Raw genomic sequence first — 57,671 nt, forward strand, 5'->3', positions numbered from 1 at the left:
GTAGCACCGGTCATGGCACTGCCGCCAAAAGCCAGAAGATGGCCGCGATGGTATTTATGGCCTTCCAGACCCGGCCAATGAATGCCTGCGCGCCACAGAACCGGATCGTTACGCCAACAGGCAGGCGCAATATCAAGCACCGTCTGATCCGTAATCCCGATATCGCGTACCGCGAGCTCGCCACACATCAACCTACCGGGCAAAAGGTAATGCCCGGGCTTGGCCCGGCAAAAGGTCACGGTCAGGTCCGCCTTGACGCCAACGCCCAAGACCATGCCGGTGTTGCCATCAACCCCGGATGGCACATCGACCGCAACAACGCTGCACGGGCTTGAATTAATCGTCGTGATCAGTTCGGCCAGATCACCACTAATCGCACGCGCAAGCCCCGCGCCAAAGATGCAATCAACCACCAGATCCGCGCCGACGACAAGTGCTGGTGACAACCGTTCGGTGGCACCTTCCCAGCGCGCAGCATGCAGGGCGGCATCACCTTTGAGGTCCGCGACATCGCCCATCAGGCCCAACCGCACCGACCAGCCTTCGTCACGCAGCAGCTTGGCAATGGCAAAGCCATCGCCGCCATTATTGCCGGGACCACACAGCACAGAGACGGAACGCGGCGACCAGTGACGAATGATTTCCTCGAACACGACGCGACCGGCGTTTTGCATCAGAACGTCACCGGGGGTGCCGCCTTCGATCGTGCGGCGGTCTGCTTCGTACATCTGATCGGTTGTCAGGATTTCAAACATTTGCCCCCGTCATCCTTGTCGTGATCTCTTAGCTTTATGCTGTGTATTGCATCAGCATTTAAAACAGGTCCAGTCGACTGTAGCCATTTAAATTTCACCCCACTATATTGCAGCGAAATTCGCAAGTCAGATAGTTGGCAGAAAGGCTGACCGTCTGATCGCATCACGGAACTTCCGCAGCAAGGCTTTGCCCGCATGCATGTTGTCATCATGGGCGCCGGGGTCATCGGGACAACGGCGGCCTGGTATCTTTTGCAAAATGGCCATCAGGTCACGGTGGTTGATCGCCAGCATGCCAGTGCGCAGGAAACAAGCTTTGCCAATGGCGGTCAGATTTCCGCCTGTCACGCGACGCCGTGGGCCAATGCATCCACCCCGAAACAGATCATTAGCTGGCTTGGGCGCGAAGAAGCGCCGCTTCTGGTGCGGATGCGCTTTGATCCGCAGCTGTTTTCATGGGGTTTGCGGTTCTTGCGCAACTGCACGGATGCGCGTGCAAAGCGCAATCTGGAAAAGGCGCTTCGGGTTGCGATCTATAGCCGTGATTGCCTTCGTGCGCTAAGGGCCGAGCTTGATCTGAGTTACGATCACAGCACGCGCGGCATCCTGCATATCTGCCGTAATGAGCAGGATATGGCCGCGGTTGAAAAGGCCACCGCGCAGATGCAGGAATATGGCCTGAACCGCAGGCTGGTTTCCCATGAAGAGTGCCTCGAGATCGAGCCAGCCTTGCGCAGCTCGAACGCCCCGATCATCGGCGGCAGTTTTACCCCGGATGATGAAAGCGGCGATGCCCGCAAGTTCACCGAAAGCCTGAGCGCGCATTGCATTGCCAAGGGGGCGGACTTTCGCTTCAACACCACGATCACCGGCCTTAGCCGTGATCAAGGCAGGATTACCGCGGTTCAAACCGATGCAGGCACGATCAATGCGGACGCGTTTCTTGTCTGCCTTGGCAGTTACAGTCCGCTAATGCTGCGTCCGCTTGGCGTCAAGTTGCCGATTTATCCTTGCAAGGGTTATTCGATCAGCATTGATACGACCGGCCATTCCGGCGCGCCTGAAACGGCGTTGATCGATGATAGCGTGAAGATGGTGTATTCGCGACTTGGCGCACAGCTTCGGGTTGCAGGCACCGCAGAACTGGACGGTTATGACCTGCGTATGTCGCCTAGGCGACAGCAACTGATCGTTGATAAGGCACTGGAATTATTTCCGAATTCTGGTGATCGCGCCAACATAAGGTTCTGGGCGGGTTTGCGCCCCGTAACACCGGATTCTGCCCCTATTCTTGGCGGCACAAAGTATGGTAATCTTTACCTCAATACGGGGCATGGGACGTTGGGTTGGACTATGAGTTGCGGATCCGCAAAAGCAGTCGCCGATCTTATCAGCAATAAATCACCTGACATCTCTTTGACGGGGCTGGGTATCGCACGCTTCTAGCGGCGACCTTAAAATCATGGGATCACGTGCCGACATGACCAGCAACACACCAATTGGCTCAACCAGTGTGCCATTGGCGGATCAGGTTGTTCTGAACGCCCTGCCCTATGCTGCCGTCATTTGCGATCGCAGCGGCATTGTCATGCAATGCAACGAGGCCATCGCACGCATGATTGGCGTTTCACGCGACCGCATGATTGGCCGCAAGGCCGGCTTTATCTCCAAAGGTTTGATGAGCGACATCGAAGACGTTTTTTCGTCTGGCCGGACCTGGCGTGGGGATATCATCCTCGTCGGGGCGTCCAAGGAAAATCATGTTTGCGATCTATCCATCGCCCCGCTTGAGTATTTCCAGAACAATGAAACGCGTACTGCAGTTCTGATGACGCTTCTTGAAAATGATCGTCAGAAACAGGCCGAACGCACCCTGATGGAACAAAACCGCAATCAGGCGGATGCCAACGCGTCGAAATCCGACTTCATCGCCAATATGGGTCATGAGTTGCGCACACCGCTTAATGCGATCATCGGCAACTCCGAATTGATTGCCCATGGCGTGCTTGGCGATTTGCTGGATGGTTATCGCGATTGCGGGCGTGACGTTTATGAAGCTGGCAAGCACCTGCTTGAGCTGGTCAATAACGTTCTTGATGTCTCGAAGTTGTCTGCCGGCTCGATGACCCTGCAGCTTGAAGAGGCTGATCTGGGTTCTGTGATGCGCGATGCGGCACGCCTTGTCGGCGATGATATTTCGCGCCGCGGGCATGAGCTGCAATTCGATCTGCCCGAACAGCCCGTTTCAATGCCGTGTGACAAGCTGAAGCTTAAACAGATTCTGATCAATATTCTTAGCAACGCGGCAAAGTTCACGCCCGAACATGGCAAAATCCGCCTTGGCCTATCCACCACGGACGAAGACGTCACTTTTGCGGTCGAGGATAATGGGGTCGGCATGAGCCCGAATGACATTCCGCGCGCACTTGCCCGGTTCTCGCAACTCCATCCGTCGGGGGTGAAGGAAAGTGTCGGCACGGGCCTTGGCCTGCCACTTGCCAAACTTCTGGTCGAGCTGCATGGCGGGCGGCTTAGCATCGAAAGTGCGGTTGGCAAGGGAACGACGGTGCGCATTACCCTACCGCGCCCGTAACCGTCCAATTCATGCCATATGACAAAAGACCCGCCGCGGAACATCCGGGCGGGTCTTTTGGTTTATCGGGGTCTTACTGTGCCGCGGCAGATTGATTGATCTGGTCGTGACGCGCGACGACTTCGCGGGGCCAGCGGCTTTTGATGTAGGACAGGCTGGCAATGATTTCCTCGTCACTCAGCACCCCTTCATAGCCCTGCATCGCGGATTTGTAATCTCCGCCCGCCATGGCAGCCGGGCCGTATTTTGTTAGCGCAACCAAAACCACATCAGGATGATGCCAGGTATGGCCGGTTTCATCATGGGGCGGTGCGGGAAGCATTCCATCCGGGCCGCGTTCGCGCCAGTTGGCCTCCCCCTGAAGCTTTGCACCGTGGCAGGACGCGCAATTGGCGTCATAGACCTTCTTGCCAAGGGCGACCAGTTGCAGATCATCCGGGCGCAGCTCAACATTCTGATCCGTGCCGGCAGGGATAAAGTAGCTCACGATGCCATACATGATCGCCGCACCGATCAGCGCGCCGAGCGCCATAACGCCTTTATTGTTCAATTTTCTCTCTCATCTTCATTCGGGTATCGGGACGCCTTAGCGCGCAAGATCATTAATAATCGGGCAGTTCGGTCGATCATCGCCATGGCACGACTGCACAAGATCGGACAGCGTATCGCGAAGGCTTTGCAGCTCGGCAATCTTGCGTTCGATCTCACCCAAATGGGTCTTGGCGATTTTCTTTACATCGGCGGATGCCCGGTTGCGGTCCTCGTAAAGGGACAGCAACACACGGCAATCCTCGACCGAGAAACCAAGCCCACGGGCACGCTGCAGAAAGCGGAGCTTGTGCAGGTCATCCTCGTCATAATCGCGATAGCCGTTGGCCAAACGGCCCGGCGAGACCAGCCCGATATCCTCGTAATAGCGGATGGTCTTTGCCGGAAGGCCGCATTCAATTGCAGCATCGGAAATATTCATGGCTTATCCCCGTCCCTTTGCGTTCCAGCGCCGCAGCGTCAGCGAATTACCAACAACCGAGACGGAGCTTAGCGCCATCGCCGCACCGGCAATCGCCGGGCTTAGAATGCCGAGGGCCGCCAATGGCACCCCGACCACGTTATAGGCAAAGGCCCAAAACAGGTTCTGGGCGATCTTGCGCCGGGTCGCGATGGAAATATCAATCGCTGCGGATACCAGCGCCGGGTCAGAGCGCATCAGGGTAATGCCCGCTGTTTCCATGGCAACATCCGTCCCACCGCCCATGGCAATGCCGACATCGGCTGCGGCCAGTGCGGGGGCATCATTGATGCCATCGCCGACCATGGCGACATGACGGCCTTCCTTGCGGAGTTTTTCGACCTCAAGCGCCTTGTCCTGCGGGCGAATGCGACCCTCACCGCGTTCCAGGCCCAGTTCACGCGCCACGTGGCTTGCCACATCCTGACTGTCGCCAGACAGCATGATCGATGCGATGCCGCGTGCCTTGAGGTCGGCAATCGCCTGTTTGGCATTTTCGCGAATGCGATCTTCAAGTGTCATGTAACCGGCAAAGCTGCCATCAATGGCAATCAGGATGACGGTGCGTCCCTCGCCCTCATGCTTATTGATCGCCTGCGCGATATCATCTGCAGGCAGATCAATGCTCTGATCGCTTAGAAGCGCTTCGGAGCCAACAACCACCTTGCGGCCATCCACCTCGGCCATGACACCAGCACCGGTTTTGCCCTTGAAGTTGTTGATATCTGAAAGTTCCTGACCCTCATCCCGGGCCAGCGAGACAATGGCGCGCGCCAGCGGATGTTCGCTCGCCGCCTGAACGGCTGCTGTCAGGCGAAGCAGGTCGTTGCGATCCATACCATTGACGGCTTCGACATCGCGTACCGCCGGGGTGCCTTCGGTGAGCGTGCCGGTCTTATCGAAAATGACGGTATCGACGTTATGGGCCTGCTCCAGGGCATCGAAGTTGCGGATCAGAATGCCGTTGCGCGCGGCACTTCCCGTCCCGGCAACAAGGGCGGTTGGCGTGGCAAGGCCCAGCGCACAGGGACATGCAATCACCAGAACCGACACGGCCGCAACAATAGAGGCCTCTGCGCCAAAGCCGGTAAACAACCAAGCTGCCAAGGTCAGCAGTGCGATACCGACCACAACCGGGACAAACACAGCGGAGACACGGTCAACAAGCTTCTGAACCGGCGCCTTGCCTGTCTGGGCCTGTTCGACCAGACGAATGATGCGCGAAAGTGTTGTGTAATCACCAACAGCCCGGACTTCAATATCCAGACGGCCAGTGCCATTAACCGCACCGCCAACAACCGCGTCGCCTGGCATACGGGCGACAGGGCGGGTTTCACCAGTGATCAGGCTTTCATCAAGTTCACTGTCACCGGCCCGCACCGTGCCATCGACCGGCAGACGTTCACCGGGCAGCACGCGCACAATATCCCCGACCGAAAGGCTTTCGACGGCGACATCCTGTTCGCCTTCGCCCTCGACCAGTTTGCGCGCGCGCCGCGGACGGAGCGCCATCAGTTCACGGATGGCGGCTGATGCACCGCGTTTGGCGCGTTCTTCCATGATCTTGCCGGCAAGGATCAGGGTGACAATCGCCGCCGAGGCCTCGAAATACAGGTGAGTCTGACCAGCATTGGCCGTGATCATGTTATAGACGGAAAGGAAATAGGCAGCAGACGTCCCAAGGGCGACCAGCACATCCATATTGGCACTGCGATGACGAAGGGCTGCAAACGCGCCCTTATAGAACCGCGCCCCGATATAGAACTGCACCGGTGTTGCCAGAACCAGTTCCACCCAAGCCGGCAGGTGGTAGTTCACACCAAGGTTCATCCAGACCATCTGCAGAACCAGCGGCGCGGTCAGCAGTGCCGAGACCGCCAGCAGGATCAGGGATTTGTCGGTTTTCCTGTTGGCATTACTGTCCGCGCCTTCCTCACCAGAAGCATCAGATGCCGGACCGTTGCGCGAGGTTGCGTGATATCCGGCATCCTCGATTGCCTTGATCACGCGGGCATCATTGACGCTATCGGACACGGCCGAGACATCTGCACGCTCAAGGGCGAAATTGACGCTGGCTGTTGAAACACCTGGCAAGGCTGCCAGGGCCTTTTCCACCCGCAGCGCACAGTTGGCACAGGACATGCCTTCGACATCAAAGGACAGCTGATTTTCGACAACGCTGTAACCGGCATCATTGACGGCCTTTGCCAGGCTCGCCGCGTCGGTCTTGCTGCGATCAAAATGAACATTGGCCGAATTCAGGGCGAAGTTCACCGATGCTTCGGACACGCCATCAACTGCCGCCAGCGCCTTTTCAACGCGCCCGGCGCAGTTCGCGCAGGTCATGCCTTCGATCTGGAAGCTTACATCGTCATCATTTGCGGCCGCAGTTCCGGCGGAAGCGCCTCCAGCGCCGCCAGTTGGGGCATCGATTTGGTCGGTCCGGCTATCCATTTCACGTTACCTCAATGCAGGAGTCTTTTTAAGATATGGGCGAACATAGAGCTTCCAGCAACTGGAAGGTCAAGCCGAAAAGACTCAGCGATGGAAAACCGCTGGAAACCGCCAATCAAGCAACAAAAAAGCCCCGGAACCAATCCGGGGCTTTTGATAGATCAAATATCTGCAATCAGCCGTGCGGGGTGGGCTCACCGGCAGCACGGAACTGAATGTAGTTCGGCAGGCCCATCATATCGATCAGGCGGATCTGCTGTTCGATCCAGTAAGCGTGATCTTCCTCGCTGTCATCAAGCAGCCCGACCAGCATCTGGCGGGTCTGGAAATCGTCTTCTGCCTCGGCAATCTTGATCGCCTTTTTCAGAAGATTGATTACATGATATTCGTGTTCGAGATCGTTTTTCATCATCTCGGGCACGGTTTTGCCGATCTTGATCGGCTCGCGCGAGGCGGTGTCGGGCACACCTTCAAGGAACAGGATACGCTCAATCAGACGCTTTGCGTGTTCAAGCTCCTCGTCCTTTTCGTGGTGCATGCGCTCATACAGCGAATGCAGGCCCCAGTCGGCATACATTTCAGCATGCGTGTTGTACTGATCCGCCGCGGACAGTTCGGCAGTGAGCTGTTTGTTCAGCGCGGCGATGACCTTTTTACTACCCTTCATGGTGTAATACTCCTGATCTGATTAATCGCCGTCGCCTGAACGGCTCTGGATAAAGTTTGCAATCCCGACATTTTCGAGCTGCCATTCTTCGGTCTCAAGCCAATCGACGTGCTCTTCCTGATCTTCAAGGAATTTCACAAGCAGGTCGCGGGTCACAAAGTCCTCGGCCTTTTCGCAGGCGGTGATGGCTTCGCGCAGCAGCGGCAGAGACGCCAGTTCAAATTTCATGTCACAACTGATGATCTCTTCGACGTTTTCGCCGATCATCAGTTTGTTGAGGTTCTGGAGGTTGGGAAGACCTTCGAGGAACAGAATGCGCTCAATCGTGTCGTCGGCGCGTTTCATTTCCTTGATCGAGAGCTTGTACTCATACTCGCCCATTTCTTCCACGCCCCAGTCCCGCAGCATTCTGGCATGCAGGAAATACTGGTTAATCGCAGTCAACTGGTTGGTCAGAATGCGATTAAGGTATGTGATGATCTTGGGATCACCTTTCATCATGGCTCTCCTGATGGTTGGGCTATGCAGATAGTGGGAATCCACCTTCTGCGTTTCAAGGGAAAAACGCGCCTTTGATTACCATTATCAACAATTTAGCCGATTTTTCCGAAATTTGCCACTTGCTCTGAATGACTGAAAATCATTCGCACGGATTTCGCTGAGAATGAAAATCGGTTCGCCCAATTTGACCTTCGCAAAGATCCTTTGCCCGCATGTTTTCGTACGACTCGTAACTGCCGTTCAATCGATTGAAGCAAAACATGAAGCGCCGCTTTCAAACCATTCGTTTCGTCCTTGGTGATCAACTCACCCCCGGGCTTTCAAGCCTTTCAGATGCCGATCCCGACCGTGACCTGATCGTCATGGCCGAACCGCGCAATGAAGCAACATACGTCCCCCATCATCGACAGAAGATCGTGATGATCCTGTCGGCAATGCGTCATTTCGCCGATGAGCTCCGCGATCAGGGTTTTGAGGTTGCGTACTTCGATTATCAGGACCGCCCGGTAACGTCGTTTACCGAGGCGCTTAAAGCTGCGATTGACGCGCATGACATCCAGCATGCCGTCATCACCCAGCCCGGTGAATGGCGGGTAAAGCACGAAATCGAAAGCTGGTCCGAGAAGCTTGGCGTATCAGTAGATATCCGCCCCGATGATCGGTTCTTTGCGCCGCTTGCAGCGTTTGAGGATTTTGCCAAGGACCGCAAGGAACTGCGGATGGAGTATTTCTATCGCGGTTTACGGCGTGAAACCGGCATTCTGATGGAGCCCGATGGCAAACCGGTTGGCGGGCAATGGAACTTTGATCACGATAACCGCAAACGCCTGCCCGATGACGTCACGCCACCCGCACCCAAGACCTTTGCGCCAGACAAGATCACGCAAGCGTTGCTTGATCGTGCGATGGATGACTTTCCCGATGCGCTGGGCGATGTTGCCACCTTTGGCTGGCCGGTGACGCGCAAGGATGCCTTGATAGCCCTTGATCAGTTCATCACGCACCGATTGCCATGCTTTGGCGATTATCAGGATGCGATGACGGTCAAAAGTGCGACGCTGTATCACTCGCTGATCAGCCCGTGCATCAATATCGGGCTTTTGCTGCCCGATGAGGTCTGTCGCGCAGCCGAGAAGGCCTATCATGAGGGCAAGGCGCCCTTGAATGCCGTCGAAGGGTTTATTCGCCAGATCCTTGGCTGGCGGGAATATGTCCGCGGTCTTTACTGGTATCTTGGCCCGGATTACGGCAGCGGCAATCATTTCAAGGCAAGACGTCCCCTGCCCGGGTTCTTCTGGGACGGGGATGTGCCGATGAAGTGCCTGAAACAGGCGATTGGCGAAACGCTTGAAAATGCCTACGCCCATCATATCCAGCGACTGATGGTAATCGGCAATTTCGCCTTGCTTGCCGGGCTTGATCCCAAGGAAGTCTGTGACTGGTATCTGGCTGTCTATATCGATGCGTTTGAATGGGTCGAGCTTCCCAACACGTTCGGCATGGCGCTTTATGCCGATGGTGGCAAAATGGCCTCGAAACCCTATGCTGCGAGTGGCAAATATATCGACCGCATGTCGGATTATTGTCAGGGCTGCCAATTTAATCCGCGCAAGAATACCGGCACGGACGCCTGCCCGTTTAATGCGCTTTATTGGCATTTCATGGATCGCAATGCCGATAAGCTTGGCAACAATCCGCGCCTTGGCATGCCCTATCGCAACTGGGCACGCATGAAGGACGATAACAAGCGTGAGCTGATTAATCAGGCGGAAGCGTTTTTAAGCAAGCTTGACGATGGTAAGCTTGATACCAGCCCGGCCCAGGCTGATCTGTTCTGACGATCTGATCGCAAACAGCTGTCGCCCAGAAACACAAAAAGCCGGACAAGGTCCGGCTTTAGCATTGGCAATCCCGATTGACGGGTGCCTATATGGTGCGAGCGTTATGCAATCGCGTCACGAGCTGCTTTACGAGCAACGTCTTTGATCTGCCACGGGGAAATCCCGACATCATCAAGATCGCGCTTATCAAGACCGTAAAGTTCATTCGCAACCGAGCGTGCATAGGCCCAACGGCGAACAGCAACAAGAATACTGGACAGGAACATGTTGAACCTCCTTGGGTTACAAATTCGAATGCTGCCTTGAAGAAGATCTCCAACTGTCTGGCGCATTCACTGGCTTGCTTCGCGTTGCAATATGTCGAAATTGCATTTGATCCTCAACCACCAAAACATGCATATCATCTGTGCCATTTATTCACAGATGAACACTTCCTCGCCGAACATAGCCGACAATCCGTGGCTGATAAGGCAGTTAAGTCTGATGTTTTGAGTTGAATTGTGCCTGAGCGGGAATGCTGCAATGCAATGTTTCACCTGCATTCCAGCCGAAACCGCCTACCCTGATCCCGACCCTAATCCTTGGCTTCAGAAGCCGGCGCAAAAGGCAAAGCAGATTCAAGGGCATGTACGGTGAGTGGTTCGGCAACACCTTTGACCGCGAAGTCACCGCAACAGACCGTCGGCTCTGAGATGTGGCTTGCCAGCACGTCAGACATCAATAAGGGCGTGCCAATTTGTTTGGTCAGGCTTTCAAGCCGGGCAGTACGATTGACCGCCACCCCCATGACAGTGAAATCAAGCCGGTGCGTACCCCCGACATTGCCATAGACCACTTCGCCGTAATGAAGCCCGACACCAAAACGCAGTGATGGCAAACCGCCCTTTGATCGGTCTTTATTGACCTTGGCGAGATCCGCAAGCGCGGCCTTCGCCGCACGCAGGGCGTTTTCGCAGACGGTTTCAGCGGTCTGATCGTTTTCCTGGGCAAAGACAATCAACATTGCATCGCCGACAAACCGCAAAATCTCCCCGCCATGGGCGCGCACCGCACGTTCGACCGTTTCGAAATAAACATTGAGACTATCAAGGAGCTGTTCGACCGACAGGGTTTCGGTCAGCACGGTGAAATCGCGCACATCACTAAACCAGAGAGCCGCGCGAATGGTCTCCCCGTCACCACGGCGAATATGGCCATGCATGACGCGCGCACCGGTCCGCTCGCCAAGATAGGTATCAAGCAAGGAATGCTCGATCCGTTTGGTGACATGAAGTTCAAGCACCACACCGATATGATCAAGCAACCCGTCAAAACAGGTGATTTCGGTATCGTCAAACCCATCAGACTGATCGGTTGCGATGGTCAGTACACACCAGCGACCGCCACTAAAGCGCACACGGGTACAATAATAATCGGTCAGCCCCATCCCGATCAGTTCGCCCACCAGCGGGTGATGATCGGCCGGATTGACCTTGGCCAGATGAATGCGTACCGGCCCACCATGTAGGTTCACATCTTCGACCGGACTTCCGATATAGGATCCGCTTTCGTGAATGCCGTGGCTTGCTTCCCACAAATGCGCCCCATGTTCGCGATCCCAGGTAAAGGACCAGACAGCAACTTGCGGATGAAGGGCCTGCATCGAGCAGCGCATGCGTGCAATGTGAAAGCCGTTCGCGTTGACCTGTTTCATCAACCCGTCAAAGAAGGCATTCGGATCCTCAAGAAACCGGCCTTCTTTGGCAATCCAGTTGATAACAGGCACATTATTCCACATATCCGGGCCTTATTCCCCTTTGATCATGCAACAATCAGGACGGAATTCCATACATTCATTCCAATCGGTCACAGCTTTAATGCACACAAACGTGCTAATTGTTTTTGCTGCCCTGCAATATAGTTAGCCAGTATATTACCAAATTTGTAACAGTTTGTTTCAGTTCGCAATCTGGAAACGCCCTGTTACAGTTTTGTGGATGCATTGTGCCCCCTCTCGCAGCATGTTGTCGCTGCAAATGGTTAAAAGCCAGGGAGGAAACCTAGATGTATCTGCGCAAAACCATCCTCGCCACTGGTGTGGCGTTTTCTGCACTCGCGACTGCAAGCTTTGCTCATGCCGAGCCGACCGCTGAAGTTCTGCACTGGTGGACTTCGGGCGGCGAAGCAAAAGCTGTCGCTTCCCTTAAAGAAGATTTTGAAGCCAATGGCGGCACCTGGGTTGATAGCCCGGTCGCTGGTGGCGCTGGCGATGCAGCCATGACCGTTCTGCGTTCGCGCGTTCTGTCGGGCGATGCACCGGCTGCTGTTCAGCTTAAAGGCCCGGCCATTCAGGAATGGGCTGAAGAAGGCGCACTTGCCGATCTGAATGATGTTGCTGCTGCTGAAGGTTGGGATGACGTTATCCCGGCTGCGATCCAGGACGTCATGAAGTATGAAGGCGATTATGTTGCTGTTCCGGTAAACGTTCACCGCGTTGACTGGATCTGGGCAAACCCGGCCCTTCTGGCAAAAGTTGGTGCCGATTCTGCACCGACCACCTGGGACGAGTTCAACGCCCTTGCTGACAAACTGCAGGCTGCTGGCATCACGCCGGTTGCTCATGGTGGTCAGCCGTGGCAGGACGCAACCGTGTTCGAGACCGTTGTTCTTGGTCTTGGCGGCCCGGAATTCTTCCAGAAAGCCCTGATTGACCTCGACGAAGACGCGCTGAAATCCGACACCATGAAAGCGGTGTTTGACCAGATGCGTAAAATCCGCGGTTATGTCGATGCCGACTTCCCGGGTCGTGACTGGAACCTTGCAACCGCAATGGTCATGAATGGCGAAGCCGCCATGCAGATCATGGGTGACTGGGCAAAAGGCGAATTCCTTGCCGCTGGTAAAGTACCGGGCAAAGACTTCATCTGTGCGGCCACCCCGTCCGAACACGGCTACCTGTTTAACGTTGACAGCTTTGCCATGTTCAACGTTTCGGGTGACGACAAGGTCGCAGGCCAGAAACTGCTTGCCGAACTTATCGTTGGCGAGAAGTTCCAGGAAACCTTCAACCTTCTCAAAGGTTCGATCCCGGCACGTTCTGGTGTATCGCTCGACAAGTTCGACGATTGCGCCAAGAAATCCGAAGCTGACCTCGAAGCAGCTCAGGAAGCTGGTGGCTTCCTTCCGTCCATGGCACATGGCATGGCCCTTCGCGGTCACCTCGCCGGTGCGATCGTTGACGTTGTCACCGCACACTTCAACTCCGACATGTCGTCTGACGAAGCCGTCTCGCGCCTGGTCGAAGCAGTTGAACTGGCCAAAGACTAATCTCATCTGATCAGTACACACTGAAATATGAGCACATTGCAGGCCCCGGATTTTCCGGGGCCTGTTTCCCTCTACTTTAACTTTTGAGGCAAAGGTTATGGGGGCTTCTCAAAGCACCGAAAGCAACCTGACGGCCAGCATCCAGCGTCATCTGTCAAAGATCGTTGTTGCGCCGTCCTTTGCTGCGTCCCTGTTTTTCGTCTACGGGTTCATCCTGTGGACCGGCTATATGGCGTTTTCCAAGTCGCGCATGCTTCCCTCATGGGATTGGGCAGGCCTGCGACAGTATGAACGCCTGTGGCAGATGGAACGCTGGCATGTTGCCATTGAAAACCTGTTGGTGTTTGGCGGTCTGTTTATTGTGACCTGCCTGATCATCGGGTGCCTTCTGGCAGTTCTTCTGGATCAGCGTATTCGCGCCGAAGGCGCACTTCGCACGATCTTCCTTTATCCGATGGCCCTGTCCTTCATCGTGACGGGTACTGTCTGGAAATGGCTTCTTAATCCGGGCCTTGGCCTTGAAAGCATGATGCATGATCTTGGCTGGACGAGCTTCAAGTTCGACTGGCTGGTCAATTCGGACATGGCGATCTACACGGTTGTGATCGCAGCTGTCTGGCAGGCATCGGGCTTTGTCATGGCAATGTTCCTTGCGGCATTGCGCGGCGTCGATCAGGACATCATTCGCGCAGCCTATATGGACGGTGCCAGCCTGCCCCGCATCTATTTCGGCATTATCATTCCGTCGATCCGCCCCGTCTTCCTGAGTGCGATCGTCGTTCTGGCCCACCTTGCGGTCAAAAGCTTTGACCTTGTCATCGCGCTTACCGGTGGTGGCCCGGGATATTCGTCCGATCTTCCGGCAACCTTCATGTACACGATGGCCTTCCAGCGTAACCAGCTTGGTGTCGGTGCGGCCAGTGCGATGATGATGCTGGCGACCGTTATGGCAATCATCGTGCCGTATCTGTATTCCGAACTGCGCGGAGGCAAGAAAAATGGCTGATATTCAGACCTACAGCCACGACGCAGGCTGGAAACATACTGTTCTGCGCGGGTTGCTTTATCTCGTTCTGATCCTGTTTGCGGCCTATTACCTTTTCCCGCTGATCGTCATGATTGCGACCTCATTGAAGTCGCTCGACGAAATTCGTGAAGGGTCGCTGATTTCGCTGCCGCGTGTGGTGACGTTTGATGCATGGAACTATGCATGGAACGAAGCCTGCGTCGGTGTCGAATGTACCGGGATCAAAATCTATTTCTGGAACTCGGTCAAAATGGCGATCCCCGCCGTTCTGATTTCGACCTTCCTTGGTGCGATCAACGGATATGCCCTGACCAAGTGGCGGTTCAAGGGGGCGAACATCGTCTTTGCCCTGCTGCTGTTTGGTTGCTTCATTCCGTTCCAGGTCGTGCTGCTGCCGATGTCACAGGTTCTTGGCAAGCTTGGTCTTGCAAGCTCCACCCCTGGCCTTGTTCTGGTCCATGTGGTTTACGGCCTGTGCTTCACCACCCTGTTCTTCCGGAACTACTATGTTTCGATCCCGGATGAACTGGTCAAGGCAGCCACCATTGACGGTGCCGGGTTCTTCACCATTTTCTGGCGCATCATTCTGCCGATCTCAACCCCGATCATCGTGGTTTCGGTCATTTGGCAGTTCACCCAGATCTGGAATGACTTCCTGTTCGGCGCGTCGTTTGCCTCTGGCGACAATGCACCGATGACCGTCGCACTCAACAATATCGTCAACACCACGACCGGCGTGAAACAGTACAACGTCGATATGGCGGCAGCATTGCTGACCGGCCTTCCGACGCTGCTGGTTTATGTCCTCGCAGGCAAATACTTCGTCCGCGGCCTGACCGCCGGTTCGGTGAAGGGATAAGCAAATGGCATCACTCACCCTCGATAAAGTTCGCAAGGCATTCGGCCCTGTCGAAGTTCTCAAGGAAATCAATCTGGCGATCGACGATGGCGAGTTTCTCGTCCTTGTCGGCCCGTCGGGTTGCGGTAAATCGACACTTCTGAACCTGATTGCTGGCCTTGAAAGTGCCACGGACGGAGAAATCCGCATCGGGGATCGCGTCATCAACGACGTCCATCCCAAAGACCGTAACATCGCCATGGTGTTCCAGTCCTATGCGCTTTACCCGAACATGACAGTGCGCAAGAACATCACCTTTGGCCTCGAAATTCGTGGCGTTTCCAATCAGGAACGCGACAAGGCCGTGGCCGATGTTGCCAAACTGCTTCAGATCGAAGCGCTTCTGGATCGTAAACCGTCCCAGCTTTCGGGTGGTCAGCGTCAGCGTGTTGCCATGGGCCGTGCGCTTGTGCGTGATCCGGATATCTTCCTGTTTGACGAACCGCTTTCCAACCTGGATGCGAAACTGCGTGTCGACATGCGCACCGAAATCAAGAAGCTCCATCAGCGTCTTGGCTCGACCATTGTGTATGTTACCCACGACCAGATCGAAGCCATGACCCTGGCCTCGCGCATTGCGGTGATGAAGGACGGTATCCTGCAGCAGTTCGATACGCCGCAGAATATCTATGAACGTCCGAACAACATGTTTGTTGCCGGCTTCATTGGTTCACCGTCGATGAACTTCATCAATGCGACGCTGAGCGAAGACAACGGCAAGCTGGCTGTCACCATTCCGCGTGATGGCGATCCGATTGTCCTGCCGCTGTTTGAAGCACCGGAAAGCTATCATGGCTATGTCGGCAAGGATGTCGTGTTCGGCATTCGCCCTGAAGCCCTGACCCACAAACGTACCGGTTCGGACGAGCCGGGCAGCCAGTATGTCAATTTCGAGAGCAAGGTTGAAGTGATCGAACCGACCGGTGCCGACACCATGACCGTGATCGAAATCGCTGGTAAGGAAATCGTCGCGCGCGTCCGTCCGGACCGTCAGCCGACACCGGGCGAGAGCATGACGTTCTCGGCCGACATGTCTCAGATCAGTCTGTTTGACCCGGATACCGAGTTGCGGATCTGATCTGATTGGCGGGTGGTTCTGGGGGCCACCCGCCATTCTTCTTTTTGGGCCCTGCCCTTTGCGATGCCGTCTGGTAAGAACCTAGACCCGACGCGGCAGGGACACGATCACTTCCAGACCTTTTCCCGGCATATTGCGCAGTTCGATGCGCCCGTCATGGGCATCAATCACGGTTTTGACGATCGAAAGCCCAAGGCCACTGCCCCCGGTACTGCGTGCCCGCGACCCTTCCACACGATAGAACGGCAAGAACACCTTGTCCTGATGCTCAATCGGGATGCCTGGCCCTTCGTCGCGAATGGTGACGAGGACATTATCGGCCGTTGCTTCGAGGCTGACATTGGCGCGATGGCCATATTTCAGGGCATTTTCAATCAGGTTGGTGAAAGCGCGCTTTAACGTGCCCGGGCGGCACGACAGTCGGATGCTGCGTTTGCCACCAAAGCTATGGGGTTCATCCCCGCCGCCGAACACGGTATGGACAGAACTGAACTGTAACGGTTGCGGCCCGGCAAAGCTCACCGGACGGCCGAGATCGGCATAATCATCACAGATGGCTTCCAGCACGGAGACGAAATCGACCGTGCGTTCTTCTTCCTTGGCGATCCAGTCACCGAGGAAATCAAGCGCGTCATTGAGAAGACTGTCCATTTCATCAAGATCACGCAGCACAGTCTCACGCAGTTCATCATTTTCAATGAACTCGGCGCGCAAACGCAGACGCGTGCTTGGTGTGCGCAAATCGTGCGAAATGGCGGCCAGCATCCGGGTGCGATCGCCCAGCATCCGTGAAATGCGTTCACGCAGATCGTTGTAGGCCGCCGCCATCGACCGGGCCTCAGTCGGGCCGCGCTCCTCGACGGGCGGGCCGCTGACCTCATCCCCGTGATCGATAATCGCACGTGTCAGTCGTTTGAAGGGGCCAGCCAGAAGGTCTGCAAGCCCGGCAAACACCACAAGGACAGCCGCCACCCCCATCAGGAACATCAGGAAGACAAGCGACGGCGATGCGTAATTCGCCCAAAGCTCGTCATGGCTGACCAGAATGCGCTTTCCCGATGGCATCAGGATTTCGACCTGTGCCTCCAACCCAAGACGGGCGATTTCGCGCGACAGTTCGGCAAAGAACAGGCTGGGGTTTTCGGTGGCCTCGATGATGCCGCGTTGCTCGGAACTCAGCCGCCCGCGTTCGAAATGCACTTTGACCGAGGTCGGCCAGCCGGTATTGGCCAGGCGTGCGGGCATGGCAATGTGCTGGGCAGGACGCGAAAACAACAAAAGCGTGCCCAGATCATCGGGCGGCAGGATGCGCATTGTCATGCCGTCACGCGCAGCTATATCGACAATGTTTTCCTCAAATTCCGGGTTTTCGGCGATCCGGACCAGTTCGCGGATGGTAAAGCCCAGCGTATAGGCGCGGCCAATGCGCTCGTCCCGTTCGATGACGTAATAGGATGCCATGGCGCTGAGCACAGCAATGATCAGCCCGCCCAGCATCATCAGGATAAAGATACGCCCGCCCAGCGTGCGCGGCTTGTAGCGACGCAGATAATTGCTGAAATTTGCGAACATATCGGCCATCGGTCGGCCTAAATTGTTTGGGTGTCAGCGCAGAACTGATACCCGATGCCGCGCACTGTCTTGATCAGCTTCGGGTTCTTGGCGTCTTTTTCGATCTTGCGGCGCAGGCGGCTGATCTGGATATCAATGCTGCGATCAAACGGAAGCGAGCTTTGCCCGCGGACAATATCAACAAGCTGTTCTCGCGACAGCGCCCGCTTGTTGTTCTTGACCAGTGCCAGAAGTAACGAAAACTCACCAGTCGAAAGGTGCACGGCGACATTATCGGCATCGCGCAATTCGCGGGACCCGATATCAAGCGTCCATTCACCGAATATGATCTTCTGCGCGGGGGTGACATCGTTATTGGACGGGCCGACTGTGCCGGTTTCAAAGCGGCGGAAAACAGCACGAATACGTGCCAGCAATTCACGCGGATTGAACGGCTTGGTCAGATAGTCATCCGCACCCAGTTCAAGGCCCAGAATACGATCGGTATCCTCGCCAACGGCAGTCAGCATGACAATCGGCACCTTGGACGTGCGCCGGACATCGCGACACAGCGCAAAGCCGTCCTCGCCCGGCAACATGATATCAAGAATCACCAGATCGATTTTCCAGTCACGCAAGGCACGGTGCATTTCATTGCCGTCAGAGACGGTGGTAATGCGAAACCCGTGTTGCAGCAGGAACTTTTTCAAAAGCTTCTGGATTTCCTGATCGTCATCAACGACCAGAATATGTGGTTCACGTCGCGTCGTCAGTGTCCCGAACTCCCCTGATTTTTCGGCCATGTCCCTGACCGTGGCCGGAGTTTAGTCTATATCGACAACGGTTTGAACCATTTTACCATGTGGTGTTCAAACCCACGCGAATACACCCGTTTCACCAATTTTCTTGGGCCTCGCACTGCTCCAAATCCGGTCTGGCACCGTATGACTTTGAAACACCCAAAGCCGAATTCGGTACGGATAAGTCAGGAGCGACACATGCCAAGAACCTCGAACGTCAATATTGCCGTGATTGGTGCCGGGATGGCGGGCCTTAAGGCGGCCAGCACCTTGCACCGCACTGGCATCAACGTGACCGTGCTTGAAAAGAGCCGTGGGCTTGGCGGACGTCTGGCGTCGCGGCGGACCGAGTTCGGGCATTTCAATCACGGGGCGCAATATGTCACGGCGCGCCATCCGGGGTTCAATGCCTTCCTGCAAGAAGCAACCGAGTTCAACGCCGCACAGAACTGGTCGCCCAATTTGCATCGCGGCACTTCGGCACCGACCAGTTCGTCCGGAACGGGTGCAGCCCTGTCACCGATTGCACGCCATGTCGGCAACCTTGCCGAGGAAGCCTGGTATCAGGGCGCGCCGCAGATGAACAAGCTGATCCGCCCACTGGTTGACAGTTTCCCGATCCAGAAGCAGCACCGCATCATCGGGATCGAGCCGGCTACTGCGCAGAGCTTCATGCTCCATGACGATCTGGACGGTTCATACGGCCCGTTTGACGGCGTAATCGTGACAGCCCCTGCCCCCCAGGCGGCAGAACTTTTGCGACCACTCGCACCGCGCTTCGGCCCGATTGACGAGGTTATCATGGCACCGTGCTGGGCAGTGATGGCGGCGTTTGAAAAGCCGCTTCCGACAGGGTTTGATGCGATGCTGTATCCCAGTAGCGAAATCAGCTGGGCTGCGCGCAGCACGCAAAGCAATGACATGTTCCATCGCCGTACGCCCGATCCATGGGTCCTGCATGCCAGCCCGGAATGGTCGCGCGCCCATCTGGAAGATGACAAGGAACGCGTGATTGAAAAGCTTCTGGCAGCACTGCGTGATGTCAGTAGCGTCAAACTTCCCGAACTCCATTCGGTGCAGGCCCATCGCTGGCGCTATGCCCGAACCGAAGTGCCGTTGGGCAAAAGCCAACTGAATGGCATGAATGGCCGGGTGATCGCGGCGGGTGACTGGTGCCTTGGCGCACGGGTTGAATCCGCCTGGCGCAGTGGCCAGTCGGCTGCTCACACAATGATCGAAACCCTGCTTGGATAAACCAAAAACCTGATCGCACCGAAATGCCCAAAAATGCCAACGGACATCGCCGTGGCAAAGCCCATCTGCCACAGAAAACCTGCGTGATTTGTGCGCGACCGTTTAACTGGCGGCGCAAATGGAAGGATTGCTGGGACGCGGTTCAGTATTGCTCAGAGCGGTGCCGTCGGCAGCGAAAGCAGGCTGCGAAACCCGCAATTCAGGGGCGTGCATCATGATGTTTGATCAGGTCGATGAAGATCAGCCGACATATGCCATTCTGCGCCAGCGGGTGATTGATATGGCAATCCAGCGCGGCGTGGAGAAAACCATCTGCCCGTCCGAAGTTGCCAAGTCATTCGGGTCCTACTGGCGCGATCTGATTCCGCGCGTGCATCAGGTGGCAGATCAGCTCTGTGCCGAGGGCAAACTGACATTTGAAAAGGGCGGCATCAGCTATGGCCAACACCGCCCTTCGGGTCATTATCGATTGCGCATCGTCCCGGAAAAGGACGATTGATCGGCCCTAGCCGCGCAAGGCATGCAGGCGTTTGATCAGGCCCGCGGTCGATGCATCGCGGGATCCTGCGTCTTCCTTGCCCTCAACCATGGGAAGCAGTTCCTTGGCAAGCTGTTTGCCAAGCTCTACCCCCCACTGGTCATAGGAATTGACGTTCCAGATGATGCCCTGAACAAAGATTTTATGTTCATACATCGCGACCAGGCGGCCAAGGGTGAATGGATCAAGCTGCTTATAGAGGATCATGGTGCTGGGCTTGTTGCCATCAAACACCTTTTGCGGTGCGAGCACATCGATCTCGGCCGGGCTCAGATCGCTGCCTGAAAACTCTTCACGGACTTCGGCCTCTGTCTTGCCACGCATCAATGCTTCGGCCTGCGCCAGGCAGTTTGAGACAAGCTTGTCATGATGGTTGGCCAACGGATGCAGCGCATTGGCAGCGACAATGAAATCAACCGGGATCAGTTCGGTGCCCTGATGGATCAGCTGATAGAACGCGTGCTGGCCGTTTGTGCCGGGCTCGCCCCAGATGATCGGGCCGGTTTCATAGGCAATCGGTTTGCCATCCCGGGTAACCGACTTGCCGTTACTTTCCATATCGGCCTGCTGCAGATAGGCCGGAAGACGCGACAGATGCTGATCATAAGGCAGGATCGCCTGGCTCGATGCGCCCAGCACATTGCGATACCAAACGCCGATCAAACCAAGGATCATTGGAATATTGGTTTCAATCGGTGCGGTTTTGAAGTGGTTATCCATCGACTGCGCACCGCGCAGCAATTCTTCGAACTTGTCATACCCGACGGCGAGAATGATCGGCAGCCCAATCGCCGACCACAGGCTGTAACGACCGCCAACCCAGTCCCAGAAACCAAACGCATTGTCGGTATCAATGCCAAATGCCGCGACCTTGTCGAGTGCGGTTGAAACCGCAACGAAATGCTTGGCGACGGCAGCTTCGTCTTTCAGCATACCAACCAGCCAATCGCGCGCCGAATAGGCGTTGGTCAGCGTCTCGTCGGTCGTGAAGGTCTTCGATGCGATGATGAAAAGGGTTGTTTCCGCATCGAGGAACTTCAGCGTATCGACAATATGCGCGCCATCAACGTTGGACACGAAATGGCAGCGAATGCCATCAATGTGGTACGGACGAAGTGCTTCATTGACCATCACCGGGCCAAGGTCGGAGCCGCCAATACCGATATTGACGACATCGGTGATTTTCTTGCCGGTATGGCCCTTCCATTCGCCGGAATGTACGCGGGTAGCAAAGTCCTTGAGACGGCCGAGCACTTCCTTGACGGCGGGCATAACATCTTCGCCATCGACCTCGACCGGGCCACCATCAAGGTTACGAAGGGCGGTGTGCAGCACAGCGCGGTTTTCGGTGACATTGATCCGATCACCGGCAAACATCCGATCACGCCAGTCTTCGACATTGGCCGCCTTGGCAAGATCCACCAGAGCCGACATCACGTCATCGGTGATCAGGTTTTTGGAATAATCGACAAACAGGTCATTGAGGGCAGCACTATAGCGTTCAAACCGGGCAGGATCGTCGGCGAAGGCCTGACGCAGGTTGAGTTTTTCGGAAACCTCCGCGCCCAGTTGATCGAGTTTTTCCCAACTTGCAGTCATTTTATCAGCAGACATACCACCCTCGGCCCATTCAAATTCATTCATAACAATACGGTGCTATGGCACAAAGCCTAGCACGCGTTTCAAACCATGTGTGGGACAGTTTGCGGAATGTCGCGGGCTATGGATATGGGGTCCTGATGCCGCGACACTCCTATTCCTAGCGGCTTAGCGCGCCGAAAGAAAGTCTTCGACTTCTTTTTCGGTCGGCAATGCGTTGATCGCCCCGCGCTTGGTTGCCGTGATCGCCCCAACCGCGTTGGCAAAGCGGCACGCTGCCGCAAGCTTGTCCTCGGAACCAAGAAGTTCCGGATCGTTTAGCAAGCGCGACAGGAAGCCAGCGGTGCAGCCATCCCCTGCCCCGGTCGCATCGACCGCGGTGATTTCAAAGGACGGCACAAAGCCATCGAAGTTCGGCGTGATATAGCGCGATCCCTTGGGACCATAGGTCACAATCATCGCACGCCACTGATCACACCACAGATCCTTGATGCCTTCTTCAAGGTCGTCCTTGCCCGAGACAAAGGTGATTTCCTCGTCCGACATCTTGACGACATCGGCCTGACTGATCGCAAGGCGCAGGATTTCCCGGGCCTTTTCTTCGCTTGGCCAAAGCGGCAGGCGCAGGTTCGGATCACAGGAAATGATCGCCCCGTTTTCGCGCGCGATCTTGATCGCCTCAAGCGTTGCAGCACGCGGGTCATCATCGATCATGCAGAGCGTTCCGTAATGGAACAGATCGGTTGATTTCAGCATGTCCTGATCAAGATCAGCAATGCTGAGCAACATGTCGGCTGACGGGCTGCGATAGAAGGAAAATTCACGTTCACCGTCTGCGCGCAGCGAGACAAAGGCAAGCCCGGTCAACGCTTCTTTGGTGAGCACAATGCCCGACGTATCGACATCATCGGCCTTAAGCGTATCGACCAGAAAATGGCCAAAGGAATCATCGCCGAGTTTACCGATAAAGCCGGTTTCAATTCCAAGACGCTGCAGGCACACAGCCGCATTTCCCGGCGCACCGCCGGCGGCCTTGGCAAAGGCCGGGGCATCGGCAAGACCGGTTCCGGTCACCGTCGGAACAAAATCAATCAGCAGTTCCCCAAGACAAACAGCTTTGGCTGTCATGACGTTTCTCCGTTCGGAAAGTCCGCAAATTGGCGGACTGATATTATGTGGTCTGTGGGACCCACCGCCTTTTAAATCGATTCAATTGCGCACGCAAACCAAAACCCGATCAATTGCGTGCGCAAGAACCATCACGCAGTTTGCTTGCCAAGCGCACGGCCAAATTCGATCTCGCGCACGCGTTCCAGTTCCGTCATCCAGCGTTCGAACATCGCATCGCGCTCAAGCTGAATTGCGTAGTGGCGATGAAGGGCTGCGGTCAGACGGCCTTCACGGCCCAGCAATTCATCGGCAAAGGCGATCATGACCGAGTTCGGCCAGGCGATCGGGCGCATTTCGCGAATGGTGGTAAAGATGCTGTCTTCGTCACGATCGGGTTCGCACTGCGCCATCAGCGTGATCATGGCTGCGGTCGAGCGTGAGACACCCATATGGCAATGCACCAGCAAATGCCCATCGCGGCGATCCGCACGGCTTTCGATCAGGGTTTCGCCGTAAGCAAGGATGCCTTCGACATCGGCCTTGGTCGGGGCCGGGCGACCTTCCTTGTCTTCAATCACGTCATGGAAGCGCAAAATGGTGCGTTCATGCGGGGCATAATTGCCAAAGATGGTCGGGTCTTCGCGTTCGGGATCAAGCACAGACAGGACATGGGTGACACCATGGCTGCGATGGGTGGGCAGCTCGTCGATGCCACAGATGGTCAGGCGCGAAATTGCGATTGGTTTCATTTTCTTGGTTTCCTGTCTTCGTTTCTTTTTCTGGCGGTATCAAAGCACAGGAAAATGAAAAAACAAGGGCCGGTATCGTTAAATGATACCGGCCCCAAAGATTTTCGATTTGAAATCGCAGATTACTTTGCGCGGTTAACCGCATGAATGTTCAGCATTTCCCACGCCATGGTCGCACCGGCAAGCGATGTGATGTCCGAAACATCATAGGGCGGGGAAACTTCAACCACGTCACTGCCGATCAGGTTCACATGCCCGGCAAGACCACGCAGGATCGAGACAGCCTGATGGCTGGTCAAGCCGCCCAGAACCGGCGTGCCGGTTCCCGGTGCGTAGCATGGATCAAGGCCATCAATGTCAAAGGTGATGTAGGCCGGGTTGTCACCCACGGTGGCCTTGATCTTTTCAACAATGGCATCAATCGACATCGACTGAACGTCCGGGCCATACAGGATGTTGAACCCGTGGGTGGATTCATTGTGGGTGCGAATGCCGACCTGAATGGATTTCGACGGATTGACGATGCCCTTTTTGGCGGCATGCCAGAACATGGTGCCATGATCGATACGATCACCGTCATCTTCCCAGGTATCGGAATGGGCATCAAACTGGATCAGCGAAATGCCATCGCCGTACTTTTCGGCATGGGCTTTCAGGATCGGATAGGTGATGAAGTGATCACCGCCAATCGTCAGCATTTTCGCACCGGACTGAACGATATCACGTGCGTGATCCTCGATCATTTCCGGCAGCTTTTCCGGATGGCCCGGATCAATGACCATGTCGCCATAATCAATCACGGCCATCTCGGCAAAGATATCGCGACCGGACGGGAAATGCGGCGCCCATGCAAGGTTGGTCGATGCACGACGCACACCTTGCGGGCCAAGACGCGTGCCCGGGCGGCTTGAGGTCGCCAGATCATAGGGAATGCCGGTCACCGCAACATCAATCCCGTTCAGATCACGGGAATAACGGCGACGCATAAACGACAGCGCACCGGAATACATCGGCTCGCTGGTGTTTTGATGCACGGATTTTGCCGTGAAGGCGTTATCACCACCCTTGGTATCAATGACCCCGGTGCTGCTCATGTCGTAATCCTTCCCAATTCCTTGTCCCGTTCCCGGACGCTGCCCATCAGCAGTCAACAGGAACTGGCCCCTCAACCGTTGCCAAGTGCAATCCAGGTTGATTTGACTTCACAATATTTGTCCAGCGCATGCAAGGAACGGTCACGTCCGGTGCCGGACTGTTTGTAACCGCCAAACGGCATGGTGATCGATCCACCGTCCCAGCAATTGACCCAGACAAGACCCGAACGCAGTTTCTTTGCGGTCAGATGTGCCTTGTTGATATCGCTCGTCCAGACGGCGGCTGCCAGACCATATGGCGTATCATTTGCGGTCTGAACAGCTTCTTTCCAGTCCTTGACCGAAATAACCGACAGTACCGGGCCAAAGATTTCTTCCTTGGCGATCGTCATGTCGTTCTTGATGCCATCAAAGACGGTCGGCTCGACATAATAGCCACCAGATTCGGTGCGAACCCGCTTGCCACCAGTGCGCAGAACGCCGCCTTCGCTGGAGCCCTTTTCGATATAGCCAAGAACGCGGTTCATCTGGCTTTCATCAACAATCGCGCCCATCTGGCTTTGCGGATCAAGTGGATCGCCCGGCTGCATTTTCGCACCAGCCGCAATGACTTTTTCGATGAATTCGTCCTTGATGCTTTCTTCGACAATCAGACGCGAACCAGCCGTACAGACCTCACCCTGGTTATAGAAGATACCACCCGCAGCAGCCGCTGCTGCTGCATCCATATCCGGGCAATCGGCCAGAACGATGTTCGGGCTTTTGCCACCGCATTCAAGCCAGACGCGCTTCATGTTCGACTGACCGGAATATTGCAAGAACAGCTTGCCGACTTCGCCAGAGCCAGTGAATGTTACGCAATCAACATCTTCATGCAGGCCAAGCGCCTTGCCCGCCGTCGGACCAAAGCCCGGAACAACGTTCAGAACACCTTCCGGAAGCCCTGCCTCAACTGCAATTTCCGCAACACGAAGAGCGGTCAGCGGTGATTGTTCCGCAGGCTTAAGGATGATGGAGTTCCCCATCGCCAGTGCCGGGCCAAGTTTCCAGACCGCCATCATCAGCGGGAAGTTCCATGGCACAACAGCGGCGACAACGCCAAGTGGTTCACGGGTGATCATGCCGATTTCATTCGGACCCGCCGGGGAGATTTCGTCATAGATCTTGTCGATCGCCTCGGCGTACCAGCGAATGCATTTGTAAGACAGCGGGATGTCATCGCGCGCTGCAAGCGTGATCGGCTTGCCCATATCAAGGCTTTCAAGCAAAGCCAGTTCAGCCGCGTTCTTTTCAAGCAGGTCGGCAAAATGCAGCAGGATCGCCTTGCGTTTTGCAGGGGCGGCTTCCGACCAGCTGCCCTTTTCAAACACGGCACGCGCAGAAGCCACCGCGCGGTTGACGTCTTCGACGTCGCATTCGGCAACCTTGGTCAGGACCGATCCGTCACGCGGGCTGATGCAATCAAATGTCTTGCCCGAGGCCGCATCAACATAGGCACCGTTGATGAAGGCCTTGTTGCGGAAATCAAGGGCTTTGGCCTGTGCGGTCAACTGTTCAAAATTCATCGGATTGGTCATCGCAAGTCTCCTGACGGATGGCGCGTTTGGATATCTTCAAGAATGATTGTGGCGCAGGGCAGCCTTACAGGCACCCTGCCCAAACGATCTGTCATCAATATGACGGAGGCGTCGCCGCACTGACGACTTCACATTCCCCGTCACCGACATTTCGAAAACGATGCGGAATTTCCGCATTGAAGTAATAGGCATCGCCGGGACCAAGCACCTTGACCCGTTCACCGACGGTGACTTCAAGCTTGCCACGGACAACAACACCGGCTTCCTCGCCCTTCTGGACAATCAGGTTGTCACCGGTATCCCCGCCCGCGGGGTATGTTTCATGCAGAACGCGCAGGTTACGGTCCTTGCGCGATGCCCCGACAAGACGCATCGACATCGTCCCATCAGAAAGTTCAACAAGGTCTTCTTTCCTGAAAAAGATTTCTTCACCGGTATCGAGATCGATGGTGAAGAAATCAATCAGGCTCATGGGAATGCCGGCCAGAACCTTTGCCAGACTATCAACAGACGGGCTGACCCGGTTCTGTTCAATCGTCGAGATCGTGCTGTTTGTCACCCCGGCACGGCGTGCCAGTTCACGTTGCGACAGCCCGTACATGCTGCGCACCGCCTTCAGACGATCCCCTACCTTTTGCGACATTCCCGTCTTTTCCCTATTGAACTTATTCTTGTTTTGTTTGGTTAGACCGCGTCGAGATACCAGCGATATTCAAGCTGAGTCACCTCAGCGAAGAATTCGTCATATTCGGCACGACGGCAGATATCAAAAACCTCGACAAAACGTTCGCCAAGATAGTCTTTGACGATATCGCCTTCGACAAACCGGTCGAGGGCAGAAATCATGCTGCGCGGGACGATCTTGCCACCATGCTGCTCATAGCCGTTACCAACCGTCGGCTCACCCGGATCAAGCTTGTTCTTAAGGCCGTAATGCATCCCGGCCAAAACACATGCCAGCACCAGATACGGGTTGGCATCTGCCCCCGACACACGGTGTTCAACACGCGCAGCCTTCGGGCTGCCTGCCGGAATACGAAGGGCCACGGTGCGGTTATTCAAACCCCAGTTCGGCGACATCGGCGCATAGGCCTTGTTCTGGAACCGGCGGAAGGAGTTCGGGTTGGGTGCAAAGATCGCCATGCTTTCAAACATGCTTTCCTGCAGGCCACCAATCGCAAAGCGCAGATTGTCCGAGACTTCCTCGCCGCCAACCGGTGACAGAACGTTGTTATCGTTCTCATCACGTAGCGACACATGGATATGCAGGCCATTGCCCGCCTGATCGGAATAAGGCTTTGCCATGAAGGTCGCGGTCACACCGTGATCCCAGGCAATACCCTTGACCACGCGCTTGAGCTGCATGGCGTGATCAGCAGCCAGCATCGGGTCGGTCACGTGACCAAGGTTGATTTCAAACTGCCCCGGGCCCGCTTCGGCAACGATGGTATCGGCCGGAATGCCCTGACGGTTAAGTTCGGCAACCGCATCATGCAGAACTTTTTCAAAATCCTCGATCTGTTGCAGGCCATAAACCTGCACACCATCAGATGCGATCCCGCCACCCAACGGCTGCGGCGGCAACGGTTCGGCGGTTTTTTCATTCTGATCGGCAAGATAAAATTCAAGCTCAAGTGCCACTGTCGGATAAAAACCGTCTGCGGCCATGCGATCAACGACGCCTTGCAAGACATTGCGCGGATCGGCAAAGAAGCGGGTGCCATCAAGGTTGTGCAGGCTCATCATCACCTGAGCCAACGGCAATTCACCATAAGGCACACGGCACAGGGTTCCCGGGATCGGTTTTGCCAGATTGTCCTGGTCACCGCTCGACCAAAGAAGGCCCGTACCTTCGGGGTTATCACCGGTAATATCCACCAGGCACATGGAGCCCGGCAGGGTTACACCCTCGGTAAAGCTTTTAAGGAATTTCTGTTTGCTGATTCGCTTGCCGCGAAACACGCCGTTAATGTCGGGAATGAGCAACTCAACAAGTTCGACATCCGGATTTTCTTCAAAGAAACGTTGGGCATCTGCCCTACTGTCTTCGACGAACGACTTGTTCATCGTCATATACTCCCAGAAAAGGCCTATTCTTAATCAGCTGGCATCGTGCCGCGCCGGATTGCCTCGGTCAAGCCCCTTCGTTCGATATATCGTGCAAATCGTGCAACGCACAATTTTCTGGAGCGCCGTCGTAACGTCCGTGCAGAGCGATCCATATCAACCGCCAGATAACAAAAACCAACCTTGAACTCCTCAAAAAGATAGTCGAAGAATCCTCTTGCAAAGGTGTTCAAAAAAACGAACACTAACGCCAGATGTTCAACATATCGCACGAAAGCAGAGCAGCCCCGCTGCCAGGAGACGTTATGAATAATTTCGACAAAACTGCCTATTGGCAGGACATTGATCAGGCCCACCACATCCATCCGTTCACCGATACGGCGGATCTGAACAATCGTGGGACCCGCGTCATCACACGTGCCGAAGGCGTCTTTATCGAGGATTCCAACGGCAAGCGCTATCTCGATGGCATGGCTGGCCTTTGGTGCGTGAATATCGGCTATGGCCGCAAGGAACTGGCCGAAGCTGCCTATAAGCAGATGCTTGAACTGCCCTATTACAACAACTTCTTCCAGTGCGCGAACACCCCGGCGATCGAGCTTTCCAAGGTTCTTGCCGAAATCACGACAGAAGGCCTGAACCACGTGTTCTATGCCAACTCCGGCTCGGAAGCGAACGACACGGTTGTCCGTATGGTTCATCAGTACTGGAACCTTAAGGGTAAACCGGAACGCACCCACATCATCAGCCGCAAGAACGCCTATCACGGCTCCACCGTTGCCGGTGCGTCGCTTGGCGGGATGTCGGGCATGCATTCGCAGGGCGGTGCGCTGGTGCGCGACATCGTTCATATCGACCAGCCTTACTGGTATGGCGAAGGTGGCGATCATACCCCGGAAGAATTCGGTCTGATCGCGGCGCGCAAGCTTGAAGAAAAGATCGAGGAAATCGGTGCAGACCGCGTTGGTGCCTTTATCGGTGAACCGATCCAGGGTGCTGGTGGCGTGATCATTCCGCCGTCGACCTACTGGCCGGAAATTCAACGTATCTGTAAGAAATACGACATTCTGCTGATTGCTGATGAAGTCATTTGCGGCTTTGGCCGTACCGGCGAATGGTTCGGCAGCGACACCTTTGGCATCAAGCCGGACCTGATGCCGATGGCAAAGGGCATGTCTTCGGGTTATCTGCCGATTTCAGCTGTCATGGTTGGTGATCGGGTGGCCGACGTTCTGATCAATGAATGCGGTGAATTCACCCATGGCTTCACCTATTCCGGTCATCCAGCCTGTGCGGCCGTGGCCCTTGAAAACATCCGCATCATGCGCGAAGAAAAAATGGTCGAACGCGTCAAGGACGAGATCGCACCTTATTTTGCCAAGGCGCTTAAAACCCTTGAAGACCATCCGCTGGTCGGTGCGGTTGAAACGATTGGCCTGATTGCCGGCATGCCGCTGGTCGATGACAAGAAAACCCGCAAAGGTTTCGACAAGCCGGGAACCGTTGGCACCATGTGCCGTGATGCCTGCGTTGCCAATGGCGTGATCATGCGCGCATGTGGTGATCGCATGGTTCTGTCCCCGCCGCTTTGCATCACCAAGGAAGAAATCGACGAGCTGATCAAACGTGCGCGTGCCGCCTTTGACGAGACCGCGAAAAAACTCGGCAAAATGTAATCAACACCTGATTACAATCGCTTAACCAAATACCCGGCATGAGCTATCATCGCCGGGTATTTCGGTTATAAAGTCCCACTGAACGCCCCACCCACATCATGCCTGCCCCACAGGCAACTTACATAAGCCCCGAACACCCAGACACCCAAAAGAGCCCACCATGCTAAAACGCATTTATCAGCCCGCCGCCTATCGCACAGACACCCTGCCTGACAGCTATTGGGTCGAAAGCGCATCGCCCCTTCCCGCCTGTGAAACCCTGCCCGAAGAAGGTCAGCTTAAAGCCGACATCGCCATCATCGGTGGTGGCTATTGCGGCCTGTCAGCAGCATTGGAACTGGCAAAAAATGGTGCGGATGTTGCGGTATTTGATACCGGTCGATCCGGCTGGGGTGCGTCTGGGCGCAATGGTGGATTTTGCTGCATGGGTGGCAGCGGCAAGGGATTTGGCCAACTGGCAAAAACTTTTGGCGATGATGCGGTCAAACAGTTCGCCCGCCATCAGCGCGATGCCATAAATCTGGTTGAGCAGCGCCTGAGTTCCTGGAACATTGACGCCGACCGCCATTCGAACGGCGAAGTGGTTCTGGCCCATAAACCCAACCGGGTGGCAGAGCTTAAGCACGAAGCCGAGGAACTCGCCCATTTCACCAACATCAAGACCGAGTTTCTCGATCGTGATGCATTGCATGAACGCGGGCTGCATGCCGCCGAAACCTTTGGCGGATTGCATGTCAAAGCGGGCTTTGGCATCAACCCGATGAAATATGTCGCCGGCCTGCATGAACAATGCGTGCGCGCCGGTGTTCGGATATTCGAACAGGCCACCATCGAACGGTTCGAGGAAGATGGCGATATCTATCGTCTGCATGCCGGCAACACCCGGATCAGTGCCAACAAGATCGTCATCGCCACCAATGGCTATAGCGCGGAAAACCTGCCTGACTGGATTGGCGGGCGCCTGATGCCGGTCTTTTCCGGTATCCTGATTACCCGCCCACTCCGCGAGGAAGAACTGGCCAATCAGGGCTGGACGAGCGATCTGATGGCGTTTGATAGCCGCATTCTGCTGCATTATTTCCGCAAGCTTCCCGACAATCGTTTCCTGTTTGGGGGACGCGGCGGCATTACCGCAACGCCCAAGGCCTTTGCGGCGGGCAAACGTGACCTTCTTGATAACTTCAAACGCATGTTCCCGGCCTGGGCTGATGTCGCCTTTACCCATCACTGGAACGGGCTTGCCTGCCTGTCACAAAGCTGGCGGCCTTTTATCGGAAGGGTTCCGGGCCATCATGATGTCTGGACGGCCCTTGCCTGGCATGGCAACGGGGTTGCGATGGCAAGCCTGGGTGGCAAGCTTCTGGCCGAACGCATGCTGGGCATCAGTGATGATGAGGATATCGGGGCTGTGATGACCACACCAATGGGTAAATTCCCGATGCCGGCATTGCGCCGCGTGGCTCGTTCAATCGGCTATCGTTATTACGGCCTGCACGACCGGTTTGCCTGATCAGCCCGGTTCGTTTCGGTGATCTGTTTGCGTTCGGTGATAAAGTGACATATGTCATGTCCCGGGTTCGCTTTATGAATTAAAGCAATTCCAGTTGATGCGCAGAACAGGCCAAAAATCATGTCCGAGAAACAGCCAACCCTTGCCGAAATCAAGGAACGCCGCGAAATCGCAACGCGCCGTATCAAGGAAGATACCGGCATTGATACGGACATGATCAAAAACATCGTGCATGGCTTTTACGCCAAGGTGCGTGATGACGAACTTCTTGGCCCGGTGTTTGAGGAAAAGGTCGAGAACTGGGACCATCATCTTGATCGCATGGTGATGTTCTGGTCATCGGTGGCGCTTGCCACCGGGCACTATGACGGCCGCCCGATGCAAAAGCATTTGCCGCTTAAAATCACGCGTCATCATTTTGACCGCTGGCTGCAGCTATTTGCGCAGACGCTGTCGGAATATTGCGATGAACCGGCCGCCAAGCATTTCATGGAACGCGCGCTTCGCATTGCGTCGAGCTTTGAAATCGGCATTGCCGCCCATAATGGCGTGATCCTGTCAAAGGGCGAACGATACGATCCGGTATCAAGCTGGGAACCAAACTGATCCCCGAACGTTACGTCATCAAGGCTATTTAACCACGCCGCCCGGATTAAGGGTTGCGAAGCCTTTTGTCAGTTACATTGACAAATTGAATCGATTGCGATTTCATTTGGTTATGGGGAATGCTGGAACACTGCGAAGATACAGATCTGATCGCGACGTCCGAAGGACGCGCCACAATATGGCACCCGGCATTCAAACAATCGGAGCTATCTGGCCAACCACCCCGACCCTTGATGGTTCGGGTGGCGCAGCGCGTGCGGCACGGTGCCAGCAATACGTTTTTCAGTCCGGTTGTTCCCGACATTTTCGACGAGACTTGAGACGACGAAACGGAGATACCGGACATGTGGTCAGTGATCACTCTTATTGTCATTTTGCTGATTGGCGTTATCGCCTACACGATTTATGGCCATCGCCATCATCTGACCCCAAGCAAGGGCAAAAAGATCAATCTGTCAGAACGCCCCAATAGCGCGCTTCTGATTGTTGACCTGCAAGAGGATTTCACCAACGCAACCGGCAAGAATGCCTATGCCCCTGATATGGTCGAAAAGCTGATTGCAGCGATCAATGATCTTGTTCAAACCGCCAATGCCAACGGATCGCCGGTGATTTCGATCCGCCAAACCTTCCGTGGCTGGTATATGAACTTCCTGATGAAGCTTTTGAATAAAGGCCGTGGCAACCCGAAATCCAAGGGGCTTGACCTTGATGCCCGCGTCAATGGTGATATCGACCATGATATCGTCAAATCCCGCGCCGACGGCTTTAGCGAGCCGGAGCTTGACCGCGTGCTGGATCGCCAGAAGGTTGGCAAACTGATCATTGTTGGCCTGGACGGGGATTACTGTGTCAAGGCGACCATGCAGGCCGCCCTTAACCGTGGCTACGAGGTATCGTTTAGCGATGCGACGACACTCGCACTCAAACCCAACAGCTGGAAGAAAACCAAATCCAAGCTGACCGCAGGCGGTGCGTCTGACGGTTTGGGTGTCTCGACACCGACAGCCGACAATGACGAAAATTCTGATCGCGCTGATGAACGCGAACGAGAGCGCGAGACCGAAAATCGCAGCCGCGACACAGCGTAAATCGCGGCTGCATCGTCGTCTTAAAGCTTGTCGCGGATCGAATACCACAGCATGGCGGCGACCAGCATCGGGAAGCGCAACATCTTTCCACCCGGGAAGACCGGCGTTTTGATATTGGCCATGACGTCAAAGCGTTCCATGGTGCCGACAACCGCATCAGCCATGATCTGCCCGGCAAGGGTCGCCATCGCCACCCCGTGACCGGAATAGCCGGTCGCGGTGAAGGTGTTGTCATCGACCTTGGCAAAGAACGGCATGCGGTTCATGGTGATCGCAAGCGTCCCGCCCCAGCCGTAATCAATTTTCACGTCTTTGAGCTGCGGATAGACTTCCAGCATATGCGGCGAAACAAACGCCTTGATGTCACGCGGGAAGGTATAGCCATAAGTCTCCCCGCCGCCAAACAGCATGCGTTTATCGGCACTTAGCCGGTAATAGTTGATGACAAACTTTGAGTCTGCGACTGCAACATCATCGCGGATCAGTTCGCGCGCCAGATCATCGCCCAGCGGTTCGGTGGCAATGACGAAATTGTTGATCGGCATGACGCGTTTCGCCACCCGATCTTCCAGCGCATCCAGATAGCCATTGCAGCCAAGGATCATCTTGTTGGCCGTCACCACCCCACCATTCGCGGTTTTGACCGTGACTTTGCCGCCCTGATTTTCATAACCGGTGACAACCGCGCCTTCGAAAATGCGTGCCCCGGCTGCGCGGGCCGCATCGGCCAAGCCAAGTGCGAAGTTAAGCGGATGCAAATGCCCCGCCCCCATATCAAGCGACCCGCCGTGATAGAACTCGGTCCCGACCATCTCGCGCATCTCAGCGCGGTCAACGGAACGGATATCTTCATAGCCATATTCGGTCTGAAGCTTTTCGGCGTAGGCATGGGTATGTTCGACAAAGCGCGCGCGGTGATCGGCATGCAGGATGCCCGGTTTCCAGTCGCATTTGATGTCATGCTTTGCAATCAGGGCCTTGACGATGTCCTTGGACTCTTCGGCGATATTCCAGAGTTTGTGCGCATCACCGCGCCCGACCATCTTTTCAAGTTCATCCTGTTCACGACGCTGGCCGGACCCGACCTGTCCGCCATTGCGACCCGATGCGCCCCAGCCGATCCGATGGGCTTCAAGCAGGATGACGTCATAGCCGCGCTCTGCCAGATGAAGTGCCGATGACAGCCCGGTAAAGCCGCCGCCGACAACCACAATGTCGCAGGTCTGATCCCCCTCAAGCTTGGCGAATGCATCGGTCGCATTTGCCGTCGCGGCATAATAGGAATCAGGATAGTGGCCTGGCCGGTCATTGGCGGTCAGCAAGTTCGGGGTGAACATGAGGAACCCTCATATTTGGTGATCAGTGGCGATTGGATGAGGGCTATCCTGCCCAATCCGGCTTGCCTATCAAGGAAAAACTGCCGTTTTTCCGGCCGTGAAACAGCTTTTCGCCGATTATGCCAAAACCATCCAAGCCAAAGCCAAAGGATTGCGTGAAGTCGTCGACAAAGCGCGATACCTGCGGAACGGAATTCTGAGGATTTCGCACTGTAGCACTTTTAAAATCAGAGTCTTATGGCTTTTGGCTGACCGCTTCGACCATATGAAGGGCGGTTTTGGTCGCAGCACAGCCCCCACGCGCCGTACAGCGCAGGTCAGGATGCATCATGTTGCCGATCTTGACGGTCTGATCGACCAGCTCGTCATATTCCAGCACCGCATCAAATCCGGCCAGTACCGCCATCGCGGATGAAAAGGCGTGCGACACCCCCGCCACATTGCGCGCATGACACGGGATTTCGACATCCCCGCCCACCGGGTCACAGACAAGCCCAAGCGTGTTCATCAGACACATGCTGGCCGCATCAAAGCATTGCTTGGGCGTACCGCCATAGGCCTGCGCCACCCCGGCGGCCGCCATTGCGGCAGACGCCCCGGTTTCCACCGAACACCCACCACATTCCGCCGCAAACGTCCCGCGTGCAGCAAATACCGCCCCGATCAGCGCCATGGTTTGCAGCGCATCCGTCGCCCCATCAAGATCAATACCATGGCGGATCAGACCATAAAGCGTGCCCGGAACAACACCGGCACTGCCCGCCGTTGGGGCCGCGCACACAAGACCACGGTTACTATCGCGTTCCATGGCAGACAACGCACCGGCCATCGCATCCTGCAAGACCGAACCACCAAGACCGGCAGGCAGGTTGGCATCACGCACGTTGCGCGCACGCAGCGTCAGGAAGCGCATGACGTTGTCTTCAGGCTTGGCATCAAACCCCTCAGCCACGACGCGCAGCATCAGTTCGCAGCGTTCGCGAAATAGCGCCCGGGTGGCATCGCGTGACAGGCCAAGGCGCTTGGCCTCCAATGTCAATGCAGCATTGGCAATGGATCCACCTTCGGCGTCGTCGGCAACGGCAATTACGTCGGCACTTTGCGAAAACAGATCATCTGTGGCACAGACCGGATATTGTGATGCGTCAGCAAAGCGCACATCGGTGATCCCGGCGCGGTTACGAAGTGCAGCCAGAAGTTCGGCATTCGGCAAAGCCTGTAGCGCGATTTCGACCCGCTCATGATCGGGTTCGACCGAAACACCCAGCAGGCTGTTTTCGCCCGCCGCCAGCTCAGCTGCCAACGCATCGGCCCCTGCCACCGCCGCCGGACCCCATACAAAAACGGTCGCGGTCTTGCCGGTCAAGAACAAGCGTTCGCCATTGCGACTGTCGATGTAATACATCCCGCCGCCGACCGAGGCACCTGTATACAGGTCTTTGCGATCCGTGCCATCGGCGGTGACAACGCCGAGTTCCAGATCAACACGGTTGGGGTGGTTGTTGTTTTCAAGTTCGGTTACTTCGACGGCAAACCGGAAACCCTCCCCGCGCTCTACCCGTCCCAGAATGTCACGATAATCCGCATCGGTCAGCTTCGCCCCTGCAAGCCCTGCGGCAAAGTTTTCATCCGAGCTTTGTGCCGCATAAACCGGCGCGAAAGAGCCGCGCGGGTCAAAGCGGATGACTGCATTTTTCAGGGTTTCGCCATTGGCACAGGAAAGCTCGCGCACGAGCTTTGCCATCATATAGGGGGCGGCACAATGCGAACTGGACGGCCCACGCATCACGGGACCGATGACGGAATTAAGCAGACTGATTTCTTGCATGGCGGCACTTTTTGTTGGGCGCTGTATGTCGCGGGATTTGCATACAATATGCCATGATCATCCCCTTCCCGCCGGTCGAATGCAATCACCAGAATCAAAAATCCCCGATCCATCAAAAGACAGACCGGGGAAATCATCAGACCATTTGAAATGGCAGGCCTTAACGCTGTTTGGTTTCCCATTCGGGATGCACGAAATAGGGTGCATTCGACGGTGCCAGCGGCGTTTTGCCACGAATGATGTCAGCCGCCTTTTCACCGACCATAATGGTCGGTGCATTGAGGTTGCCGGTCACGATGGTCGGCATGATCGAACTGTCGACCACGCGCAGGCCCTCAACGCCATGCACACGGGTTTTCTCGTCAACCACCGACATCTCGTCACTGCCCATCTTGCACGAGCAGGACGGGTGATAGGCACTTTCGGCGTGATCAGCGACCCAGGCATCAATCTGCTCATCTGTCTGGATGTCCTTGCCCGGGGCAATTTCACCACCACTGAGATCGGCAAAGGCTTCCTGACCAAAGATTTCTCGGGTCAGACGGACTGACGCGCGCATTTCTTCCCAGTCGTCCGGGTGGCTCATATAGTTCGGATCGATGATCGGGCGATCCTTGGGATTGGCCGATGCCAGACGCACCGTGCCGCGCGATTTGGAACGCATCGGGCCAACATGGGCCTGGAAGCCATCCTTTTCGGCGGCCTTGGAGCCGTTATAGTTAATCGCAGCCGGCATGAAGTGATATTGCAGATCGGGATGTTTCACGCCCGCCTTCGAGCGGATGAAGCCACCGGCCTCGAAATGGTTGGTCGCACCCAGCCCGGTTTTGAACAGATACCATTCAACCCCGATCTTGAGCTTGTTCCACCAATCAAGCTTGCTGTTGAGGCTGATTGGTTTGGTGCATTCCATCTGAACATAAAGCTCCAGATGGTCCTGAAGGTTCTCACCAACACCGGGCAGATCATGGACAACATCGATGCCATGTTCACGCAGGTGCGCCGCCGGACCGATGCCCGACAGCATCAGGAGCTTCGGCGAGTTGATCGAACCGGCCGAGATAATCACTTCGCGATCAACAACGGCGCGTTTGTTTTCACCCTGATGGGTGAAGTCGAGACCAATCGCACGTTTTCCTTCGAAAACAACACGTTGCGCCAATGCATTATGGTAAACGGTCAGGTTCGGACGCTTCATCGCCGGATGGAGATAAGCGCGCGCGGTTGACCAGCGGCGACCCTTATAGACCGTCATGTCCATGGTCCCGAGACCTTCCTGGCGATAGCCATTCTGGTCGGGGGTGAATTCATAGCCGGCCTGCTGGCCTGCCTTGATCCATGCCTTGTGCAGGTCGTTCTGACACGCCCCGGTGGTCACATGCAGCGGGCCATCCCCACCGTGATACTCGTCACCATCCGTGTCTTCGTTGCGCGTATCAGCACGACGGAAATACGGCAGGCAACGCGCATAGTCCCATTCCTTGAGCGCTGCGTCTTCTTCGGCCCAGCGATTGTAATCAAGGGCGTGACCACGCACATAGGCCATGCCGTTGATCGAGCTGGAACCGCCATAAACGCGCCCGCGCGGGGTTTCCATGCGGCGGTTATTGAGGTTGGGCTGCGGCGTTGTCCAATAGGCCCAGTTATAGGTTTCCGACTGCATCGGATAGGACAGCGCGGTCGGCATATGGATACGCCAGTCCCACCAGTGATCCTTCGGTCCGGCTTCGACAACCAGTACCTTCACTTCAGGGTCTTCGGTCAGTCGGTTGGCAAGCACAGCCCCTGCCGAACCGGATCCGACAATCACGTAATCATAATTTTCAGTGGTCGTTGGGGTCGTCATTTCTGATCCCTTGTTTGGTCGTGCTGTGTGGGCAGCCGGTGAGTGGTTGGCGATTGTCGTTGGTCAAAACCCCTTAATAAGGGGCTTCGACATCGCCGGTTTCGACATAAACGGATTTGATGCGGGTATAATATTCAATCGCCGCACGGCCGTTTTCGCGGCCAACGCCCGATTTCTTGACACCACCAAACGGCATCTCGATCGGGGTAATGTTATAGGTATTGATCCAGCAGGTGCCGGCCTCAAGCCGCGCAACAACGCGATGGCCGCGCGACAGATCCTTGGTGAAAACACCCGCGGCCAGACCGTATTCGGTATCGTTGGCGCGCTTGATGACTTCGTCTTCGTCGCTAAAGGTCAGGACAGACATCACCGGACCAAAGATTTCCTCACGCACGATGGTCATGTCATCGGTGCATTCGGTAAAGACGGTCGGGGCAACAAACAGCCCGCCTTCCGGCATTCCATCCGTCACAGCATGGCCGCCAAGGACGCATTTCGCCCCCTCTGCCTTGCCCTTTTCGATATAGGACATGACCTGTTCATACTGTGCCTTGGTGACGATCGGACCAACCTGGATTTCAGGCTTTTCCGGATCGCCCAGAACAAGGTCCTTGGAACGCGCGATCAGTTTTTCGATGAAGGCGTCGGCAACGCTTTCATGCACAAACACACGCGTCCCGTTCGAGCAGATCTGACCCGATGAATAGAAGTTCGCCATCTGCGCACCGGATACGGCGTTATCAAGATCTGCATCCTCAAACACGATCATCGGCGATTTGCCGCCAAGCTCCATGGTGACGGCCTTCATGCCGCCAGCAGCAACGGATGCCACCTTGGCACCGGTCGCGGCCGATCCGGTCAGCGAAATCTTGTCAACACCGGGATGCTCGACCAGCGATGCACCGCATTCGCGCGCACCCTGCACGACGTTGTAAACACCATCGGGAAGACCGGCTTCCTGAAGCGCCTCTGCCACCGCAATCGCGGAAAGCGGGGTCGTTTCAGACGGTTTGTAGACAACCGCGTTGCCACATGCCAAAGCCGGTGCAGCCTTCCAGCAGGCGATCTGGATCGGGTAGTTCCACGCACCAATGGCACCACAAACGCCAACCGCTTCGCGGCGGGTATAGGCAAAGTTGCCTGCAAGATCGATATGCTCGCCCGCAAGACTTCCGGCGACACCGGCGAAATATTCAAGGCATTCAACACCGGAAATCACATCGACAATTTCGGTTTCCTGAATGGCACGACCCGTGTCGCGGGTTTCAACCAGTGCGAGTTCATCATTGCGACCCCGCAGGATCTGGGCAGCCTTGAACAGCACCCGTGCGCGTTCGGCAGCCGGGGTGTTTTTCCAGATTTCAAACCCTGCGCGCGCAGCCTTGACCGCGGCATCAACATCAGAAGCAGTACTTTCATTGCCCTTGGCGAGAACCGTGTTGGTCGCGGGGTTCAGCGTTACCATTTCCGCGCCCGATCCTTGGGTCTTCTTGCCGTTGATGAAATTCTGGATTTGATAAAGGCTCATCTTAAAACTCCTGCTGGCTGCACGTTTGGTCGGCAGCCTTGAACGTTTCTATGGGTCGATTGCATTTAACGGGCTGGCGAGTTCGCCAGATACAGCCGCAAGGTGCCCAGCACCATTTTGCGCGCCCCGCCAATATCGGCTTTGCCGCGTGACAGGCCGGTACGCACCCAGATCCCGTCAACCATGGCTGCGATCGCAGCCGAAATATCATCGGCGCATTCTTCGGTCGTGAGCTGGCGCAGTTCATGGCGAAGGTTTGAAGCCAGTCGCTGAAAATAGATATTGTTCAGGCGACGCAGTGCATCAGAAAACGGCACCTGCGCCCAGAAGGACAGCCAGGCCACCGTCACCTGCGGGGTGAACTGTTCTTCGTTGAAGTTGGTATTGATGATGGCTTCAAGACGATCAATCGGCGTTTTGGCAGTTGCCAGACGCACCAGATAATCGTTGCGCAAATCCTGCATGAGCGAGCGCATGGTTGCTTCGAGCAACGCGTTCTTGCCACCAAAATAATGCGAGATAATCCCAGACGACATCCCGGCGGTTTTCGAGATACGGGCGATTGTCGTATCGGCGAATCCGTGGCTATGAATGGTTTCAATGGTCGCGTCGATCAACTGCCTGCGGCGTACAGGCTGCATACCAACTTTGGGCATTAACTCATCCAATCCTCTGCGTTGCGAAGGCTTTAGAAGGGTTTAACGCCGGAGCAACAGCATAAGACGCAGTTTTTAATCCTTCGCAATTGACGTAACCAGAATATGCTGTAATTTAATTGAACAATCAATCAATAAAAACACGCCGACATGAGCGGCGCGTTTCTCAGGGCTAAGAACCTTTGCTGCGCGGCCATTCGGCTGTTTTTGTGATTATTCCGGCCCATTCATCACGTTCGGGGGAACGTGGTTGATGGCTCTGGGCGAGTGTTGGCGACATGTTTGTTGCGTTGATGTTCGTCTGGCCTCCGGAACCGAGCGTATTCTGCTGACCGGCGCAATCCGGTCAGCAGTCACATCAGGTTTATACAAGGGAGAACCAGAAGCATGACCAATCTTTCCACGTTCGGCCGCCTTCTTGGCAGCACCATTATTGCAACCACCCTTCTGGGTGCAGCAGGTGCCAAAGCAGCCGATAGCGATGCCTGCAAAACCGTGACCTTCTCTGATGTTGGCTGGACCGACATCACGGCCACTACGGCAACCGCATCGGTGATCCTTGAATCACTCGGCTACACGGCTGAAACCGAACTTCTGTCGGTTCCGGTCACCTATACCAGCCTTGCCAATGGCGACGTTGACGTCTTCCTGGGCAACTGGATGCCGACCATGGCTGCTGACATTCAGCCCTATCTCGACAAGGGCACAGTTGTTTCGACCGGTGCGAACCTTGAAGGTGCGAAATACACCTTGGCTGTGACCAAGGCTGCATTTGACGCGGGCCTCAAGGACTTTGCCGATATCGCCAAATTCAAGGACGAACTTGATGGCGAGATCTATGGTATTGAGCCGGGCAACGATGGCAACCGTCTGATCCAGGACATGATCGATGGCAACCAGTTCGGCCTTGGCGAGTTTGAACTCGTTGAGTCCTCCGAACAGGGCATGCTGGCCGAGGTAAAGCGCAAATCCTCGCGCGATCAGTTCATCGTCTTCTTGGGTTGGGAACCGCACCCGATGAACGCGAAATACGACATGGCCTATCTTGATGGTGGCGATGACGTGTTTGGCCCGAACTTCGGCGGTGCCACCGTTCATACCAACCTGCGTGCCGGTTACACCGACGAATGCCCGAATGCCAGCAAATTCGTTACCAACCTTGAATTCAGCCTCGCCATGGAAAACGAAATCATGGACGCGATCCTGAACGAAGGCACCGACCCGGCCGAAGCAGCAACTGCATGGCTTAAAGCCAACCCGGATGCAGCTTATGCATGGCTTGATGGCGTGACCACCTTTGACGGTGGCGATGCCAAGGCAGCGCTGAAATCCGGTCTTGGTCTTTAAGCACCGCGATTGATTTTACCGATGCGCCCGCAGTTGGCTTTTTGCCGCTGCGGGCGCATCGGATGTATTCTTCTTAATTCTCATTGAACGGATATTTTCGCATGGAATGGCTCACGGAAACGAAGATTCCGCTGGGACAATGGATATCGTCCTTGATGGATGCGCTGAACGAACATGCCGATTTCGTTTTCTATACCGTTTCGGATGTTCTTGAATTCATTATCGAAAACACCATCGATTTTCTGGTGTGGCTGCCTGCCCTTCTGATTATTGCGGTCTTCGGGGTGCTTGCCGCTGTTTTGCACAAATCATGGAAACTGACAGCCTTTACGGTGCTGTCGCTTTTGCTGGTGGTCAATCTTGGCTACTGGGAAGAAACCATGGAGACGCTGGCGCTCGTCCTTTATGCGACGCTGTTTTGCATGTTGATCGGTGTGCCGCTTGGCGTGGCATCCGCCCACCGCCCGTGGCTGCATCAGGCAATGCGCCCGATCCTTGATCTGATGCAGACGATCCCGACATTTGTGTATCTGATCCCGACCCTGATCCTGTTTGGGCTTGGTGTAGTGCCCGGTCTTATTTCGACCGTGATCTTTGCCATCGCTGCCCCGATCCGCCTGACCCATCTTGGTATTTCCAACACGCCAAAGGCGCTTCTGGAAGCCGGTGAAAGCTTTGGTTGCACACCACGCCAGTTGCTGTTCAAGGTTGAGCTGCCATCGGCCATGCCATCGATCATGGCGGGACTGACGCAATGCATCATGTTGTCACTGTCGATGGTGGTTATTGCAGCCCTTGTCGGGGCAGATGGCCTTGGTAAGCCGGTTGTGCGCGCGCTTAATACCGTGAATGTCGCGCAAGGGTTCGAAGCCGGTCTTGCGATTGTGATTTTGGCCATCGTGCTTGATCGCATTTGCCGTCGTGACCACAAAGAAAAGTCGGGGCAGTGATCATGAGCAATGCTGTTGAATTCGATAATATCGACGTGATCTTTGGCAACCGTCAGGCAGAATCCTTAAAACTGCTAGACGAAGGTAAAACCCGCGAAGAAATCGCGGCTGCCACAAACAATGTTCTTGGTGTTGCCGATGTCAGCTTTAACGTCCCGGAAGGCGAAATTTGCGTCCTGATGGGCCTTTCGGGGTCTGGCAAGTCATCGCTTTTGCGTTGTGTGAATGGGCTGAATGCCGTGTCGCGCGGATCGCTTCGCGTGCGGGCCGGGGATGACATGGTCGATGTCACGACCTGTGATTCCGCAACCCTTCGCAACCTGCGTCGCAAAAGTGTCGCCATGGTCTTCCAGCAATTTGGCCTGTTCCCCTGGCGCACGGTTGAAGACAATGTCGGTTTTGGCCTTGAGCTGGGCGGTATGGGTCAGTCAGAACGCCGCGAGATCGTGCGTGAAAAGCTGGCCCTTGTCGGCTTGGATAAATGGGCGAACAAATACGCCCATGAACTTTCAGGCGGCATGCAACAGCGCGTCGGGCTGGCGCGTGCCTTTGCCACTGATGCGCCGATCCTTCTGATGGATGAGCCGTTCTCGGCCCTTGACCCGCTGATCCGCAACCGTCTGCAAGACGAGCTGCTTGACCTTCAGGAAAAGCTCAACAAGACCATCCTGTTTGTCAGCCATGATCTTGATGAAGCCATGAAACTTGGCAATTCGATTGCCATTATGGAAGGCGGTTATGTCGTGCAGCACGGCACGCCCGAAGACATCGCGCTGCGCCCGGCAAATGATTATGTCGCCGACTTTGTCGCCCACATGAACCCGGTCAACATCCTGCGCGGTCGGGCGATCATGCATCGCCTGGACAGCAGCCAGAAATCCGGCACCACCGAGTTCCTTCTGGAGGACGCCAATATCCGCGTCACTTTGCAGGATGGCGTGGTGCAGTCGGCCAATAACGGCGAACGCGGCGAGCTCAAGCTGATCAATTATGACGGCACCCTGCCCGACGCGCTGGGCGCAACCGATAACTCGATCGTCTTTGTTGCACAGGATGATGTGCTGCTGAAGGATCTGATTGAAATGCGGTCCGTCACACAGAACCCGGTAATCCTGACCCGTGATGGCAAGGTGTCCGGCACGCTCGGCCGTAAGGAGTTCTTTGACAGTCTGACACAGACGTCTTCGGCGGCGGATTGATTGTCAGGTTATCGAGATCGACAATAAAAAGGCGGCCCTGATCGGGGCCGCCTTTGTTTTATCTGGCAATAGCGTGATACTTAGCCACCCGTTACTGGCGGGAACAGAGCGATTTCGGTGGCCTTGGTCACGTCTGTTTCGGGGGTGGCGTATTCCTGATCCACCGCAACACGGATGATTGCGGGATCGGCGAGCGCGTTGGCGAAGTTCGCCCCACGGCCTGGCAGCCATGCCAGCAGATCGGCAACCGTTTTAACAGATTCCGGCAACTCAACGGTTTCTTCCGCGGTACCGATGCGGTCCTTGACCCACGAAAAATAGATCAGCTTCATCTCAAATCCTGACAGCAAACTTCAATTTGTCCGCATGCTTGCGCAGACGCGCTCGGCAGGCAAGTCTCAATCGTGTGAACGCGCATTATGGATAAACAAAATAGCCATCCGGCGCTGCATCAAGGCGCGCGGTCAGGTTTTCGATAAAGAACCGCTCCGCCCGGCTGAGTGACATGCGCGGGTTGGTGACAAGGTAGATATCAATCGCTGGCGGCTCGATATAGGGCGGCAGACGCCAGAGTTGCCCGCGATCAGTTGCACTTTGCACGACATGGATCGGCAACGGCCCAATGCCAAGCCCCGCATTGATCAGACGCCGGACTTCTTCAAGGTGCGGACTGACGGCGACGACCTTGCCCTTCATGCCTTCCTGTGCACGCAGGACCGCCACCGGGGCGAGTGCGTCGGTCAGTTGGTCGGTCGCGAACGAAACAAAGGCTTCGCTGCGTAAATCGGCCAGTGTCAGATCCTTTTTGCCAAAGAGGTGATGGGTCGGGCCGCAGAAAAAGCCGAAATGTTCGCGATACAGACGTCGATATTCCAGCCTTGGATGGCGTTCCTTGACCAGACAGATGCCAAAGCTTGCCTGTTGCGACAGGACCTGATCCACGACATTGACCGAGGTCGCGACATCGATTTCATAGGTGACTTCCGGGTGGGCGCGATTGAATTCAAAAAGCGCATCATCAAGTGGCGGAAAGACAACGTGACTGGCCAGCCACATGTGCAAATGCCCGGTCAACTGATTGCCGCTGTCAGACATCACATCGGACAAGCGCCGGATGGCACCGCATATTTCGCGGCATTCGTGATAAAGCGCCAATCCCTGTTCGGTGACTTCGAACCGGCCGCGTTCACGGTCAATCAGGCGTGCGCCAATCTGATCTTCGAGCCGTTTAAGCGCGTTACTGACACTCGGCTGGCGCAGCAACAAGCGGTTTGCCGCCCCGGTGATCGAGCGTTCTTCGACAATAACGGTGAAGGTATGCAGCAGGTTCCAGTCGAACTGCCGACGCATTAACTCGTTCATTCCCCTTACCTTTCCGCCATTTCCGACAATGCACATAGTTATTGGCTATGAGATTCATTCTACTTATCTATTTGCGCTATGTGCAAGTCTGGGTTGGAATGCCTCCAACAAATTTCTCAACGGCCAAATAACCGGGTGCGGCAATGACCGCAGATAATAACGGGAGGCATATATGGCCGCAGATGTCGCCGGAGCCCGCAGGACTCCGTGGGTACTGCTATCACCATCACTGGCAACCATCAGCCTGCTGCTGATCGTGCCAATGCTGTTCATTGTCGTTTATTCGTTCTGGTTGCGTACCGCGACCGGTGCGGATCAGGTCGGCTTTTATCTTGATAACTGGATTGAGGTGCTTGGCGATCGTTTTTATCGCGACATCCTGTTCCAGACCTTCCTGATTGCCTTTTACACCACGGTTATTTGCGCGCTTGTCGGCTATGTCCCGGCCTATTTCGTTGCCAATACGCGCATGAAGTCCAAGGCGTTTTTGCTGCTGTTGCTGATGCTGCCGTTCTGGATCAGCTACATCATCCGCACGATGTCCTGGATCAACATTCTGGGCACGTCGGGTGCACTCAATACGCTTCTGATTTCGATGGGCATCATCGATGACCCGATCCAGATGCTTTATAACCAGCAGACCGTGGTGCTGGGCCTTGTGCACTATCTGCTGCCCTTCATGATTTTGAATGTCTATGTCAGCCTTGATGGCATCGACAAGAACCTGACCGAAGCGGCCCAAAGCCTTGGCTGCACGGGTTTTCAGGCCTTCCGTGAAGTCACCCTGCCGCTTTCCCTTCCGGGTCTGGCAGCCGGATCACTGCTGTGCTTTGTGCTGGCTGCGGGCACCTACATCACCCCGATTGTTCTGGGTGGCCCGCGTGATGCGATGTTTGCCAACCTTGTGTTTGAAGCCATCGTCACCCAGCTCAACTGGCCGCTTGGCTCGGCACTTTCGCTCGTCCTGCTGGCCCTTCTGGGCGCACTGGTCGTCATCTACACCCGCTATCTCGGCATCGATCAGATCGCCAAGAGCTTTAAGTGATACCAAGGAGTGTCGATTATGCCCCTTAGAGATCGAGCAAGCGCGCCATCAAGTAGGAAGAAAACTGCAGTCGATGTGGGTCATCGGCGAAGTTTTCTGACGCTCTTTGATGGTGTTCTTGCGCGACCGGCACGGCGTCTTCTCTCATTCCCTGGACGGCGTCGCGATCCGCTTCCGATGCGCCGCATCGCTGCACGAACCGCTTCTAGCCAGAGAATGAGAGAAGACGTCTCTAAGCGGTATAATCGACACTCCTTGGTATCCGGAGAGATATGATGATGTCCGGTTGGTCAGTGATCCGAATTGCCACGATCCTTGTTTATCTGTTCCTGTTTGCGCCGGTGGCGGTTGTCATTCTGTTGGCTTTCAACGCCAATCAGTTCGGCAGCTTCCCGATCGAAGGTTTTTCCTTCCGCTGGTTTGAAGCGCTTTGGAACAATGATGCGATTGTGCGGGCTTTCAAGACGTCTCTGTTGTTGGGTGTACTCACCGCAGCGATTTCGACGACGCTTGGAACCCTCGCAGCACTTGCCATGGTCAGATACGATTTCCCGGGGAAACGGACTATTTCAACCCTTTTGGTTGCCCCAATCCTGATCCCGGAAGTCGTTCTGGCCGTGGCACTCCTGCTGTTTTTGCAGTTTCTTGCCATGCCCAAAAGCTTTGGGCTTCTTTTGATGGGCCATGTGGTCTTTACCCTGCCTTTTGTGGTGCTGGTGGTTCAGGCACGGCTTGTCTCCATCCGTCGCGACGTGGAAGAAGCCGCCATGAGCCTTGGCGCAACACCGGTACAGACCTTCTTTGAAGTGACACTACCGCTCATGTTACCTGCCGTCATGGCCGGGATGCTGTTTGCCTTTACCATTTCATTTGATGACATCACCGGAACCCTGTTCTGGAAGCCCGGCGGTGTTGAAACCGTCCCGACCCAGATCTTTGCCATGCTGCGCAATTCCATCAGCCCGGAAATCAACGCCCTTGGTGCTGTGATGGTGATCTTCACCATTGCCCTGCCGCTGGTTGCGGCATCGATTGCGCGCGTCATGGCGATGCGCAAGGCCGGGTCATCAAAATAGACAGAGCACGCCACGAAGACTTTTTGCAAAACGCGGTTCACCGCCAAGACCAATAACAACAACACCACGAATTCAACGACCAAGAACAAGACCGATCAACGGATAAATCGTATTCTCAGGAGGCCTTAAATGGACGATACCAAACGTTATGAACGCCTACTTACCCGTTTCCGCGATGGCGACATCAGCCGCCGCACTTTCCTGACCGCACTGGGTGCGGCTGGTGTGACTGCCGGCATCACCGGCGGCCCGATGGGCATGCTGGCCCGCAAGGCGATGGCAGCAACCCCGGAGCAGGTCCGTTTTGATGGCTGGGGTGGCGTTGTTTCCGAGGCATTTGAAAAATATGCCTTCGCACCCTACACCAAAAAAACCGGCATTGATGTGGTTTCGGGCACCTTTGGCGGTGCGGACGAATATATCGCCCGTGTCAAAGCCAGCCAGCCGGGTGAGTTTAACCTCGCCCACCTATCGGGTGTGTTTGACTATGCGCGCTATCACGGTCTGGAGCTGACCTCGGAACTGAACGAAGCCAATATCCCGAACCTTGCAAACGTGATCCCGACCCTGGTCGAGCCGCTACGCAAGATCACCGGCGGCACGATTTCAGCAGTTCCGTATGACTATGGCACGACGGGCATTGCCTATAACCGCAAATATATCAGCGATGACGAAGCCAAGGCCAAGGGTGCCAAGCTGATGGTCGATGAAGCCTATAAGGGCAAAATCGGCGGCTGGGGCGAATGGAAAACCCGTATCTGGTACGGCGCGCTGCAGTCCGATCAGGATCCGAACAACATCAAGGACATTGATGCCGTTTGGGACATGATCCGTTCGCACCGTGACCTGACCCTGAAATACTGGTCGTCGGGTGCGGAACTGATGAGCCTTCTGGCCGAAGAAGAAATCTATGTCACCGAAGGCTGGTCGGGCCGCATCAAGGCGCTGCAGGATCAGGGTCATGACATTGGTTATCTTGATCCGGCGGGCGGTCTTGGCTGGCAGGAATGCCTGTTCGTGCTGCGTGGCAGCCCGATGGCCGCTTGTGAAGAGCTTCTGAACTTCATGCTGGAACCGGAAGTGGCGATTGCCGTTGCCGAAGGTCAGAGCTATCCGCCGGCCCTTGATCCGCAGAAGATCGATCTGGGTGAAATCATCCCGACCCTTCCGGCATTCGATCCGAGTGGAACGCTGTCCTCGCTCAGCTTCTTTGATCCGGCTTACTGGAACGAAAACGAAGCTGACTGGTCGAAGACCTTCTCGCGTGTGCAGCGCGGCTACTAAGCCCCGCCTGCATATCGGAACCTGTGTCCTGGCCGCGCACAACCGGCCAGGACACCTTTGCCGCCAATCGTCGGGTGCGGCCCAATTCAGACGGGGACTTTAACAATGGCAGACACGAACAACGCCGTTGAACTGCAAAATGTCGTCAAACGGTATGGTGAATTCACCGCAGTCAAACGCATGGATTTGACCGTGCCAGACAACAGCTTTGTGACTTTCCTTGGTCCGTCGGGCTGCGGCAAGACAACGACGCTGCGCATGATTGCGGGCCTGACCGACATCACCGAAGGCGATCTGATGATCCGCGGCAAACGGGTCAACAGCCTGCCGATCCACAAGCGCAATCTGGGCCTTGTGTTTCAGAACTATGCCCTGTTCCCGCACAAGACGATTTTCGACAACATCGCCTTTGGCCTGAAATACCGCAAGGTGTCCAAGACCGACATAAAGGACAAGGTCAACAAGGCGCTTGATCTTGTGCAGTTGCCCCATGTCGCAGACCGTTACCCCAATCAGCTTTCCGGTGGCCAGCAGCAGCGTATTGCGCTGGCGCGCGCGATTGTGATTGAGCCGGACGTTTTGCTGCTTGATGAGCCGCTTTCGGCCCTTGATGCCAATCTGCGCGAAGAAATGCGTGTGGAGCTCAAACGTATTCAGCGCGAGCTTGGCGTTGCCACGGTCTTTGTCACCCATGACCAGTCCGAAGCCCTTGCCATGTCTGACAAGCTGGTTGTGATGAATAATGGCTTTGTCGAACAGGAAGGCGCGCCCGAAGAGGTTTACAACAATCCGGCATCGGCCTTTGTTGCGGATTTCCTTGGACATTCCAATATCATTGCTGCCAACCTTGGCAGCCCAGATGCCGCCTTTACTCAAGTCGCACTTGAAAGCGGTGAAACCTTGCTGACCACTGACGAGCAGACCGCAAAAGCCAAGGGATCAAAAGACGTGCGCGCCGTGATCCGGGCAGAGAAAATTGACCTTTCCGAACAGAACGGCGCCACCGACGGTGTGATCGCCATCCCCGGCAAGGTCAAAACCGTTGACTATCTGGGCCAACAGGCCCGTTACTTTGTCGAGGCCAATGGCCGCGACTGGCAGGTCATCAATCCGATTGATGCCCACCCCCATCAGGAAGGGGCCGATATCTTCATGCATATCGCCGCCCGAAATTGTGTGTTGTTGCCCGGCCATCAGGACTGAACGTCCAAATTGCAGCCGGTTCAGGAGAGCCACCAGAATGACGCTTGATCCCAAAAGCTCCGTCGGACACAACCGGGAGTCCCGCCTGTTTTATCAAAGCCGGTCCCGCCGCCCGCTGATCGACCGATCCGAGGGCGTCTATATGTGGGATGTTGACGGCAAACGTTATATCGATGCGTCGAGCGGTGCGATGGTCAGCAATATCGGCCATAGCGACCCGCGCGTGGTTGCGGCCATGATGAAGCAGCTTGAAAAGGCAAGCTTCGCCTATCGCCTGCATTTCGAAAATGACGCCGCCGAAGATCTGGCCATGCGTCTTGCCGAACGTGCACCGGGCGATCTTGAGCGCGTCTTCTTTGTTTCCGGCGGCTCCGAGGCGGTTGAAAGCTGCATCAAGCTTGCGCGGCAATATGCGCTGGCCAATGGCGAAGCGCAGCGCACGAAAATCATTTCACGCTTTCCGAGCTATCACGGCGCAACACTGGGCGCACTTGCCATCACCGGCTATACGCCAATGCATGCGCCGTTCGCGCCGATGATGGTTGATCAGCCTAAAATTCCTGCCCCGACCTGTTACCTTGATCGTGATGATTTGAGTGATCATGAGCGTGGCATCAAATATGCCAACATGCTTGAAGCCGAGATCATCAAACAGGGCCCGGAAACCGTTCTTGGTTTCATCATGGAACCGGTTGGCGGGGCGGCTACCGGCGCACTCGTTGCCCCGGACAGCTATTATGGCCGCATTCGCGAGATCTGCGACCAGTATGGCATTCTTCTGATCTATGATGAGGTCATGACAGGTGCCGGTCGTACCGGCAAGTATTTCGCCGCAGAACATTGGGGCATCGTGCCCGATATCCTTGCCGTTTCCAAAGGCCTGGCTGCGGGTTACGCACCGCTTGGTGCGATGATTGCCCCCGATCGTATCGTCGGTCCGGTTCTTGATCATGGCGGATTTATTCATGGCTACACCTATGCCGGGAACCCGTTGGCGTGCGCTGCGGGCAATGCCGTTCTTGATGTGATTGACGAGGACAATCTGCTTGAAAATGCCGCGACCAATGGTGCGGCACTCAAGGACGAACTGACCAAGCTTGCCGAAGACTTTCCGATGATCGGTGATGTGCGCGGCAAGGGATTGTTGCTGGCCATGGAACTGGTCAAGGAGCGCAACAGTATGGAGCCGCTTGAGCCCAAGCACATGGCGGCAGCACGCCTTGTTGATATCGCCTATGACATGGGCCTGATCATTTACTGGCGCCGCACGCGTGGCGGTTATCGTGGCGACCATGTCATGATCTGCCCGCCGATGATCATCACCAAGGAGCAGTTCGACGACATTCTGGTGCCGCTGCGCAAGGCACTGACGGAACTGCAAGACGAACTCGTGATCGCAGGAGCCTTCGCATGAGCCGCAAAGTCATCATCACCTGTGCGATTACAGGATCGGTTCATACCCCGTCCATGAGCCCGAACCTGCCCGTCACACCTGATGAAATCGCCCAGCAGGCGATTGATGCCGCAAATGCCGGGGCATCGATCCTGCATCTGCATGCGCGCGATCCCGAAACCGGCTTTCCAAGCCCGGATCCGGATGTGTTCATGCAGTTCCTGCCAAAGATCAAGGCCGCGACCAATGCCGTGATCAACATTTCGACGGGTGGCGGCATGAACATGAATGTCCGTGACCGTATCCGGGCCGCGCGCGAAGCCGCACCGGAGATGGCATCACTTAACATGGGCACGATGAATTTCGGCCTGTTCCCGGCCCTTGCCGGGCGCACCGAATGGAAACATGACTGGGAACCGGAATTCCTTGAAAGCAGTCGTGACTTTGTTTTCAAAAACACGTTTTCAGACATCGAAACCATTCTGGCCGATCTGGGCGATGCCAATGGCACCCGGTTCGAGTTCGAATGCTATGACGTCGGCCATCTTTATACCCTGGCGCATTTCGTTGATCGCGGCCTGATCAAGGGACCGATATTCATTCAGTTCGTGCTGGGTGTTCTGGGCGGCATCGGAGCTGATCCCGACAACCTTGCCCATCTGAAACGCACCGCCGACAAGCTGTTTGGTGATCAGTACCAGTTTTCGGTTCTGGGTGCCGGGCGCCATCAGATGCCGCTTGGTAGCATGTCGGCCGCCATGGGCGGCAATGTGCGCGTCGGGCTTGAGGACAACCTTTATATCAAAAAGGGCGAACTCGCGCCGGACAACGCATCGCAAGTCCGCAAAATCCGCGAGGTGCTTGACGGGTTGTCGCTTGAAATCGCAACCCCGGACGAAGCACGCGCAATTCTCGACCTGAAAGGCGGCGACAAGGTCGCCTTTTAGGATCGGGATCAGACAACCGAACGACGACGCCACCACCGTTTGACCACATGATGTGAAAGGCGGCAGCGATGATGCATGCCTATTTCTCAGACGATCAGCTTCGCCATCACGGCAAGACCTTCATTGTCGCGGGCGAGAAAAAGCCGATCCCCGAAGTCCCCGAACGTGCGGAAATTCTGCGCCGTGCGGTCGCGCGTCTGGGTCTTGATCTTCATGCCCCCAATGACGCCGGGCTGGCCCCGATTGCCGCCATTCACGATGCGCAATATCTGAACTTCCTGCAGACCATTCACGATGAATGGCAGGATGTCGGAGGTGCAGAACAGGTTATCCCAAACATCCACCCGTTTGATCGCACCGGCCCCTACCCGCGCCATCCTGCGGGCAAGGCTGGCTTTCATCTTGGCGATACATCCTGCCCGGTATCCGTCACGACATGGCAATCCGCCTATGCCAGCGCGCAAACCGCGATTGCCGCGGCCCGACATGTGCGTGATCAGGCGGCCAACACCGCCTATGCGCTGTGCCGACCGCCCGGACACCATGCAAGTGGTAACATCGCAGGCGGCTTTTGTTATCTGAACAACAGTGCGATTGCTGCCGAGGAGCTTCGCCGCAAATATGATCGTGTGGCGATCCTTGATGTCGATCTGCATCATGGCAACGGCACCCAGCATATTTTCTATGACCGATCTGATGTCATGACCCTGTCAATCCATGCGGACCCTTTGGATTTCTATCCGTTTTATTGGGGGCATGCCGAGGAATGCGGCGAGAAGGACGGGCTTGGCTTTAACCATAATCAGCCCCTGCCCCTTGGCAGCGGTGATGACGTGTTCCTTGATGCGCTTGACCGGTCATTGGCAAAGATTGACGATTTCGGTGCGGATGCAGTTGTCATTGCGCTTGGCCTTGATGCATCGCGCGATGATCCGTTTGGCGGGCTGACCGTCAGCCCCGATGGTTTTGCCCGGATCGGCGAAAAAATCGGCACCCTTTCCTGCCCCACCGTTCTCGTGCAGGAAGGTGGTTATGTTAGTGAAACGCTTGCAGAAAACCTTTATCAATTCATCAGCGGCTTTGGCGCGACCACCAAGACCAACACGATTTAAGAAGGCCCCACATGACCCATTCAGACATCCTGATCATCGGCGGCGGTATCGCCGGAATGTCAGCAGCATTCTTTTTGGCCAAGGCGGGTAAATCCGTCACGGTTCTCGAACGCGAAGACCAGCCGGGCTATCACAGCACCGGGCGGTCTGCCGCCCTTTATAGCGAGACCTATGGCCCGAAAATCATCCGCAAGATGTCAACCGCCAGCCGGGCTTTCTTCATCACCCCACCGGACGGTTTTACCGAAAACCCGATCCTGACCCCGCGCGGCATCATCATGACCGCTGCCCCGGGCGAAGAAGCCGAACTCGACGCCATCCTGACCGAAGGGCGCGCCAATGGTGCGAACTTTGTTGAACTCACCCCGGATGCGCTCAAGGAAATCGTGCCGGTCATTCATACAGACCGCGTTGCCAAGGCCGCCTATGAGACGGACGCCATGGACATTGACGTGCATGCGCTTCACTGGGGCTTTATCCGCCAGTTCAAGGCACTTGGCGGTTCGGTTGTCACCAAGGCCGATGTCACCGCGATTGGCAAAGCTGACGGCAAATGGCAGGTTACACTGGCCAAGGGAGATGTTTATAGCGGTGATATCGTTGTCAATGCTGCGGGTGCCTGGGCTGATGACATTGCCACCAAGGCCGGCATCAAACCGCTTGGGATCGTGCCCAAACGCCGCACAGCGGTGATGGTTGGTGTGCCCGCAGACGTCAAACCGCATGGCTGGCCGCTGGTCGCAAGCCTTGATGAGACGCTTTATTTCAAGGAAGATGCTGGTCGTTTGCTGGTATCGCCAGCAGATACTACGCCGACCGAACCGCATGATGTGCAGCCCGAAGAACTTGATATCGCGATTACGATTGATCGCCTGATGACGGCGACCAGCATCGAAGTCCGCCGTCCGGGTGAAAGCTGGGCCGGGTTGCGCAGCTTCTTTGCCGATGGTGATCCGGTTTCAAGCTTTGATCCGGCAGATGACAGTTTCTATTGGCTGGCGGGCCAAGGTGGCTACGGTATTCAGACCGCACCGGCCATGGGCGAATATGCCGCAAGCATCATCACCGGCAAGGGCGTGCCGCCGCAGATGGAAAAGCTTGGCATTAACGAAGATGCGCTTTCGGCCACCCGCCCCACCCTTGTGAGCGGCAAGTAACGCTTGGCATCGGCCGATCAGGAGAAAGACCAATGAGCCAGTTTGATCGTAAATCCTTGCGCGAAGCGGTTTCAAAGCGCACCCAAAATGCGATTGATGATTTGTGTGCGCTTGTGCGTCATGACAGCCAGCTTGGCAGCGAAGCATCCGCGCAAGACTGGATTTCAGACAAGTTTGCTGCGATGGGGCTCGATGTTGAACGGATCAAGATTGACATCAATGCTTTGCGCGATCAGCCGGGCTTTTCCCCGCCGGTAATTGATGGCTATGACGGGCGCGAAAACGTTGTCGGCCTGCATCGCCCGCAAAACCCGACGGGGCGCAGCCTGATCCTTAATGGTCATATGGATGTCGTCCCGACCGGACCGGCCGAACAATGGCGCCACGGGCCATTCACCCCGCATGTAGAGGATGACTGGATCTACGGCCGTGGTGCGGGTGATATGAAGGCCGGGATCATTGCCTATTGCCAGGCGCTGCAGGCGCTGCACGATATCGGGCTTGAACCGGCAGCACCCGTCACCCTGCAATCGGTGATCGAAGAAGAATGCACCGGCAACGGCGCACTCGCCTGCCTGCATGCGGGCTACAAGGCCGATTGCGCCATCATTCCCGAACCGTTTAACCAGACCCTGATGACCGCCCAGCTTGGCGTCATGTGGTTCCAGATCCATGTATCGGGCAGCCCGGCGCATGTTCTTGATACGTCGGCAGGCAGCAACGCGATTGAATCTGCCTTTGGTTTCTTTGAAACCTTGAAGGAAGTCGAGGAAATCTGGAACCACCCGACCCATCGTCATGCGGCCTTTGGTGCGCATGTCCATCCGGTGAACTTCAATCTGGGCAAGATTGAAGGCGGCGAGTGGGCATCGACCGTGCCGCCGGTTTGCACGGCGGATATCCGGGTTGGTTTCTATCCGGGTATGGAACTTGAAAAGGTCCGCGAAACCATCGAGGCCGTCAAACAAAGTGCGCTTGATAACCACCCTGCTTGCAAGGGTGCGAAGATCGAGATCACCTATCGCGGCTTCCAGGCCGAAGGCTGCGAGATGGATATCAATCATCCGATGATGTCGATGATTGGCGATATTCATCAGGAAGTGACGGGCAAGGAGATCAAAAAACTTGCCTCGACCGCGACGACCGATGCGCGTTTCTTCCAGATTTATGGCAATATCCCGGCCACCTGTTATGGCCCCAAGGCCGAACGCATTCACGGGATTGATGAACGGGTTTCGATTGCATCGATGATGGAAGTCACCGAGGTGCTTGCCCTGTTCATTGCCGACTGGTGTGGCGTGCAAAAGCGTGCTAGCTAATCGTCATTATTAAATAAATTATCCAATTGAATCCGAAGGAGAACTTCATGAGCATTCAGCGTCTTCACACCGGCCCGCGCATGAGCCAGGCCGTTGTCCATGGCAACACCATCTATCTGGCCGGTCAGGTTGGTAACCCCGACAGCGACATCACCAACCAGACCAAGGAATGCCTTGAAAAGGTTGATACCCTTCTGGCCGAATGCGGTTCGAGCAAGGAAAACATCCTTTCGACCACTGTCTGGCTTGCCGACATGAAAGACTTTGCAGCGATGAACGCGGTTTGGGATGCATGGGTCCCGCAGGGTCACACCCCGGGTCGCGCATGTGGCGAAGCAAAGCTCGCCACCCCGGATTATCTGGTTGAGTTCATCGTGATTGCGGCCAAGCCGTAAGTCACTTTGACGCATCAGAAAAACGCCTGACACGGGAAACCGGTCAGGCGTTTTTCATTTGTGCCGAATTTCGAAAACTATGTCCGATCCTCGCGGGTGACGATCAGTGATGTCGCCTCAAGCGTTCTGTGCACCGGGCATTTATCGGCAATCTCGACCAATCGTTTCCGGGTGGCGTCATCCAGATCACCGGTGAAGCGAATGATGCGTTCGAACCGGTCGATCTTGCCACCCTTTGTGGCATGTTGTTCGCCGCATTCCGCACAGTCATCGGCGTGAACTTTCTGATGCAGGACTTCGGCCCGGATGGAATCAATATCGATCCCCTTATGATCGGCATACATCCGGATCGTCATCACCGTGCAACTGCCAAGGGCCGTTGACAGATAATCATAGGGCGACGGCCCGCTATCGAGCCCGCCGACCTTTTCGGGTTCATCCGCCAACAGGCGATGTTTGCCCGCCAGCACCATTGACTGGAACTTGCCAAGGCCGGTTTCACGCACAATGACGCCTTCACTAAGCTCCGGCGTTGTCTCCTTCGCATCGGGCAGATAGCGTTTCGCCCAGGCAGCAATCACTGATGCGGCGTAGGCTGCGTCGGCCGGATCGCGCAGCAAATGGTCTGCTTGATCAAGTGAGACGAAGCTTTTGGGATGCTTGGCAGCATCAAAAATCTTACCGGCATTTTCAATCCCGACCGTCTGATCAAGCGGTGCATGCATGACCAGAAGCGCCTTTTTCATCTTGGCGACCTGGGCCGCCAGATCATAACCGCCAAGGTCATCAACGAACTGCTTGCGGATGACGAACGGCCGCCCGCCAAGGCAAACTTCGGCCTCGCCCTTTTCGCGGATATCATCAAGATGATCGGCGAAATTATGGGTGACATGCGTTACATCCGATGGCGCGCCGATGGTCGCAACCGCAGTTGCTTCCTTGATGCGGTCGGCCACGGCCAACACCGCAGCCCCGCCCAATGAATGCCCGATCAGAAGTTTGGGTGCTTCGAACTCATCACGCAGGAAGTCAGCCGCACGTTCGAGATCATCAAGGTTTGAGGTGAAGTTGGTCGAGGCGAAATCACCGCCCGAGCCCCCCAAGCCGGTGAAATCAAAGCGCAGCACACCGATGCCTTCGACCGTGAGCGCCTCGGCAATTTTGCGGGCCGCAATCAGATCCTTGGTGCAGGTAAAGCAATGGGCAAACAGGGCATAGGCCTTGACCGGCCCGGTCGGCAGATCAAGCCGTGCCGCCAGTTCGGCGCCATGCGCCCCTTCAAATGTCAGCTTTATCGGTTTTCCAGGCATTTTAATCCTCCTGACTTTTGCGG

At 55.8% G+C, this 57,671-nt stretch carries 52 protein-coding genes (1 of these 52 cut by a window edge); 27 read left to right on the forward strand and 25 right to left on the reverse strand.

The window, feature by feature from the left end; translation table 11 throughout:
* Positions 1 to 755, reverse strand: the 5' portion of a protein-coding gene (locus UF64_RS01230) for a bifunctional ADP-dependent NAD(P)H-hydrate dehydratase/NAD(P)H-hydrate epimerase (RefSeq protein ID WP_044826799.1). The gene continues 709 nt to the left of window position 1, outside the view; the window shows 755 of its 1,464 coding nt (coding positions 1-755); it begins with the start codon at positions 753 to 755; its stop codon lies beyond the left edge, outside the window.
* Positions 756 to 950: 195 nt separating this feature from the next.
* On the opposite strand from UF64_RS01230, the gene UF64_RS01235 reads away from it, so the two are divergent.
* Complete coding sequence (locus UF64_RS01235) at positions 951 to 2,201, forward strand: D-amino acid dehydrogenase (protein WP_044826800.1); 1,251 nt, start codon at positions 951 to 953, stop codon at positions 2,199 to 2,201.
* Between the two features lie 16 nt (positions 2,202 to 2,217).
* On the forward strand, positions 2,218 to 3,348 hold the full coding sequence (locus tag UF64_RS01240; protein WP_235284925.1) for a PAS domain-containing sensor histidine kinase: 1,131 nt from the start codon (positions 2,218 to 2,220) through the stop codon (positions 3,346 to 3,348).
* 73 nt (positions 3,349 to 3,421) lie between these two features.
* Here the strand turns inward: UF64_RS01240 and UF64_RS01245 are convergent, their stop codons facing one another.
* The 5 genes from UF64_RS01245 to bfr (UF64_RS01265) all read right to left on the reverse strand — a co-directional run bounded on the left by UF64_RS01245 (position 3,422) and on the right by bfr (UF64_RS01265) (position 7,976).
* Complete coding sequence (locus UF64_RS01245) at positions 3,422 to 3,898, reverse strand: cytochrome c (RefSeq protein ID WP_044826801.1); 477 nt, start codon at positions 3,896 to 3,898, stop codon at positions 3,422 to 3,424.
* A 36-nt stretch (positions 3,899 to 3,934) separates the two neighbouring features.
* Positions 3,935 to 4,318 (reverse strand): Cu(I)-responsive transcriptional regulator, encoded by a 384-nt coding sequence (gene cueR, locus UF64_RS01250; RefSeq protein ID WP_044826802.1) that lies wholly within the window; start codon positions 4,316 to 4,318, stop codon positions 3,935 to 3,937.
* 3 nt (positions 4,319 to 4,321) lie between these two features.
* Positions 4,322 to 6,811, reverse strand: a complete 2,490-nt coding sequence (locus UF64_RS01255) for a heavy metal translocating P-type ATPase (RefSeq protein WP_082049405.1) — start codon at positions 6,809 to 6,811, stop codon at positions 4,322 to 4,324.
* 175 nt (positions 6,812 to 6,986) lie between these two features.
* Positions 6,987 to 7,478: a bacterioferritin gene (gene bfr / locus UF64_RS01260; protein ID WP_044826803.1), complete on the reverse strand. Its 492-nt coding sequence runs from the start codon at positions 7,476 to 7,478 to the stop codon at positions 6,987 to 6,989.
* A gap of 21 nt (positions 7,479 to 7,499) precedes the next feature.
* Positions 7,500 to 7,976, reverse strand: a complete 477-nt coding sequence (gene bfr / locus UF64_RS01265; RefSeq protein ID WP_044826901.1) for a bacterioferritin — start codon at positions 7,974 to 7,976, stop codon at positions 7,500 to 7,502.
* A gap of 263 nt (positions 7,977 to 8,239) precedes the next feature.
* On the opposite strand from bfr (UF64_RS01265), the gene UF64_RS01270 reads away from it, so the two are divergent.
* On the forward strand, positions 8,240 to 9,817 hold the full coding sequence (locus tag UF64_RS01270) for a cryptochrome/photolyase family protein (RefSeq protein ID WP_044826902.1): 1,578 nt from the start codon (positions 8,240 to 8,242) through the stop codon (positions 9,815 to 9,817).
* 104 nt (positions 9,818 to 9,921) lie between these two features.
* On the opposite strand, the gene UF64_RS20070 is transcribed toward UF64_RS01270, so the two are convergent.
* Entirely contained in the window at positions 9,922 to 10,086 is a 165-nt protein-coding gene (locus tag UF64_RS20070; protein WP_152630572.1) for a DUF1127 domain-containing protein, read from the reverse strand.
* 308 nt (positions 10,087 to 10,394) lie between these two features.
* Complete coding sequence (locus UF64_RS19560) at positions 10,395 to 11,585, reverse strand: adenylate/guanylate cyclase domain-containing protein (protein WP_161794588.1); 1,191 nt, start codon at positions 11,583 to 11,585, stop codon at positions 10,395 to 10,397.
* Between the two features lie 278 nt (positions 11,586 to 11,863).
* Here UF64_RS19560 and UF64_RS01280 point away from each other — a divergent pair, with 278 nt between their 5' ends.
* The 4 genes from UF64_RS01280 (at position 11,864) to UF64_RS01295 (ending at position 16,129) form a co-directional block, all read left to right on the forward strand.
* Positions 11,864 to 13,126 carry an ABC transporter substrate-binding protein gene (locus tag UF64_RS01280; RefSeq protein WP_044826804.1) on the forward strand — a complete coding sequence of 421 codons (1,263 nt, stop codon included), beginning with the start codon at positions 11,864 to 11,866 and terminating at the stop codon, positions 13,124 to 13,126.
* A 97-nt stretch (positions 13,127 to 13,223) separates the two neighbouring features.
* Positions 13,224 to 14,132, forward strand: coding sequence for a carbohydrate ABC transporter permease (locus UF64_RS01285; protein ID WP_044826805.1), 909 nt, complete (start codon positions 13,224 to 13,226; stop codon positions 14,130 to 14,132).
* Entirely contained in the window at positions 14,125 to 15,012 is an 888-nt protein-coding gene (locus UF64_RS01290) for a carbohydrate ABC transporter permease (protein WP_044826806.1), read from the forward strand. The genes UF64_RS01285 and UF64_RS01290 overlap by 8 nt, the downstream gene beginning before the upstream one ends.
* Positions 15,013 to 15,016: 4 nt before the next feature.
* Complete coding sequence (locus tag UF64_RS01295; protein ID WP_044826807.1) at positions 15,017 to 16,129, forward strand: ABC transporter ATP-binding protein; 1,113 nt, start codon at positions 15,017 to 15,019, stop codon at positions 16,127 to 16,129.
* Between the two features lie 81 nt (positions 16,130 to 16,210).
* Here UF64_RS01295 and UF64_RS01300 read toward each other — a convergent pair whose 3' ends face one another.
* Positions 16,211 to 17,710: a cell wall metabolism sensor histidine kinase WalK gene (locus UF64_RS01300; RefSeq protein ID WP_044826808.1), complete on the reverse strand. Its 1,500-nt coding sequence runs from the start codon at positions 17,708 to 17,710 to the stop codon at positions 16,211 to 16,213.
* 8 nt (positions 17,711 to 17,718) lie between these two features.
* Positions 17,719 to 18,483: a response regulator gene (locus tag UF64_RS01305; protein ID WP_044826809.1), complete on the reverse strand. Its 765-nt coding sequence runs from the start codon at positions 18,481 to 18,483 to the stop codon at positions 17,719 to 17,721.
* A 195-nt stretch (positions 18,484 to 18,678) separates the two neighbouring features.
* Here UF64_RS01305 and UF64_RS01310 point away from each other — a divergent pair, with 195 nt between their 5' ends.
* Genes UF64_RS01310 through UF64_RS01315 form a run of 3 tightly spaced genes read left to right on the forward strand, consistent with a single transcriptional unit; the run spans position 18,679 to position 20,233 of the window.
* Positions 18,679 to 19,734: an NAD(P)/FAD-dependent oxidoreductase gene (locus tag UF64_RS01310; RefSeq protein ID WP_044826810.1), complete on the forward strand. Its 1,056-nt coding sequence runs from the start codon at positions 18,679 to 18,681 to the stop codon at positions 19,732 to 19,734.
* 23 nt (positions 19,735 to 19,757) lie between these two features.
* A complete protein-coding gene (locus UF64_RS19835; protein WP_082049408.1) occupies positions 19,758 to 19,952 on the forward strand; it encodes a DUF2256 domain-containing protein in 195 nt (64 codons plus the stop codon).
* On the forward strand, positions 19,949 to 20,233 hold the full coding sequence (locus UF64_RS01315) for a DUF3253 domain-containing protein (RefSeq protein ID WP_044826811.1): 285 nt from the start codon (positions 19,949 to 19,951) through the stop codon (positions 20,231 to 20,233). Before UF64_RS19835 ends, UF64_RS01315 begins: the two co-directional genes overlap by 4 nt.
* A gap of 6 nt (positions 20,234 to 20,239) precedes the next feature.
* On the opposite strand, the gene pgi is transcribed toward UF64_RS01315, so the two are convergent.
* The 7 genes from pgi to UF64_RS01350 all read right to left on the reverse strand — a co-directional run bounded on the left by pgi (position 20,240) and on the right by UF64_RS01350 (position 28,468).
* Positions 20,240 to 21,886, reverse strand: coding sequence for a glucose-6-phosphate isomerase (pgi, locus tag UF64_RS01320; protein WP_044826904.1), 1,647 nt, complete (start codon positions 21,884 to 21,886; stop codon positions 20,240 to 20,242).
* Between the two features lie 153 nt (positions 21,887 to 22,039).
* The gene (locus tag UF64_RS01325) at positions 22,040 to 22,999 is read right to left on the reverse strand and encodes a PfkB family carbohydrate kinase (protein WP_044826812.1); all 960 of its coding nucleotides are present in this window, start codon (positions 22,997 to 22,999) and stop codon (positions 22,040 to 22,042) included.
* 131 nt (positions 23,000 to 23,130) lie between these two features.
* A complete protein-coding gene (locus UF64_RS01330) occupies positions 23,131 to 23,730 on the reverse strand; it encodes a tyrosine phosphatase family protein (RefSeq protein WP_044826813.1) in 600 nt (199 codons plus the stop codon).
* A gap of 122 nt (positions 23,731 to 23,852) precedes the next feature.
* Positions 23,853 to 24,824 carry an agmatinase gene (gene speB / locus UF64_RS01335; protein WP_044826814.1) on the reverse strand — a complete coding sequence of 324 codons (972 nt, stop codon included), beginning with the start codon at positions 24,822 to 24,824 and terminating at the stop codon, positions 23,853 to 23,855.
* Between the two features lie 71 nt (positions 24,825 to 24,895).
* Positions 24,896 to 26,401 carry an aldehyde dehydrogenase gene (locus UF64_RS01340; protein ID WP_044826815.1) on the reverse strand — a complete coding sequence of 502 codons (1,506 nt, stop codon included), beginning with the start codon at positions 26,399 to 26,401 and terminating at the stop codon, positions 24,896 to 24,898.
* A 94-nt stretch (positions 26,402 to 26,495) separates the two neighbouring features.
* On the reverse strand, positions 26,496 to 27,044 hold the full coding sequence (locus UF64_RS01345) for a cupin domain-containing protein (RefSeq protein ID WP_044826816.1): 549 nt from the start codon (positions 27,042 to 27,044) through the stop codon (positions 26,496 to 26,498).
* A gap of 41 nt (positions 27,045 to 27,085) precedes the next feature.
* Positions 27,086 to 28,468 carry a glutamine synthetase family protein gene (locus tag UF64_RS01350; protein WP_052657399.1) on the reverse strand — a complete coding sequence of 461 codons (1,383 nt, stop codon included), beginning with the start codon at positions 28,466 to 28,468 and terminating at the stop codon, positions 27,086 to 27,088.
* Between the two features lie 305 nt (positions 28,469 to 28,773).
* Here UF64_RS01350 and UF64_RS01355 point away from each other — a divergent pair, with 305 nt between their 5' ends.
* The 4 genes from UF64_RS01355 to UF64_RS01375 all read left to right on the forward strand — a co-directional run bounded on the left by UF64_RS01355 (position 28,774) and on the right by UF64_RS01375 (position 33,351).
* Positions 28,774 to 30,144 carry an aspartate aminotransferase family protein gene (locus UF64_RS01355; protein ID WP_044826818.1) on the forward strand — a complete coding sequence of 457 codons (1,371 nt, stop codon included), beginning with the start codon at positions 28,774 to 28,776 and terminating at the stop codon, positions 30,142 to 30,144.
* Positions 30,145 to 30,304: 160 nt separating this feature from the next.
* Complete coding sequence (locus UF64_RS01360) at positions 30,305 to 31,654, forward strand: FAD-binding oxidoreductase (protein ID WP_044826819.1); 1,350 nt, start codon at positions 30,305 to 30,307, stop codon at positions 31,652 to 31,654.
* 120 nt (positions 31,655 to 31,774) lie between these two features.
* Positions 31,775 to 32,260 carry a group III truncated hemoglobin gene (locus tag UF64_RS01365; protein ID WP_044826820.1) on the forward strand — a complete coding sequence of 162 codons (486 nt, stop codon included), beginning with the start codon at positions 31,775 to 31,777 and terminating at the stop codon, positions 32,258 to 32,260.
* Positions 32,261 to 32,604: 344 nt separating this feature from the next.
* Positions 32,605 to 33,351 carry a cysteine hydrolase family protein gene (locus UF64_RS01375; RefSeq protein ID WP_082049417.1) on the forward strand — a complete coding sequence of 249 codons (747 nt, stop codon included), beginning with the start codon at positions 32,605 to 32,607 and terminating at the stop codon, positions 33,349 to 33,351.
* Between the two features lie 20 nt (positions 33,352 to 33,371).
* Here UF64_RS01375 and UF64_RS01380 read toward each other — a convergent pair whose 3' ends face one another.
* The 5 genes from UF64_RS01380 to betI form a co-directional block, all read right to left on the reverse strand.
* Positions 33,372 to 34,688 carry an FAD-binding oxidoreductase gene (locus UF64_RS01380; protein ID WP_044826822.1) on the reverse strand — a complete coding sequence of 439 codons (1,317 nt, stop codon included), beginning with the start codon at positions 34,686 to 34,688 and terminating at the stop codon, positions 33,372 to 33,374.
* A gap of 235 nt (positions 34,689 to 34,923) precedes the next feature.
* Positions 34,924 to 36,516 (reverse strand): L-serine ammonia-lyase, iron-sulfur-dependent, subunit alpha, encoded by a 1,593-nt coding sequence (locus UF64_RS01385; RefSeq protein WP_044826823.1) that lies wholly within the window; start codon positions 36,514 to 36,516, stop codon positions 34,924 to 34,926.
* Positions 36,517 to 36,676: 160 nt separating this feature from the next.
* Complete coding sequence (gene betA, locus UF64_RS01390; protein WP_044826824.1) at positions 36,677 to 38,362, reverse strand: choline dehydrogenase; 1,686 nt, start codon at positions 38,360 to 38,362, stop codon at positions 36,677 to 36,679.
* A 73-nt stretch (positions 38,363 to 38,435) separates the two neighbouring features.
* Positions 38,436 to 39,893, reverse strand: coding sequence for a betaine-aldehyde dehydrogenase (gene betB / locus UF64_RS01395; protein WP_044826825.1), 1,458 nt, complete (start codon positions 39,891 to 39,893; stop codon positions 38,436 to 38,438).
* Positions 39,894 to 39,958: 65 nt separating this feature from the next.
* Positions 39,959 to 40,549 carry a transcriptional regulator BetI gene (betI, locus tag UF64_RS01400; RefSeq protein WP_044826826.1) on the reverse strand — a complete coding sequence of 197 codons (591 nt, stop codon included), beginning with the start codon at positions 40,547 to 40,549 and terminating at the stop codon, positions 39,959 to 39,961.
* 387 nt (positions 40,550 to 40,936) lie between these two features.
* Between betI and UF64_RS01405 the strand changes: the two genes are divergently transcribed.
* From UF64_RS01405 to choV, 3 genes are all read left to right on the forward strand, one after another.
* Entirely contained in the window at positions 40,937 to 41,896 is a 960-nt protein-coding gene (locus UF64_RS01405; protein ID WP_044826827.1) for a choline ABC transporter substrate-binding protein, read from the forward strand.
* 101 nt (positions 41,897 to 41,997) lie between these two features.
* Positions 41,998 to 42,846, forward strand: a complete 849-nt coding sequence (gene choW / locus UF64_RS01410; protein WP_044826828.1) for a choline ABC transporter permease subunit — start codon at positions 41,998 to 42,000, stop codon at positions 42,844 to 42,846.
* A gap of 2 nt (positions 42,847 to 42,848) precedes the next feature.
* On the forward strand, positions 42,849 to 44,045 hold the full coding sequence (gene choV / locus UF64_RS01415; RefSeq protein WP_044826906.1) for a choline ABC transporter ATP-binding protein: 1,197 nt from the start codon (positions 42,849 to 42,851) through the stop codon (positions 44,043 to 44,045).
* Between the two features lie 80 nt (positions 44,046 to 44,125).
* Here the strand turns inward: choV and moaD are convergent, their stop codons facing one another.
* Positions 44,126 to 44,377: a molybdopterin converting factor subunit 1 gene (gene moaD, locus UF64_RS01420; RefSeq protein ID WP_044826829.1), complete on the reverse strand. Its 252-nt coding sequence runs from the start codon at positions 44,375 to 44,377 to the stop codon at positions 44,126 to 44,128.
* Between the two features lie 85 nt (positions 44,378 to 44,462).
* On the reverse strand, positions 44,463 to 45,407 hold the full coding sequence (locus UF64_RS01425; RefSeq protein WP_235284926.1) for a LysR family transcriptional regulator: 945 nt from the start codon (positions 45,405 to 45,407) through the stop codon (positions 44,463 to 44,465).
* Positions 45,408 to 45,579: 172 nt separating this feature from the next.
* On the opposite strand from UF64_RS01425, the gene UF64_RS01430 reads away from it, so the two are divergent.
* From UF64_RS01430 to UF64_RS01475, 10 genes are all read left to right on the forward strand, one after another.
* Positions 45,580 to 46,452 carry an ABC transporter permease gene (locus UF64_RS01430; protein ID WP_044826830.1) on the forward strand — a complete coding sequence of 291 codons (873 nt, stop codon included), beginning with the start codon at positions 45,580 to 45,582 and terminating at the stop codon, positions 46,450 to 46,452.
* 278 nt (positions 46,453 to 46,730) lie between these two features.
* Positions 46,731 to 47,528, forward strand: coding sequence for an ABC transporter permease (locus tag UF64_RS01435; protein WP_044826908.1), 798 nt, complete (start codon positions 46,731 to 46,733; stop codon positions 47,526 to 47,528).
* Between the two features lie 129 nt (positions 47,529 to 47,657).
* A complete protein-coding gene (locus UF64_RS01440; RefSeq protein ID WP_044826831.1) occupies positions 47,658 to 48,812 on the forward strand; it encodes an extracellular solute-binding protein in 1,155 nt (384 codons plus the stop codon).
* Between the two features lie 105 nt (positions 48,813 to 48,917).
* A complete protein-coding gene (locus UF64_RS01445; RefSeq protein ID WP_044826832.1) occupies positions 48,918 to 50,015 on the forward strand; it encodes an ABC transporter ATP-binding protein in 1,098 nt (365 codons plus the stop codon).
* 37 nt (positions 50,016 to 50,052) lie between these two features.
* The gene (locus tag UF64_RS01450; protein ID WP_044826833.1) at positions 50,053 to 51,429 is read left to right on the forward strand and encodes an aspartate aminotransferase family protein; all 1,377 of its coding nucleotides are present in this window, start codon (positions 50,053 to 50,055) and stop codon (positions 51,427 to 51,429) included.
* A complete protein-coding gene (locus UF64_RS01455; RefSeq protein WP_044826834.1) occupies positions 51,426 to 52,355 on the forward strand; it encodes a 3-keto-5-aminohexanoate cleavage protein in 930 nt (309 codons plus the stop codon). Before UF64_RS01450 ends, UF64_RS01455 begins: the two co-directional genes overlap by 4 nt.
* Positions 52,356 to 52,423: 68 nt before the next feature.
* The gene (locus UF64_RS01460) at positions 52,424 to 53,467 is read left to right on the forward strand and encodes a histone deacetylase family protein (RefSeq protein WP_152630573.1); all 1,044 of its coding nucleotides are present in this window, start codon (positions 52,424 to 52,426) and stop codon (positions 53,465 to 53,467) included.
* Between the two features lie 11 nt (positions 53,468 to 53,478).
* The gene (locus tag UF64_RS01465; RefSeq protein ID WP_044826835.1) at positions 53,479 to 54,624 is read left to right on the forward strand and encodes an FAD-binding oxidoreductase; all 1,146 of its coding nucleotides are present in this window, start codon (positions 53,479 to 53,481) and stop codon (positions 54,622 to 54,624) included.
* A gap of 32 nt (positions 54,625 to 54,656) precedes the next feature.
* Positions 54,657 to 55,943 carry an ArgE/DapE family deacylase gene (locus tag UF64_RS01470; protein WP_044826836.1) on the forward strand — a complete coding sequence of 429 codons (1,287 nt, stop codon included), beginning with the start codon at positions 54,657 to 54,659 and terminating at the stop codon, positions 55,941 to 55,943.
* Positions 55,944 to 55,990: 47 nt separating this feature from the next.
* Positions 55,991 to 56,338, forward strand: a complete 348-nt coding sequence (locus UF64_RS01475; protein ID WP_044826837.1) for a RidA family protein — start codon at positions 55,991 to 55,993, stop codon at positions 56,336 to 56,338.
* A gap of 77 nt (positions 56,339 to 56,415) precedes the next feature.
* Here UF64_RS01475 and UF64_RS01480 read toward each other — a convergent pair whose 3' ends face one another.
* Positions 56,416 to 57,648: a bifunctional alpha/beta hydrolase/OsmC family protein gene (locus UF64_RS01480; protein ID WP_044826838.1), complete on the reverse strand. Its 1,233-nt coding sequence runs from the start codon at positions 57,646 to 57,648 to the stop codon at positions 56,416 to 56,418.
* Positions 57,649 to 57,671 lie beyond the last annotated feature (23 nt).

It is taken from the genome of Thalassospira sp. HJ (assembly GCF_000948415.1).
In the GTDB taxonomy this organism is placed as follows: domain Bacteria; phylum Pseudomonadota; class Alphaproteobacteria; order Rhodospirillales; family Thalassospiraceae; genus Thalassospira.

Coding starts and splice junctions, on each gene's coding strand:
- UF64_RS01470 (WP_044826836.1), top strand. CDS start 54,657: ATGAGCCAGTTTGATCGTAAATCCTTGCGCGAAGCGGTTTCAAAGCGC.
- UF64_RS01475 (WP_044826837.1), top strand. CDS start 55,991: ATGAGCATTCAGCGTCTTCACACCGGCCCGCGCATGAGCCAGGCCGTT.
- UF64_RS01280 (WP_044826804.1), top strand. CDS start 11,864: ATGTATCTGCGCAAAACCATCCTCGCCACTGGTGTGGCGTTTTCTGCA.
- UF64_RS01445 (WP_044826832.1), top strand. CDS start 48,918: ATGGCAGACACGAACAACGCCGTTGAACTGCAAAATGTCGTCAAACGG.
- UF64_RS01345 (WP_044826816.1), bottom strand. CDS start 27,044: ATGTCGCAAAAGGTAGGGGATCGTCTGAAGGCGGTGCGCAGCATGTAC.
- bfr (WP_044826901.1), bottom strand. CDS start 7,976: ATGAAAGGTGATCCCAAGATCATCACATACCTTAATCGCATTCTGACC.
- UF64_RS01385 (WP_044826823.1), bottom strand. CDS start 36,516: ATGCAAGAAATCAGTCTGCTTAATTCCGTCATCGGTCCCGTGATGCGT.
- pgi (WP_044826904.1), bottom strand. CDS start 21,886: ATGTCTGCTGATAAAATGACTGCAAGTTGGGAAAAACTCGATCAACTG.
- UF64_RS01460 (WP_152630573.1), top strand. CDS start 52,424: ATGATGCATGCCTATTTCTCAGACGATCAGCTTCGCCATCACGGCAAG.
- UF64_RS01240 (WP_235284925.1), top strand. CDS start 2,218: ATGGGATCACGTGCCGACATGACCAGCAACACACCAATTGGCTCAACC.
- UF64_RS01375 (WP_082049417.1), top strand. CDS start 32,605: ATGTGGTCAGTGATCACTCTTATTGTCATTTTGCTGATTGGCGTTATC.
- betA (WP_044826824.1), bottom strand. CDS start 38,362: ATGACGACCCCAACGACCACTGAAAATTATGATTACGTGATTGTCGGA.
- UF64_RS01330 (WP_044826813.1), bottom strand. CDS start 23,730: ATGAAACCAATCGCAATTTCGCGCCTGACCATCTGTGGCATCGACGAG.
- UF64_RS01405 (WP_044826827.1), top strand. CDS start 40,937: ATGACCAATCTTTCCACGTTCGGCCGCCTTCTTGGCAGCACCATTATT.
- UF64_RS01450 (WP_044826833.1), top strand. CDS start 50,053: ATGACGCTTGATCCCAAAAGCTCCGTCGGACACAACCGGGAGTCCCGC.
- UF64_RS19835 (WP_082049408.1), top strand. CDS start 19,758: ATGCCCAAAAATGCCAACGGACATCGCCGTGGCAAAGCCCATCTGCCA.
- UF64_RS01355 (WP_044826818.1), top strand. CDS start 28,774: ATGAATAATTTCGACAAAACTGCCTATTGGCAGGACATTGATCAGGCC.
- UF64_RS01325 (WP_044826812.1), bottom strand. CDS start 22,999: ATGACAGCCAAAGCTGTTTGTCTTGGGGAACTGCTGATTGATTTTGTT.
- UF64_RS01255 (WP_082049405.1), bottom strand. CDS start 6,811: ATGGATAGCCGGACCGACCAAATCGATGCCCCAACTGGCGGCGCTGGA.
- UF64_RS01425 (WP_235284926.1), bottom strand. CDS start 45,407: ATGAACGAGTTAATGCGTCGGCAGTTCGACTGGAACCTGCTGCATACC.
- speB (WP_044826814.1), bottom strand. CDS start 24,824: ATGAGCAGCACCGGGGTCATTGATACCAAGGGTGGTGATAACGCCTTC.
- UF64_RS01270 (WP_044826902.1), top strand. CDS start 8,240: ATGAAGCGCCGCTTTCAAACCATTCGTTTCGTCCTTGGTGATCAACTC.
- moaD (WP_044826829.1), bottom strand. CDS start 44,377: ATGAAGCTGATCTATTTTTCGTGGGTCAAGGACCGCATCGGTACCGCG.
- bfr (WP_044826803.1), bottom strand. CDS start 7,478: ATGAAGGGTAGTAAAAAGGTCATCGCCGCGCTGAACAAACAGCTCACT.
- UF64_RS01350 (WP_052657399.1), bottom strand. CDS start 28,468: ATGAACAAGTCGTTCGTCGAAGACAGTAGGGCAGATGCCCAACGTTTC.
- UF64_RS01360 (WP_044826819.1), top strand. CDS start 30,305: ATGCTAAAACGCATTTATCAGCCCGCCGCCTATCGCACAGACACCCTG.
- UF64_RS01430 (WP_044826830.1), top strand. CDS start 45,580: ATGGCCGCAGATGTCGCCGGAGCCCGCAGGACTCCGTGGGTACTGCTA.
- UF64_RS01340 (WP_044826815.1), bottom strand. CDS start 26,401: ATGACCAATCCGATGAATTTTGAACAGTTGACCGCACAGGCCAAAGCC.
- UF64_RS01285 (WP_044826805.1), top strand. CDS start 13,224: ATGGGGGCTTCTCAAAGCACCGAAAGCAACCTGACGGCCAGCATCCAG.
- UF64_RS01365 (WP_044826820.1), top strand. CDS start 31,775: ATGTCCGAGAAACAGCCAACCCTTGCCGAAATCAAGGAACGCCGCGAA.
- UF64_RS01465 (WP_044826835.1), top strand. CDS start 53,479: ATGACCCATTCAGACATCCTGATCATCGGCGGCGGTATCGCCGGAATG.
- UF64_RS01305 (WP_044826809.1), bottom strand. CDS start 18,483: ATGGCCGAAAAATCAGGGGAGTTCGGGACACTGACGACGCGACGTGAA.
- choW (WP_044826828.1), top strand. CDS start 41,998: ATGGAATGGCTCACGGAAACGAAGATTCCGCTGGGACAATGGATATCG.
- UF64_RS01435 (WP_044826908.1), top strand. CDS start 46,731: ATGTCCGGTTGGTCAGTGATCCGAATTGCCACGATCCTTGTTTATCTG.
- UF64_RS01380 (WP_044826822.1), bottom strand. CDS start 34,688: ATGTTCACCCCGAACTTGCTGACCGCCAATGACCGGCCAGGCCACTAT.
- betI (WP_044826826.1), bottom strand. CDS start 40,549: ATGCCCAAAGTTGGTATGCAGCCTGTACGCCGCAGGCAGTTGATCGAC.
- UF64_RS01295 (WP_044826807.1), top strand. CDS start 15,017: ATGGCATCACTCACCCTCGATAAAGTTCGCAAGGCATTCGGCCCTGTC.
- UF64_RS01480 (WP_044826838.1), bottom strand. CDS start 57,648: ATGCCTGGAAAACCGATAAAGCTGACATTTGAAGGGGCGCATGGCGCC.
- UF64_RS01315 (WP_044826811.1), top strand. CDS start 19,949: ATGATGTTTGATCAGGTCGATGAAGATCAGCCGACATATGCCATTCTG.
- betB (WP_044826825.1), bottom strand. CDS start 39,893: ATGAGCCTTTATCAAATCCAGAATTTCATCAACGGCAAGAAGACCCAA.
- choV (WP_044826906.1), top strand. CDS start 42,849: ATGAGCAATGCTGTTGAATTCGATAATATCGACGTGATCTTTGGCAAC.
- UF64_RS01310 (WP_044826810.1), top strand. CDS start 18,679: ATGCCAAGAACCTCGAACGTCAATATTGCCGTGATTGGTGCCGGGATG.
- UF64_RS01300 (WP_044826808.1), bottom strand. CDS start 17,710: ATGGCCGATATGTTCGCAAATTTCAGCAATTATCTGCGTCGCTACAAG.
- UF64_RS01455 (WP_044826834.1), top strand. CDS start 51,426: ATGAGCCGCAAAGTCATCATCACCTGTGCGATTACAGGATCGGTTCAT.
- UF64_RS01235 (WP_044826800.1), top strand. CDS start 951: ATGCATGTTGTCATCATGGGCGCCGGGGTCATCGGGACAACGGCGGCC.
- UF64_RS20070 (WP_152630572.1), bottom strand. CDS start 10,086: ATGTTCCTGTCCAGTATTCTTGTTGCTGTTCGCCGTTGGGCCTATGCA.
- cueR (WP_044826802.1), bottom strand. CDS start 4,318: ATGAATATTTCCGATGCTGCAATTGAATGCGGCCTTCCGGCAAAGACC.
- UF64_RS01290 (WP_044826806.1), top strand. CDS start 14,125: ATGGCTGATATTCAGACCTACAGCCACGACGCAGGCTGGAAACATACT.
- UF64_RS01440 (WP_044826831.1), top strand. CDS start 47,658: ATGGACGATACCAAACGTTATGAACGCCTACTTACCCGTTTCCGCGAT.